A 42,410-nucleotide genomic window follows, 5' to 3' on the forward strand; every position below is an offset into this window, starting at 1 on the left:
AGCCTTCTTGGAGACCTTCGTATCCGAACAGACTGCGTAGGACTTCAGAGGCAGGTGCTCCTGGTTCTGTGCGGTCCATTCTTTTAACGTCTGCGAGAGCAAGGAGATGGAGGGAACGAGGAAGAGGACGCGGGCACGCCCGCCGTTGTTTTCTGCAAACTGTTCCGCCAGACGCAGGGCGGTAAACGTCTTTCCCGTACCGCACGCCATGATGAGCTTTCCACGGTCGTGTGTTTCAAAGCCTGCGATAGCCTTCGAGATCGCTTCTTGCTGGTGTGGACGCGGGGAGAAAACCTCGCGCCGGGTGAGGTTAATTTCGATCTCAGAACCCGGGAAGGTCACATCCCAGTCGATAGGGGATTCTGAAATCGCTGCCGTGCCGATACGGTTGGTCGGGATGAGCTGGTGCTCCAGCATCTCCTCAGCATTCTTTGACCATCGCTCCGACGTGGAGATGATGATTCGCTGTGCGAAGGATTCTGTGCCTTTGTCTGTAGTAAACGAGCGTCCGGATGCCTCAAAGAAGGAATCGAGGTGACGCTTCTGAATATAGGTATCCGGCTTGTAGAACTTGCACTGGATGGCAACCCACGCGTCGTCTTCGGCGCGCCGGGCAACGAGGTCGATGCCGGTGTCTTGCTTACCGCCGTTGAACTCCCAATCGCTCCACCGGCTGACTTCCGAGAACTGATCCTGGAGGACGGGATCCGTTCGGAAGTAGTTGACCATTAATTTCTCGAACTTAATGCCGTACGAGCCTTGAGGCTGATTTTCACGGAGCTGGGTTAGGACTTCACCGAAAGCAGACATGGTGTCCATTATGGACTACACATGAGTTCTCCTCACCATGCTTCGCCGTGTGTGAGAGATGAGGTAGTCGCTCAAGGGGCGGCCGGAGTGGATAGCGGCATCGTAAAGATAGTTGTGGAGGGTATCGGCACGCGAGCGGGGGCTGGTGCGTAAATCGAAGTCACGTTGGATCTGGGCGACTACGAATGGCACGGCGTTGATCTCGGAGACCGCGATTAGAAGTGCGGCGACGCTGCGCTCCACTGCGGCGTTGGTCGAGCTAAATTGCTTCGGTTTGTCGTGGGCTAGGGCGCTCAGGAGACGTCGAGTGGATGTCAGCAGTTCCGGATCGACCTCTGGGTGATCGTTGAACCACTCGGTGATAAGTGCGTCCCATTGCTTTACCCCAGCGATGACGTCTGGGTCTAGGGCGCTGAGTTGGGTGTCCTCGGAGGGGAGAGGGGAATCGTCAAGCTGTGCGTCGAAGCGGGAGGTCTCGGGGACGGGCATGCCAGGGCCGAGGCCGATGGCATCTGGGCCGTAGTCATAGGAGTCGAAGTCGAATTGTGCTTCAAGTTCCTTTCGGAAGCGCTTTCCTTCTTCCTTTAGTGCTGAGTCGAGCTGCCTTTGGATGTGGGCGGGGCGTCCTGAGACCTCGCCAGTCCAGGTGACGAACTTGGTGAGAACGCGTGGGAAGCACCGGAGGAATGAGTCACTGGCCATGACTTTACGGGCTACGAGGGTCAGAGCCATTTCCACACGCAGTGGGGACCAGTGGTAGAGGTCGGCCATGGTGTAATTGGTTGTGATGCTGAGTAGCGTCTCGGCAGCATCGGCCTCCTCCTTCTTAAGCGGAACGGCATCCAGGAAGGCGGCCAATGTTTCTTCAGTTTCGGAATTATCGCCTTCTTCAAGACGAATACGGCGGCCGATGATACCGGGACTGGAGACAGTAGCCGGGACATTATCTAGTAGCGAGAGCACCCAGCGCAGCAGCGGACGGGTGGTAGGCCAGCTTTCACCAGGGCCGTCGTCGACTGTGATCTCATCTAGCCAGATGGCGTTGCTGAGGAAATCGGCCAGGCCCTCCTGACTCGTAGGGCCGAAGCTCTCCATCGACTCATCCTTGGACATGATCTCCATAACCTGCTGTGCATTGGCCTCGGTGAGGAAACAGTCATAAATCGAGCCATTGCCGCCTGCTAGGTCAATGGAGACATTCACCGTCAGGGGCGCAGAGTGCGGGACGGAAAGCTCGAGGGTGTAGTAATGGACATCCCCGTAGTACTGCGTAGCCTCGATGACGTTGACTACGCGGGCTTGCTCAAGGTGAGCAAGCCAGGTCGGTTCCTGCGGTAAGTCATCGCGCCGGGCGAGCTCAGCGCGATGGAGCTTTACGCGCTCTTTATCTTCATCCAGCAGGGAGGCGGCCCAGAGTACCGCGGTCGTCTCTGGGGCGGGGTTATCCCACATGGCTTCAAAGAACTCGGCAGGCTTTTGCGAGAAATCGTCATCCAGGGACAGGATCGCAGAGACCCACTGAAGTAGATCGATGGGGCTTGAACCGTGCAGGAAGGCCGCAAGGCCGGGCATGGAGGCATTCATGACACTAGAGTCTATCCATGTATCTGCGGCAGTGGGGCTGCGTTCATCTATGCGGATCCGCGTGTAGGCTCGGCACTGTTATTACCAGTGAAAATTGGGTTAATTCGACATCCCAAGGAGATTCGTGATGAAAAAGCTCATCAACTCACCGGAAAACGTAGTGGCGGAGTCTGTAGACGGCTTCGCGCTGGCACACGGCGACATCGTCAAGCGCTTTACGGAGCCGCTGTTTGTGGCGCGTGCGCAGAAGAAGAACGAGGGCAAGGTTGCGATTGTCTCTGGTGGTGGCTCAGGCCATGAGCCGCTCCACGCAGGCTTCGTGGGGCACGGCATGTTGGATGCGGCGGTGCCGGGCGCGATGTTTACGTCGCCGACGCCGGATGCGATCCAAGCGGCGACCGACGAGGTTAATGCTGGCGCTGGTGTGCTCTACATCGTGAAGAACTACACCGGCGATGTTCTAAACTTCGATACTGCCGCTGAGCTGGCTGAGTTTGATGACATCGAGGTCAGCCAGGTCATCGTTGATGATGACGTCGCGGTGGAAGACTCCACTTTCACTGCGGGCCGTCGCGGTGTGGCGGGCACGCTTCTCGTCGAAAAGCTTGCGGGCGCCGCGGCTGAGCGCGGCGATGATCTAGCTGCTGTCACGGCAGTGGCGAAGAAGGTCGTGGAGAACACTGCGACCATGGGTGCAGCACTGAGTTCTTGCACTGTGCCGCACGTGGGCAAGCCTTCCTTCGACCTCGCAGATGATGAGGTTGAGCTCGGCGTCGGTATCCACGGTGAGCCGGGCCGCAAGGAGATTCCGTTGGTCTCCGCGGACGATGTCACTGATCATCTCATGGAGCCGATTCTTGCCGACCTGAAGTTGGCAGAAGGCGAGCGCACCATCGTCGTAGTCAACGGCATGGGTGCCACCCCGGCATCGGAGCTCTACGTGGTCTATCGCCGGGTGGCACAGCTGCTGGAGAAAGCCGGCGTAAGCATCGAGCGCTCCCTCGTGGGCAACTTCGTAACCAGCCTAGACATGGCGGGATGTTCCGTGACCGTTATGCGCGCTGATGATGACGACATCGCGCTGTTCGACGCCCCCTGCCATACCGCCGCACTACGCCAAGGAGAATAAAGTGACTTCTGTGGAAACTTTGAACACCGAATGGGCCCTGGCTTGGATGAAGGGCTGCGCGGAGCAGGCCCACGAGCACCGCGAGGAGCTCATTGAGCTTGACCGTGTCATCGGCGATAGCGACCATGGCGAAAACGTGGATCGTGGTTTCCGTGCTGTCGTTGAGAAGCTTGAAGCAGATGCTCCCGCAAGCATCGTGGATGTGCTGAAGCTGACGGCCAAGACTCTGATGTCCACCGTCGGCGGTGCATCTGGTCCGCTTTTGGGAACTGCATTCCTGCGCGCTGCTAAGTCAGTCGGCTCCGACGAACTCGATAGCGCTGGTGTTGCTGCACTTATCGAGGCTGCACTCGAGGGCATCACCACCCGTGGTAAGGCCGCCGAAGGGGAGAAAACCATGGTTGATGCGTGGGCGCCGGCGGCGCGTGCTGCCCGCGAGCAGGCTGATGCCGGGGCGGGAGTTGCCGACGTTCTGCGCGCGGCAGCCAATGCCGCAGCCGAAGGCGCCGAGGCAACCATTCCACTCGTTGCCACCAAGGGCCGTGCTTCCTACTTGGGCGAGCGCTCTGCTGGCCACAAGGATCCAGGTGCTGCTTCGACCGCGCTGTTTATCGCTGCAGCAGCGGCGGCGGCAGCCGCCGCTGTAAAGGAGGGCTAGGGCATGGCAGAACCGAAAGTGGGCCTGGTCCTGGTGTCGCATTCCGCAAAGCTGGCCGAAGGCCTTGCTGAGCTGGCTGGGCAGATGGCAGCTGACGTGCGTATCGCAGGCGCGGGTGGTCTAGCGTCCGGTGAAATCGGAACCTCGTATGACCTCATCGAGTCAGCTATTAATGACCTGCTCGGTGAAGGCCTCGCAGTTGTCGTTCTCACCGACTTGGGCTCGGCAACGATGACCGTTGAGTCGGTGTTGGAGTTCCTCGACGATGAGCCGGTAAAGTTCGTGGACGCGCCGCTCGTGGAGGCCGCTATCGCTGCGGCTACCGCGGCACAGCAAGGTGATGACCTTGACGCAGTTGCTGTTGCTGCCGAGCGCGCCATCGAGGTGTTCGTGCCAAAGCAAGTGGCGGAAGGCACGGCAGGCGTCGCAGACGGCGATGCATACTCACGGTCGGCAACCGTGGCTGATGCTGCAGGTCTCCATGCACGCCCTGCAGCGAAGGTAGCTGAGATGGCCGCGGAGGCAGCGGGCGACATTGTCATTGCATTCGATGACGACCGAGCTGATGCCGATTCGGCCATGATGCTGATGTCCTTGGGCGCAGCCCAGGGCGACACAGTAACGGTTAGCGGTCAGTCTGTGGACAAAGAGATCATCGATAAGATTGCTGACGCCATCGCGGAAGGACTCGACGGCTAGGTCGAAAGCAGATGGCGGCTGCAGGCTACTGGCGCGCCCACGGGTGAGGGACGTTCAGGCGCTCAGCTTCCAGGTGTGCTTCCCAAGCAAAGGTGGCAAGCCAGTGCGAAGACATGTAGTCACCGGTGATTGCGGCTTCGAGGCCTGGCGCGAGAAGCTCGGCGCTGCGCTCGCGGATGGTTTGCGCAAGCTCTGGGTGCGTATCCTTCGTAGCTTCGAAAATGCGCAGCGCGCTAGCCAGGACAGTCATGCCAAGGCCGTAGAGGAGGACCTGGTACCCGTCGGTCGGATCAAAAACCTGTGCAGGCTTCAGGATGTGCGAATCGGCATACAGGCGTGCCAGGAAGCCCTCTGCCCAGTTTGCGAACTCGGCGTCGTCAAGCACATCAAGCATCAGGTCTGCCTCGCACAGGCCAGGGGAGAGGAAGTCCTGTCCGCTGCGCTCCTGCTCGAACTCCCAGGCCTTGTCTTCGGCGAAGAATTTCTTTGCAGTCGCAAGGATTTCCTCCACAACGTCCTCGCGGCCCAACTCCTTCGCCGCCTTCATGATCCGCTTCAGGTCGAACGCGGTGTTGGTGTGCAGACCGTGGCGGACTGGCTCGGAGGCTTTGCCCAGCCAAGACAAGGTGTTGTCGAATACCGCATCGGCCAGTGGGGCTACGCCCTCGGCCAGGGCCTGGAGCTCGATTACTGGGGAAACTTAAGCTCGGATGCCAACTGTACTGCCCATGCCCAGCCGTATGGGCGCTCCCACGTCGGGTTAGCGCGCAGGTAGTCGGCCTCGGTCTTGATGTTCTCCGCGATCAGGTGGTTCTCGAGGATGCGCAATGCCTCTTTGCGCCAAGCGCCGGAAGCATCCTCGTCGGAGGAAAGGAGGCTGGAAAGCAGCCAGTGCATGTGGACGCTCGAGTGCCAGTCGAAAGAGTTACCGAAGCTCGGGTGGAGCTCATCCGGAGTCCTATTATCGCTGCTCGAGGTCTGCACATGATGGGAAGCGTATGGGTAGATACGCGTGACGTTGTCGATGGCAACTTGGGCAAGCTGCGCTACCGGAGAATCAGAGTGATGCTCAGCGTCATGAGTAACTGCGTTCACGAGCGTTCCTTTCAGTCTGTTCTGTAATGTTGCTCTCGTCACGGTATCCCAAGACATTAGTTTGGGTCGCAGATTTCCTAACTTTGGCTGCCCTAATTTGTGGAGAATGAGTTCTATTTGGGCCCGGCCTTGGATAAAAAATGGCCGGCGAAATCGTACTCAGGCATGACTACTTAACTCATCGAACCGGATAGCGTAGAGGCGTGGAAGTCTTTTCTGATAGGCGAATGATTCGTGACCTGGCGGTGTCACTTTTATGCGGAGCGGCGTCTCTCATCGGTAGGGACCTGATGTCCCGGCCGCTCTTTGACTACCTGATTATCGCCTTGGTTGTGCTAGTGCCAATTATTAGCAGGCGGTGGCCACGCCTGGTGGTCTTCGTTGCATCAGTGGTGCTCTTCGCCAGCCTGTTCCAGGTGGAACTCACCGTAGGCATCATATTCCTTGCGGGGCAGGTCGCTTACATTATTCGCCGCAGGCTGGAAGCGCCCCTACGGCGAATATTGACTTTAGGGATGCTTACTGCGGATTTTGTCGGCGTATTTTGGGTGAGCCAAACGGTACAGGAAGCAGCACAGGATATTGCGCGGCGCCTTTTCCTCGTGGGCTGGAGCCTACTGGTCCTTGCGGTATGTATGCTGGTGGGTGAACTGCGTAGGAGAGCAGAGGAAGAACGCACACGAGAGATTTCGCGTGCTTTAGAGAAACAACGCCTGGAATTCGAGAAAAGCTCGACGGAACAACGGGCGTTCATCGCACGCGAGATCCATGACGTCGTCACGCACTCGCTATCGGTCATAGTTGCCCAGGCCGATGGGGCGCTCTACACCAAAGACACGGAAGCGCAAGAAGAAGCTTTGAAGTCTATTTCCCGCGTGGGAAGGACCTCTTTGAGGGAGATGCGGGGAGTCGTGGGCTTGCTGCGCACAGGGGAAAAGCGCGGCACTCAACCGATGGCGGGATTCGGTGATCTTTCAGAACTTATTAACAGCGTTAGAAGCGCCGGCATTGCTGTGGGATATCGCTGCACAGGAACGCCACCTGAAGAGCTTTCCGCCGCGACGTCACTAAGTCTGTACCGAATTGTCCAAGAGGCTTTGACCAATGCAAACAAACATGGTGGCGGGCAAGCAGACGTACTAGTCGAATGGCTTGAAGGTATCGTCCGCCTTGAGGTACGCAATGGATATATGGGTGATGCTCGAGGAGAGGGACATGGCATTGCTGGCATGAAGGAACGAGCGGAGTTGGTTGGTGGCACCTTCAAACAGCGCAGTGACGCTGGCACATGGATAGTAGAGGCAGAGTTACCCACCGTAGGAGGAAGTAGGCAATGAAAGTCGGATTGGTAGATGACCAAGTTCTCTTCCTGCACGGGATTGCCCAGATCATTAGTTCGCAGCCAGACATGGATGTTATCTGGCAAGCAAACAATGGCGAAGATGCGCTGACCCAATGCGCGGCCACGCCTGCTGATGTGGTGCTCATGGATGTACAGATGCCTGTGCGCGATGGAATTAGCGCCACCGCTGAAATCGCATCCACTCTTCCGGAAACGAAGGTCATCATTCTGACAACCTTCGATGACGAAGACTATGTAGTAGCCGGGCTGCGAGCAGGAGCGAGTGGCTTCGTGCTCAAGGACGCAGAACCAGAGGAGCTACTAAGCGCGTTGCGCACTGTCTATCGCGGAGACGCGGTAATCTCACCCCGCGCTACTAAGCGCCTTGTCCACAGTATGCGGGATGACTCCACGGACACGCTGAGTATTAGCGGCACAGACCGTCGGGTACTTGAATCGCTGACTGCCCGTGAACAAGAAATCCTTGAAGCAATCGGGATGGGATGGTCAAACACAGAGATAAGTGAGCGGATGTTCATCTCTATGCCGACCGTCAAGACACACGTTGGACGAGTGCTCGCCAAGACTAGTTCTAGGGACCGTGTACACGCAGCTCTTTTCGCCTATCGCACAGGATTTGTCTCCCGTGCTGACCTGCTTAGCTCCTAATACCCCGGTATGACTCGCAAAATCGTGCCTCGCGGCGATGTGCGGCGTAGGCGCGCCGGGCAACGATTGAGTTATGAGCACAGAATATGTTGTCGAAACTCAGGGTTTGACCAAGGAATATAAGGGATTCAAGGCCGTCGACGGCCTTGATATGGCAATCGGCCACGGTGTCGTTCACGGATTGTTGGGGCCAAATGGTTCGGGCAAGTCCACGACCATGAAAATGCTTTTGGGTCTGGCAAAGCCGACCGAGGGAAGCATTAGCTTGTTCGGTGAGCCTTTCGGGCCTAAGACGCGCAGCCGGGCCTTGGCCCGCACCGGCTCGCTCATCGAGCAGCCTTCGGCCTATTTGCACCTCACCGGGCGAGAGAACCTGCGCATCGCTGCGCGGCTTCTACGCGCTGAAGCAGAAGACGTGGATCGCGCAGTGCACCTCGTGCGGCTGGAAAAGCAGCTGGACAAGCAAGTAGCGAACTATTCCTTGGGCATGAAGCAGCGCCTCGGCATCGCAATGGCTATGATCCGTAACCCGCAGCTTCTGATCCTTGATGAACCAACGAACGGCCTTGACCCTGCCGGTATCGAAGAGATTCGCAATCTCATCGTCAGCCTCGCTGCCGATGAGGGGCGAACGGTATTGGTTTCGAGCCACCTTCTCTCGGAAATCGAAAAGATGGCTAGTGAGCTGACCATTATCAATCGCGGGCAGTTGCTCTTCCAAGGTACAAAGCAGGAGCTTTTCCATTCCCAGCCGCCTGAAGTCTATATCGAAACCCCGAACCCCAAGGAAGCGGCGCAAGCACTCGCGGGTATCTCAGTGCGCTTTGTAGAAGGCGGCATTCGGGTCCCGAACTTAAGCGAGCGCGACGTCGCGGGGGTTTGCGAGCAGCTCGTCAACCACGGCGTGCCCATCTACCAGGTACTAAGAACGCACCGCAGTCTCGAAGAGATCTTCATTTCGATTACGGGACGAGGTGGCTTGCAATGATGCTGCAGAATGAATATGCCAAGATGCGGCATACCCGGATGCTGCCGCTTGCCCTTGCCGTCACGCTCGCCATCGTTGCCTTTTCCAGTATGAATCTGGTGAGTGAGCACACCGCCGAACAATTTCAGCAAGATCCACATAGTCAATGGGGCGGACATCTCCTTGGCTACATCATGGTGACAGCCTTCATCACTCCGGTGCAGGTGGCATTGTTAGCCAGCCGCGCAGCCGATGTAGAGCATCTCCACGGTGGCTGGCGGCTTAATTCCATCGCCGGGTACCGCCGCGGTGGTCTGCTCCGCGCGAAGTTCGCAGCTTTAGCCCTTGTCCTAGCCGCAGTAAAGGTAGTTGAATTGCTCGCGGTCTTGACCACGCCATTCCTCTTTGGCGCACAGTCGATTGATTCGCCCGGCACATGGGTTCTCACAGCAGCTGGTCTATATGGAACCTCGTGCGCACTGATGGCGATTTTTTTGTGGCAGGCAGCACGCGTGGAATCCCAGCTCGTGGTGCTCAGCACTGGGGTAGTAGGCGGCTTCCTCGGTGTGGCAGGAATGCTTTCCCCAACCGCGGTCACGCTCATTAATCCCTTCGGCTACTACGCAGTCCTATCCCCATTTACCTTCCGCCCCGAAGGCCTAGTGAGCATCGAACCACTGTGGATTCCATGGGCACTGTTCATCGCCGTTGTAACCGTCATCTTCACCGTGCTTTGTCGCACGCTTGACTCCCAGGAGGAATAAGTTCATGTTTGCTATCGACCTGCTGAAATTTCGACGCTCCTACATATGGGCTGTCATCTTCCTCGTGCCGTCTATAGCAGTCGGCATTGGTGCCGCGAATTATCACGCTAACTTGGCGTTACTTAATGCCGGATGGGCAAGCTATCTTTCCCAAGCAACGCTGTTCTACGGCCTAATCTTTATGACTGTGGGAGTGGCCGTCATCGCTGCAGCTGCCTGGCGCCTGGAACACCGCAACCACAATTGGAACACTATTTTGACCTCACCGCGCTCGGCGGGAGAAGTAGTCGCGGCCAAGTTCTTCTCCATCATGGTCCTCATCGGGCTAATGCAGGCGGTGTTCATTGCGCTAGCCTTAGGCATTGGACGCGGCTTAGGAATACAGGGAGAGATTTCGCCTCTCAACTTGAGCGCGCTGTTCCTAGCAATCATCCCGGCGTTCGCAGTCGGGGCCTGGCAATCCTTCTTCTCGATGATCTTTCGCAGCTTTGCCACGCCCGTGGCGATTTCACTTGTGGGTGCGATTGCCTCAGTTGGAATTCTCTACAGCGGTATTCGGCTCATACCGATGCTGCTGCCACCGGCTATGGTTACGTCGACGATTTCGCTCGGCAGTACCGCCTTCGGCGCAGATGAAACTCCTGATGTGCGCGGTATCGCGTTCAGGATGGCTGTTTCTATCTGCTTCGTCATCGGAGCTTGGAGCGCATCTGTTGCCTGGCTGCGAACCCATGACGTTGAGGCTTAGGACTCATCCTTGGGACTCTTGCTTGTGCCACAGGTGCAAAATGCCCTCGCGTCCCTCCGCAGCTTAGTGCTAACGGGGGAGGCGAGGGCGGCGTCGGCAAGCGTGTGCGTCTTGTCGCTTGCCTTGGCTAGCTTGGCCTCTTAGTCGAGGTAGTCGCGCAAGACCTGAGAGCGCGATGGGTGGCGCAGCTTGGACATGGTCTTGGACTCGATCTGGCGGATGCGCTCGCGGGTAACGCCGTAGACTTGGCCGATTTCGTCTAAAGTGCGCGGCATGCCGTCGGTCAGGCCGAAGCGCAGGCGAACGACGCCGGCTTCGCGCTCAGACAGGGTGGTGAGCACGTCCTGGAGCTGGTCCTGCAGCAAGGTGAAGGATACGGCATCGACAGCGATGACTGCCTCGGAGTCCTCAATGAAGTCACCGAGCTGGGAATCGCCCTCATCACCAATGGTCTGGTCCAGGGAAATCGGCTCGCGGGCGTACTGCTGGATCTCGAGGACCTTTTCCTCGGTGATGTCCATTTCCTTCGCCAGCTCGATTGGGGTGGGCTCGCGGCCCAGATCCTGCAGGAGCTCTCGCTGGATGCGGCCCAGCTTGTTGATGACCTCGACCATGTGCACCGGGATACGGATGGTGCGGGCCTGATCAGCCATGGCGCGGGTAATAGCCTGGCGGATCCACCACGTGGCGTAGGTGGAGAACTTGTAACCCTTGGTGTAGTCGAACTTTTCAACCGCACGGATAAGGCCCAGGTTGCCTTCCTGAATGAGATCCAAGAAAGCCATGCCACGGCCGGTGTAGCGTTTCGCAAGCGAAACGACGAGTCGGAGGTTTGCCTCCAGCAGGTGGTTCTTTGCCTTGCGGCCATCACGGGCGATGGAACGCAGGTCGCGCTTTTCCATAGGGGAGAGCTTGGCGGCCTTGTCGCCCTCAGCGCGGGCCTTTTCCATCTCATCCATGCGGTACTGCGCGTAGAGCCCAGCCTCAATGCGCTTTGCTAGGGAGACCTCTTGCTCAGCGTTAAGGAGGGCGACCTTACCGATCTGCTTGAGGTAAGCGCGGACGGAGTCGGCAGATGCGGTCAGCTGTGCGTCCTTGCGCGCCTGGCGCAGGGTAGCGGATTCTTCCTCGTCCCAGACGGAAGAAGAATCCTCATCGTCGTCTTCATCGTCCTCATCCGCATCGAGCTCGTCCTCAGCATCGCCGAACTCGTCATCGTCCATGTCCGCGTTATCCGGATCGAAGTCCGCGTCATCCTGGTCGGCGTCATCTACCAGCTCGTCTTCGAGCTCGTCAGAAGCGGTCTCGAGCTTCTCCTGCTTTTCCTCAGGAGCGGCTGCGGCCTTCTGCGCAGACTTGCGGACGGTCTTCTTGGCAGATTTCTTCGCAGTCTTGCGAGTTGTCCTCTTGGCCGTCTTCTTAGCAGTCTTTTTAGCCGTTTTCTTCGCGGTCTTTTTGGCCGTCTTCTTTGCGGTTTTCTTGGCCGTCTTTTTGGCGGTCTTCTTGACAGGTGCAGATGCCTCGGTGGCTTCTCCGCCCTCGCCGAGTACCTGGTCTGAAGAATCAGTGGCTGCCACGTACGCCCTTTCGACTTGCTTGTGATTGAAAAACAGCTTGGGTCGCGATAGTCGCGACCACTGAGGTTAATGCTAATCCAGCCCTCATTTGCGCAGGAGAGGCACGCCGTTAGCTGTTTAACTTTGGATCGACGGCCCAGTATAGATGATCTTCGCCGCGAGGCGGTGAACTGGGGTCGAATCCACTGTGGATCTTTGGAGATTACCCTATGGGCGCAAGTTCTGCTGCGCGGCCATAGCGGCACCGACGATTCCGGCCCGATTGCGCAGCTGCGCTGGGGCAACGGGGGTGTCAATACCTACGTGTTCGCCCCACTTGTCCCACTTGCGAGAGATTCCGCCGCCGATGATGAAGGCGTGGGGGTTAAACAGTTTCTCGTATTCGGCAAGTACTTTATTGAGTCGCTTGACCCACTGCTTGTACTTGAGGCCCTCACGCTCCTTTACCGCCGAGGAAGCCTGGTGCTCCGCTTCGGCATCGTCCACCGTCATGTGGCCCAACTCGGTGTTAGGGAAGAGCTGGCCATCGAAGAGGAAAGCCGAGCCAATGCCCGTACCTAGGGTGAGGAAGATGACGGACCCTGTGCGTGCTGCTTCGTCGCCGAAGGCTACCTCGGCAAGGCCGGCAGCGTCGGCGTCATTGAGCACTACAAAAGGCTGGCCCAAGTATTGTGCAAAAAGCTCTTGGGCGTCGACTCCGATCCAGGACTTGTCGATGTTCGCCGCTGAGAGAACTTTTTGCTCTTTGACCACGGAAGGCAAAGTGATGCCAACCGGGCCGGACCATTCCTTTTCCGCCACGATCTGGGCGACAATCTTGGCCACGGCTTCCGGTGTGGATTTCTTGGGCGTGGCAATTTTCAGGCGCTCTCCCACGAACTCACCCGTGTTCAAGTCAACTTCAGCGCCTTTGATGCCGGAGCCTCCGATGTCGATGCCAAAGGAATGGCCAGTTTTAGTGCTAGTCATAAGCCCTAAGTGTAGGCAACGGCATAATTGTTGGCATGAGTAACTGTGAATATGACCCAAATTATCTGGCACAACTGCGTGACTTCGCACGCGATACAGTCCGTGCAGCGGCGGTACGTATTCGCGCCCAACGTGCCGAAATCATTGGCAGCGATGGCTTGGCGGCGCACACGCAGACCAAGAGCAGCGCGGTGGATCCTGTCACCGAGGTGGATCAGTCCACCGAGCGCTTTATTGCTGAGAGCATCCAAAGCCAGCGGCCTGGCGATGGCATCTTCGGAGAAGAAGGGGCTTTCGTTGCCTCTGAAACTGGAGTCACATGGATTGTGGACCCCATCGATGGCACGGTGAATTTCCTCTACGGCATTGAGGAATTTGCCGTGTCCATGGGAGCCGCCATCGACGGTGAGATTGTCGCGGGCGCCGTCATCAATGTTGCACGCGAGACTTTGTATTCTGCGGCGCTGGGGCAAGGTGCCACGGTGGAGTTTGCCAATGGGCAGGTGCGCGAGTTGGCGTGCCGTACAGAGACAGACCCATCGCTTGCCCTGGTGGCAACTGGTTTTGGCTACGCAGCAGGGCGTCGCCAAGCGCAGGCTCAACTTCTGACCTCCATGTTGCCTAGCGTGCGCGATATTCGCCGTATGGGCGCTGCAGCGCTTGATCTGTGCCGCGTTGCGGAGGGAAGCATAGATGCATATTACGAGCACGGTATCAACCCGTGGGATTTTGCCGCTGGGGCAATTGTTGCGGCGGAGGCTGGAGCCGTTGTACGCCATCCAGGTCTGCAAAAATTATCCACTGAGGGCGAGATTACATGGGTCTGCGGGGGTAAACTCGCTCCATCGTTTCAGCAGCTCCTGGCTTCGAAAGGGGCCTTAACGCCGCTGCGGGGGTAATAGTCAAGCGCTTTTCAGTCGGGATGAGTATGACATGAGGCCAATTGTGTTTTAGGATGCGCACGATAAATACCAACCCATCCACATGACTAATAGGGGCGTAGAACATGGCCACCGATTATGACGCACCGCGTCGCCGTGTAGAAGACGAGCTTGAAGCTGACTCCCTCGAGGGCCTCAAGGCTGCTGAGAATGACAACAACGGCATGGACGACGACGGAGAGATTGTTGAGGCTTTCGAGCCGCCATCAGTTGACCTGACCGGCGAGGAACTCAACGTTACAGTTATCCCACGTCAGGAGAATGAATTCACCTGTTCCGTGTGCTTCCTGGTGCAGTCCAACAAGCGTTTCTCCCACGAGGAAGATGGAAAAGCTATCTGCCTTGATTGCGCATAGTTAGGCAGCTCGCTCAAGCTGGCAGGCCGCGTTTCCAGCGGCCTAAAACACCTGCACCCCCGCACTCCGCTGTTCGAGCGGATGGATGCGGGGGTGTGGTGTTTCTAAAGCTAGTGCGGGCTGGGGCGAGCTGCTGGGTCGAGGAAGGCATCCAGCACTTGCTGGGGGTTCTTCGTTGCGATGAGCCAGTAGGGCGTGGGGTCCTCAGGGTCATCGAGCACCAGCATGATGTGCTCATCAATCCACCCATGCGTCACCAAGAATGCAGCCGGGTCGAATTGAGGGCCAAGAGCGTTTCGGCGGGCGGTCTTTGGCACGATCATGGAGCGCTGGACGACGTCGTGTGGAAGCTGCGCGTCTTTGATTGTCAGCCACCGAGTGCCATCGGTATCCTTTTCAACTTTGAGGACCGTGCCCGACCATGCGATGAGCACCCAAATGGCGATTGCGCTTAGTAGCACTGCGGGGATGATGACCCACCAGATGTTGCGGTTAAGGCTTACCGTCGCGGTAGTAATAGCCACGACAAAGGCGGCCATCAGCCAGAAATACCAGGGTACCCACTGGCGCTCTTTGTAAAGGATCTCTGGGGCGGCGGCTGCAGAGCCGCTGGCGGATGGGGAAGCGGAACCGGTATTCATAGACACGGTCTGCCAGTCTAGTCGCTGCCTTCACGTTGTAGTGAAGCGACCATTTAGAGCACGGTAGGCTGGGGCAGGTGAATGAGACCAACCCGATTATTGATCCTGTAAGTCCTTTCGGTCCCGTGAGGGTGCACCGCTTGGATAAAGACTTGCCTTTGCCGCACCGCGCGCATAGGGGCGATGCTGGCGCAGACCTGTGCGCAGCGGAAACCGTAGACATCGCTCCCGGCGAGCGGGTTCTGGTGGGCACTGGTATTGCAATCGCCTTGCCGCTCGGCACCGTGGGGCTAATCCACCCACGCTCTGGTCTTGGCGCCAAGCATGGAATTTCTGTGGTGAATACACCGGGCACCGTCGATGCTGATTATCGTGGCGAGATTAAAGTGTGTCTGATTAATCACGACCTACATGAGACTTTTCACGTTGAGCGCGGCATGCGTATCGCTCAATTGCTTGTCCAGCGTGTTGAGCTCGTCGACTTTGTCGAGGTGGACGAACTTGACGAAACCGTCCGGGGAGCCGCAGGATATGGCTCGACAGGCGTCTAGACTCGCTTCATAAACATCAACCGCTAATTAAGAGTTTCAAGTTTGGAGAAAAACAGCTATGTGGCCGTTTTCTAAGAAAAAGTCTGAAGACCAAGAAGTTAAGGACCAAGAAGTTAAGGACGCCGAGCAAGTAGGCGCTGCTGGCAGCCCTGCTAGCACAGGGCACACTAGCCGCGCAGAAGATGCCCAAGCTGGCGCTGCGGCTGCGGCTTCTCAGGCTGAGTTCACGGCTTTTAGCATCGACCATGACGCCGTTAACGGTGACTCTGGCCCCTTTGACGGCGATTCTGTAAAAATCGAAGAGTTCGATTTCACTGATTTCTCCGTCGGAATCCTAGATCTGGGTTCTATGCGCATTCCTCTGCCAAAGGGGAGTCAGGTGCAGGTGGAGATGGGCGAGCAAGGCCCGAAGATGCTGCACATCGTCAGCGAATTCGGCCGCATGACGCCGGTTGCTTTCGCAGCTCCACGCAAGCCAGGGCAATGGGCAGAATCTGCTGTTGACATTGTCGAAGGGCTGACCCGAGATGGATTTACAGCCCACCCAGAAAACGGCCCATGGGGAACAGAAGTTGTGGGCACAAACCCGAACGGTGAAATCCGCATTATTGGTGTTGATGGCCCACGCTGGATGTACCGTCTAACTTTGGCAGCGCCTGCTGGAAAGCAAGAGGAGCTCGCCGCACTAGGACGCGAGGTCTTTGCCCGTACCTTCGTCTACCGTGGCGAGAACCCAGTTCTGGCGGGTAGTTCGCTGCCAGTGACCTTGCCGCAGCAATTAGCGGAGCAAGTACAAACCGCCATGCAGCAGCGTGCGGAAGGCGGAAGTGCCCCGGCTTCCGGCGCGCCTGGATCTGCTGATGCGGCAAACTCGGCGGCAGCCCGTGATGAAGCAGAAGCGAAGGCTCAGATCAACGATTTGAATAAAGAGACCGCTGCGCAGGACAATAGCGACGATAAATAATTGCGTCCCTATCCATCCCTACAGCACTTCATCGAAGTAGTGCTTTGATGAGCGGTGGATACATAGACAAGAAAGCCGACGTGACGAACCCACAAAGCCATTCAGCCACCCCGACTGAACAAGAAGAAGTAGAGCCGACACTGCTGGAGCAGATGGGAGGCCTATCGGGACTTGTCTCAGCGACACTTCCGGTTGTTGTCCTTATCCCTGTCAATAACGCGTGGGGTCTGGGCCCAGCGTTGCTGGCTGCTCTCGGCGTCGCAGTGCTTATTGCGGTTTGGCGAATCATCCGTAAAGAGACGCTGCAGCCGGCTATCTCAGGTCTGTTGGGCGTAGGCATCTGCGCCGCAATCGCGTGGTTTACTGGTGACGCTAAGGGCTACTTCCTCTATGGCATCTGGATGTCGCTTGTACTTTTCGTCGTTGCGGCAGCTTCCATTTTGCTGCGCTGGCCGCTCGTTGGCGTCATTTGGAAAGGCATAAACGGCGAGGACATGCGCTGGCGCACTGTTGTAAAGGCGCGACGTTCCTATGCCATTGCTACGGCCGGTTGGGCCGTGATTTTCCTCGCGCGATTCCTCGTGCAGAACGCCATTTACAACGCTGACAACACCACCGCTTTGGGCGTGGTCCGCATCCTTATGGGATGGCCCCTGACCGGTTTGGTCACCATCCTCACGATTTGGATGGTGCGCCGCGCCAACGCCGCAGTTGAGGAAGCCTACCCCTCTGAGAGCGAAACTGCCCAAGAAACCATTCAGGAGAAGGTCGATGACTAGTCCGCACACGCACTCGGAGTTCCACGAATCCGAATCTGGCCCCTCTAAAGGTGAAGAACTCCTCTTAGGCGTCGAGCGTATGGCGCACGGTGGCGTGGGCCTGGCGCACGCTGAGGATGGTCGCGTGGTCTTTGTTCCAGGAGCTTTCCCTGGCGATAAAGTCCGGGTAGTGGCTAGGAAGGTCAAGAAATCCTTCATTGACTCCCAGTTAGTGGACATTGTTGAAGCTGGTCCATTGCGCGTCGCGTCCAGCTGCCCAGCGGCCGCGCGCGGGGCGGGATGCTGTGATTTTCACGAACTCGACCCATCCAAAGAGGCGGAAATCAAAGTCGAGGTCTTGATCGATCAGCTTCGTCGCGTGGCCAAGCTCGATGACTCCGAGCTAGCCGCATTAGACGTCGTGGCCCAGGAACTTAGCCCGCAGCGCGGATGGCGCACGCGCGTCAGGCTCGGCGTCGACAAGCAAGGGTGCGCTGGATTGCGGAAGAAATCTTCCACCGAACTCGTCACCGACGTTGCGTGCACCCAACTGGTGCCGGGCCTTGTGGATGGCATCGTGGGAGCCGATGCTCGTCGTTTCACCCCGGGGGCTGAAGTTATTGTAGTCATCGACAGTGCTGGTAACCGCCACGTAGTCGAATCCCGTCGTGCCCCGCGTGGGCGCCGCGTGGAAACCGTCCTAGACGTTGTCGAGGGCTCCGGCGACGTCGTGCAAGCCGCTGACGGCCATGAATTCCGCTTTCCCGCGACAGCTTTTTGGCAGGCACACACCAGCGCCCCAGATTGTTACACGCAACTCGTTCGTGACTGGCTGACTGACAGCAGTGCAGATCCGGCCATGCCAGCAGTGGCATGGGATCTCTACGGCGGCGTGGGCCTGTTTGTACCGGCGCTGCATGATGCACTTGCAGATACCGCATCGCTTGGGCGGCCCCAGGCGCAGGCGCCGAAGATCTACTCTGTGGATTATTCGCCGGCAGCGGCCGCACATACGCAGGAAAGCCTCGCTGCTTACGACGTCTCTTTCCGTAACGCAAAGGTGGAGGCCTGTGCGGCACAACTGCCTGCACCGGGCTACGTAGTCTTTGACCCGCCCCGAACGGGCGCCGGGGATGAGGTTGTCTTAGCGGTGGCGCAGGCGGGGCCGCGTAGCGTTGTGCACGTCGGTTGCGATCCAGCCACCTTTGCACGCGACCTCAAAGCATGGAAAGAAGCTGGTTACGCACTTAAGCGGTTGACCATGGTAAACGCCTTTCCTGGCACGCACCACTTTGAAACCATGGGGCTGCTGCAGCCTGCCTCCTAAGGAGGGGCGCTTGCCACGCATATCGTTGCGCGGCGCGGGCAAGATCTGGGGAAGAATAGGAAACTTCGTCTCAGAAGGATTGCCGTCCGCGGACCGCGAACGGGTACGGTAGTAAAGAACAAGAACTGACAAGAAGGAGAAGAAGGCCGCTCCATGACCATTCTGGATTCCATTGCGTCGCCTCGCGATTTGAAGGCTCTCTCCCCAGCTCAACTGACCCAGTTGGCTGGTGAAATTCGTCAACGTCTGATTGAAAAGGTTTCCGTTACCGGTGGTCACCTCGGACCCAATCTCGGCGTGGTGGAACTTACTGTGGCTATGCACCGGGTGTTTGATTCCCCGCGTGATGCGATCGTCTTCGACACCTCCCACCAGTCATACGTACACAAGATGCTGACGGGGCGGGTGGGTAAGTTCGATACCCTGCGTCAAAAGGATGGTCTTTCTGGCTACACCGATCGCGGCGAATCCGAGCATGACTGGACTGAGTCTTCGCATGCTTCGGCTGCGCTGTCCACGATCGACGGTTTGTCCAAGGCTTTCAAGATTAAGGGCCAGTCCCACCGCAATGCTGTGGCAGTGGTGGGCGACGGTGCCCTCACCGGTGGCATGTGCTGGGAGGCCTTGAACAACATCTCGGCAGATAAAGAGCGCAATGCGGTCATCATTGTCAACGACAATGGCCGTTCTTATTCGCCGACTATCGGTGGTCTTTCTGAAAACCTCGGTCGCATCCGCGCGCAGCATGGATACGACGAGATCATGGCACAGGGCAAGAAGCGCCTGAAGTCAATGGGTTGGGTTGGCGAGCGTACTTTCGACGCCCTCCATGCCATCAAGGACGGCGTGAAGTCGACCGTGATGCCCACGGAGATGTTCCCGGAGCTCGGCATCAAGTATGTCGGCCCGATCAACGGTCACGACATTGATGCACTTGTGCGCGCGTTGTCCTATGCACGCGATTATGACGGCCCGATCATCGTCCACACGGTGACGGAGAAGGGCCATGGCTTTGCGCCGGCCGTCAACGAGCCAAAAGACCAGATGCACTCCACAGGCGCCATCGACCCGGTTACGGGCGTGGCCAAGGGGCAAAAGCAGCCTGGCTGGACCGCTGCTTTTTCTGAGGAACTCATCAAGGCTGGGCAGCAGCGTGATGACATTGTGGCGATTACTGCTGCTATGGCGGGCCCCACAGGCCTGGCACCGTTCGAGGAGCGTTTCCCTGAGCGTTTCTTCGACGTCGGTATCGCTGAGCAGCACGCCATGACGTCTGCTTCCGGTCTAGCGTTGGCAGGAATGCACCCTGTCGTGGCTATCTATTCCACGTTCCTCAACCGCGCGGTGGACCAGGTCATCATGGACATAGCGTTGCTGAAGCTGCCTGTGACTATCGTCCTTGACCGCGCCGGTGTGACCGGCTCTGACGGCCCTTCGCACAACGGTGTGTGGGACATGGCGCTGATGAGCATCGTTCCTGGCATGCGCATTGCTGCGCCTCGCGACGGCGCACGTCTGCGTGAGCTCTTCCACGAGGCGATTGACGTCAACGACGGCCCCACCGTGGTGCGCTTCCCGAAGGGCAACCTGCTTGACGATATCGAGGCAGTAGACCAGCTCGCCGATGGCGTGGATATCATCCACTACAACGATTCTCGTGATGCGAAGGACGCGGATCCCGCGGCCGCGGAGACTCCCGACGTCTTGATTGTTGCTATTGGCGCTATGAGCACGCGATCGAAGAACGCAGCACAGCTTCTGGAGGAACGCGGCTACAACGTGACAGTTGCTGATCCGCGCTGGGTTGTCCCGGTTCCGCAGTCCTTGGTTGGCCTTGCCGCTGACCACGACCTGGTGGTGACGGTTGAGGACGGCATTATTCGGGGCGGTATTGGCTCTATGATCGCGGAGGCTCTCGACGCCGCCGAGGTAGATACGCCGGTGCGCCGCATGGGCGTGGCCAACTACTTCCCGCGTCACGCAAGCCGCGGTGAGGTGCTGGAAGAAAACAACCTGACACCTGACGCGATTGCAGACGCCATCGAGGAGTGGGTTGGTGGCATTAGCGCTGACGAAGTGGAACAGGACTAACTAGCCCCCGCTTAGCCGGCGTAGACGAGCCCTTCTTCCAGAATCGGTTGGAGGAGCTCAATCTGCCATTCACGGACGCCTTCATCGCGCAGGAAGGGGGCGATATCCTGTGGCCCTTTTATCATTCCGCCCACGGAACCAGGCTTTTTCGCTTTCGGTGGACAACCCGCTGCCCATACAACTGCGCGGAGCGTGGCTGGTTTCAAGATGAGTTCCCAGGGCATGGCGACCTCGTCGCCGAGGTCCTCGCACTCCTCGCGGAGGTTTTGGAAAACCTCCCACAGTTCCGGGTAATCCTTAGCCCAGATAGTCTTCGACGGGACCTGGGAGATCGTTCGCTGCTGGCGCGGCCAATCCTGGGGGTCGAGTGCGCGGGCTTTGTTCACGACATCAAACCACTGCAGCGCGGAGCCAGAACGCTTCCTCGGAATACCTTTGATGCGAGCAAACTGTTGCGGTGAATCTGGCAGTGTCCGTGCAATATCAATGAGCACGCGGTGCGGCAGAACTCTATTCGGCGCGGTATCTGTGGAACGGGCAATGGACTCGCGGCGCGTCCACAGGGCCTTTGCTACGGCTAATTGCTCGCCGGTTCTCAGGGAGGACAGCCCCTTCAACCCGCGCCAGGTTCGCTCGGTTGGCTCGGTGACACCTGCGTAGTCATCCACCATCGCGGCGAATTCTTCATAGGCCCAATCTAGTTTGTCCTCTTCGGCCAGAATGTCACGCAGCGCCTCTGCCAGCTCGAGCAGCAACTCGACGTCCAGAGCCGCATAGGCGCGAAGGTTGGGGGAAAGCTTGGGCGCTGACCAGTCAGAATCGCCGTAACCTTTCTCAAGCTCGACGTCGAAAAGCTCAAGAATCATTGCGCCCAGGTTGGGGTGGGCGAAGTCGGCCATGCGCGCGGCCAATTCCGTGTCGAACAAGGTTCCTGGATACAGGCCGAGCCACGCCAGACTGGGAAGATCAGAGGGCGCTGCGTGCACGACCCAATCCTGATCGTTGATTACGGGCGCTAGCGCGGCGCTCAACTCGCTGCGCTTGCCTTCCGGGGCGAAGAGGAAGGTACCGGCGCCAGCGCGGCGGATTTGAATCAGAAAGGCGCGGTCATCAAAGCGATACGAGGATGCTCGCTCAGTGTCGATTGCAAACGGACCCGTGCCCGCGCTGAGGGCGGTGGTAGCGCTGGCAAATTCTGCCGGGCTACGAAGTACCTCGGGAATTCCGTCTTGAGGTTGGGTCCGCAATTCAGTCATGATTGCAGCCTACAAGGCAATGGGCACCACGGCGATAACCAAGGTGCCTATGTGGCGCAAATGTGCGCAGCTGCAGTCAAGCTCCGGGGGAGAAAAAGCGTTTAGCGGCTCAGCTCCGTGACACCCTCAGGTGGAAGGCCAGCCACGTTGGCCAGGACCTGTGCGAAAGCCTCGACATGAGGTGCTAGGTCTAGGCCTTCAGCAGTCCAGGAAGCACGCATCTCGAGCTGGTATGCGCGGGGCGGGCCGCCGATTTCGCCAAAGCGTACGGAAGCCGTGGAGGTCACCGTACCGCCGAGGTTGGTGTGTGTTGCACCGTTGGATTCCATGGCCTCGTTCAGCCATTCCCACGCGACGTCGGGAAGCAGCGGATCGCCCGCTACTGCGTCATCCATGTCGGCCTGGATATAAGCCACCAGGCGCATAGCGCCTTCCCAGGCCTCCTCGGCGCCGGGATCATGGAGGAGAATGAGTCGGCCAAAAGCATCGCCGTCGCTATCAGTAGGGACAATATCGACGTCCGAATCTTGTGCGTCGCCAACTTCTAGTCCGATGGCGTGGCTGTACGGAGCGAGGCGCTGTGGTGGGCGGATTGTTCCCAGCGTGATTTCGGGGCGAAGGCGAGCCGCATGCATGGACTCAACGGCGGCGTTGAATACTGCCGGGGTGGTGTCCGCTTCAGATGCGGAAGAAGCTTTGGCGGCGGCGTGCTCGTGCAGGCTTGTCGGTGCGCCTGCAAGGTTGCTCGAAGTTACGTCGGAATTGCTCACGTCGTTCAAGCTATAGTTTTCCAGCCGGTAGAGGGCGAAGGCGCGCCGTAGCGGGATGGGCTGGCAGGCAATTTTTGCAGGGAAGTTGGCTATGTTTCAGCTACTAACTGAGGGAAAGATGGAAATAGGGCTTTATCCAACTTATGATGGATGGGTATCTAGTTCTCTTTGGGGTCTCGCCCCATAAAGAGAGCGCGAATCGCATCCATTTTCAAAGGAGAATGTCCACCATGGCGAAGGTTAATTTCCAAGAGCTCAACTCTATGCAGCAGTACTCCCAGCATGCGGTATTCAAGGTAATCCCGGGTGCGCTGGGCACGGAGCGCGCGGAGATTGTTACCCAAGCGCAGGAGTTCTTCAAGAATCTCGAGGAAGAGGGCAAGCTCACCGTCCGAGGTATCTACGATCTCTCCGGCATGCGTGACTCTGCAGACTTTATGATTTGGTGGCACGCGGAGGAATTCGCAGACATCCAGAAGGCATTTGCTGACTTCCGTCGTGAGACCACCCTGGGCCAGGTCTCTGAGGTCACTTGGGTAGGTAATGCACTGCACCGCCCAGCGGAGTTCAACAAGTCCCACCTGCCTTCCTTCATCATGGGTGAGGAACCTGGTGATTGGATCGCGGTCTACCCATTCGTGCGTTCCTACGATTGGTACACCATGGATGAGGAAAAGCGTCGCCGCATTCTGATGGAGCATGGCATGCAGGCACGCGACTACCCTGACGTTCGCGCTAACACGGTTCCTTCCTTCGCGCTGGGTGACTACGAGTGGATCCTCGCCTTCGAGGCGCCAGAGCTGCACCGCATCGTGGACCTGATGTACCTGATGCGCTACACCGAGGCTCGCCACTACGTGCGTGAGGAGATTCCTTTCCATACCGGCCGCCGTGTCAAGGATGTTGCTGAGCTCATCGCGGTTCTTCCTTAAGGCGTTGACCGCGAGAGCCACACTCTAAGCTGAGAAAAATCCGCTTTCTTCCCGGACAGTATCGGGGGAAGAAAGCGGATTTTGTGGTTGTGATTGGTGGGCGCAACCTTGCAGTGCGCTATTCGCCGATTGGCTTCTCCTCAAGGGTGAGGCATATCGAGTTGATGCAGTAGCGCAGGTCGGTTGGGGTGTCATAGCCCTCGCCGGCGAAGACGTGGCCTAGGTGGGACTCGCAATTGGCGCACAGGACCTCGGTGCGGGTCATGCCCAGGGAGTTATCGACGCGTTCAATGATCTTGTCGCCCGCGAGAGGGGAGAAGAAGGAAGGCCAGCCGCAGTGCGACTCAAACTTCTCCGTCGAGCGGAAAAGCTCCGTGCCGCAGGCCTTGCATGAGTACACGCCCTCGGTGGTGGTATTGGTGTATTCGCCTACATGCGGCGCCTCAGTGCCTGCTTGACGAAGCACGTAGTATTCCTCGTCGGTGAGTCGATTGCGCCATTCGGTATCGGCAATGAGCTTGAAATCAGTCATGACAAAAGTTTAGCGCTTAACCTTTGGCTCACGCCACCAACCGCTAGTCGAAGCTGCGGTCACCACGATGAGAAGCCCCCAACCAATGGTTGCGGTGAACACGGTCATCCAGCTGCCTGCGACTGGCCAGTGTGTTGAGCTCCATTCCACAGGCGCCAAGAAGAAGAACGCAGCAGCCCAAGCGCCCCAAGTATGGAACACAGAGCGGGGGAGGAGGACCGTAAACAGCATGGGAAATAGCCACATTGAGTAGTACTGCTGACCCAAAGAAGACAGAAAGAAAATGCCCACCATGATGGCGCCCGAGGTCGTAAGGGCCCAGAATACCGGCTCCGACTCCCTCCACTTAAGCAGTCCCAAGATACTCAGAGCCGTGCACACTCCAAGCGCGATCCACAAAGGGTAATACGCAGTAGGAGACAGGCCAAAGTATGCCTGTACGCCAGGCCACGAGGCATTGGCGTAGTCACGGGTGGTTCCGAGGTAGGGCACGAGGTTATCAAGGTAGCCACTGGCGCCTGGGACAAGTGGCCAAGCGATGGCATTGAAAAGCACGGGCACAGCGACGCCGCCAGCGATGTTGATCCAGTCCTTCTTGACCAGCGGCAAGAACAGTAATGGCGCAAATTGCGGCTTGATAAGGATGGCCAAGCCAATAGCTATGCCCGCTGCAACTCGTGGACCGCGCCGCGATTGCAAGATACCCCAGAGGAACACGCTCAACGCCAACAAAAGCAGGCCATTGATATTGGTAAAAGCCAGGGTGTTGATTACGGCTTCAGTCGCGAATGCGGCGACGAGGGCGACTGGAAACACAGGGCCGCGGAGCGAGTACCCAACTACAGTCGTGAGAATCGCAAGCGCCGCGCAAATCGCCAGAGCGTTGGCGCAAATGAAAGCCCCACGGGCAAGCGAGAAATCGGCCATGCCCAGAGGGGAAAGCAGTAGCGTAGCACCGGGATTGTACAGGTAGAGCGGGTCAACGTGATTGTATGCCTGGTCGTAGACAGGCTGGCCATCAAGGAAACGCCGGACGGCATTAAACACCGTGGTGAAGTCATCTGTCGGCGTTCCGTTGAGGGCCACGACGAAGACCCGGTGCACTATTAACAGCAGAGCCAGCGGCCACGCGGCGATCGTCAAGATGTGCCCTGAACGCGCGTGGGGCGGCAAAGCGGCGGCGTCGATAGTGGCAGGACTCTGAGAACTCACGTCATGCAGTTTACGGGCAGCCGCGATGGGCATAGCGCAGAAACACCGTGCCGTCCGCGTCCGCCGCGACGTTCTCAAGCTCAAGCGAAAGTGCAGGGGCCTGCGCAGTTTCCTCGTCGCGCGCATAAACCAGAGGCTGCGCTACAGAGGATGTCAGGTGCGGATCTAGTGTGAGATAGAGCTTGTCTACTAATCCTGCGGCAATGAAGGCGGAGTAGACGCCCGGGCCGCCTTCGCAGACAATGCGCGTCCAGCCTTGTGCATGAAGTGCGGCAACCACAGATTGGATTGAGCCATCACCGGTACCAAGAACCGTTGCGCCTGCCGATTCGAGCCTTTGCGCCGCCGCAGTTCCCACGTTCTCATCGGGGGTCAAAATAAGGGGAGGAGTGCCCACCTGGAAAAGCTTTGATTCAACGTTAAGGTCCAGGGAATAGCTCATCACTGCAATGCGTGCCGCGCCAGGCGACGACCCCTCGTAATCCTCGGCCTTGACGGTGCCCGCCCCCACAACAACTACGTCGCCCCATTTGCGCAGCCCTTGGAAGAGTGCGGCGTCGGTGGCGTTTCCCATTGCATCGGAGGTCCCATCAATTGTCGCGGAACCAGACAGGGTAGATACCTCGATGAGTCGAATGCCTGGGGTGTCGGGCCCAAGGTGCGCGGAAACGTCAATATCGGTGTGCATGGGCTCAGCCTAGCGGAGGGAGGGACCTCAAGGTCGGCTTTTTTGGGGGGACTGAGGCGCAAAAGCCGGCGCCTTTATGCAAGGCGCCGGCTGAGAAATGGTGGTCCTAGCTGGGATTGAACCAGCGACCTTTCCGGTGTGAACGGAACGCTCTCCCACTGAGCTATAGGACCTTGATGTGAGGATGAATTTACACCTTGTTTGGCCGTAAACCATAATCGCCTGGAGGTAGTGGCTGCCACCTGCAGTTTCAGTCGGGCATCCTCGATAAGCGTCGGGTTGGACAGTGCAGGGGTGAATTACCTTCATGTAATTCGCGGCATCGAAAAGCGGCCTAGAATCTGTGGGAAAATAGGTAATTATCCAGCGGATTTGGAAACTCGCGCGGGGCGCGATAATGTTTCTACTCGCACCACGGCAAACAGTTGTTAAGACGGTTTCCGGAATGCAGTGCGGATGTAGCGCAGTTGGTAGCGCATCACCTTGCCAAGGTGAGGGTCGCGAGTTCGAGTCTCGTCATCCGCTCCAAGACGTTCTTGGCTTAGTTCAAGTAGCGTGTTGATAATGAAATATAAGCGCGATTAGCTCAGCGGGAGAGCGCTTCCCTGACACGGAAGAGGTCACTGGTTCAATCCCAGTATCGCGCACTAGGTGTTTAAAGCACCTAGTGGGGTCCGATAAGGATCCCAAATGCGGATGTAGCGCAGTTGGTAGCGCATCACCTTGCCAAGGTGAGGGTCGCGAGTTCGAGTCTCGTCATCCGCTCCAACACATTAGTGTGTGAGGCGGTATCGCCACGGTGGAATGGCCGAGTGGTGAGGCAACGGTCTGCAAAACCGTGCACACGGGTTCGATTCCCGTTTCCACCTCAATTTCTTGACGCGTTTATGCGCGTTGAGCGCGATTAGCTCAGCGGGAGAGCGCTTCCCTGACACGGAAGAGGTCACTGGTTCAATCCCAGTATCGCGCACCGGGTTTCTGTAGGCCCTAAATAAGCTACAGATTTGCGGATGTAGCGCAGTTGGTAGCGCATCACCTTGCCAAGGTGAGGGTCGCGAGTTCGAGTCTCGTCATCCGCTCCACTGGAAGCCTTCCATGCATTGCGCAGGAAGGCTACTTTTTGATCTCTCCTAGTGTCTGTTACTTAGTCCTTAGTCCTAAGCCCTTATAAGCGGAATATAGGCTGCGGATCGTGTGATGGGACACATTTTCAATAGTTGGGGGAACTTAACCGAGGAAGCCTGCGACTACTATGCAGCTGTCGCTAAAGCTGAATAATTTTGCTGCGCGGTTTACTTGGTGAAAAGAGCCACGGCCTCCACAACCGAGGCTTTGCTCTCGCCCATTGACTAAAGCGCGAAATTAACTACTGCGAGTGCGGCGGCTATAGCATGTGATCGATAGTTCGCACCCCGCCTTAAGAGGAGGCTTTCATGCATTTTCGCCGTTCAGCCCGTATTTTTGCTGCAAGTGCTGCGGCATCGATGGTGGCTCTGACCGCTCCGAGTGCGCTCGCGCATGACTCGGTCATCGGCGGCAACGTCGTGAGCGATGCTCCTCTTGAGGAGTTTCCACAGGAAATCACTTTGGAATTCTCAGGGGTACCTAAAGAAGGTTTCAATACCTTTGCCGTTACCAACACTAAAACCGGAGCTGTGCTTTTCGACGCCGAGCCGTCCCTCAATGACCGTGAACTCACGGTCGAGGTGCCCGAAGACGTTAAACCAGGGCCGGGCGAGTACCAGGTTGGTTTCCAAATAACTTCTTCTGATGGTCACGCTACTCGCGGCTCAGTACCTTTCACTGTGGCTGGTGAGGCAGGTAGCAACGAGGTAGCTGAATCCTCGTCTGCCGCCGATGCAGCTGATGCCGCAGACCCAAGTGGTCTGCCACCCGCTGCAAAGTGGGCTCTCGCCGCAGTAGCGCTCTTTGCCGTGGTAGCGGCCGTCATCATGGCAGGTGCGAAGATGCGCCGTAGCAACGATCTCAACTCCTAGATGTAGAAGGATTTTATTAATGAAAACCCGCAAGTTTGTTTTGTCTGCCGTTGCCGTAAGTGCTTTGGCTTTGGCTGGTTGCTCGAACAGTGAGCAAGATTCCACCGCTTCCTCCTCGCAAGAGTCTATGGCGGCAACCTCGGCTGCGTCCTCCTCTGCGACTTCTGGTGCTGAATCTAAGCACGCGGAAGCTGGCGACATTCATATCCATGACGGCGTCGTTCGCGCCATGGCTGAGGATTCTGACATGACGGCTATCTTCGGCAGCATCCACAACGGTTCTGATAAGGACATCACCGTAACCGGTTTTACTTCCTCGATTGAGGCTGACATGTACCAGATCCATGAGGTCGTAGATGGCGTCATGCGGGAAAAGAGCGGCGGCCTCAAGATTGCAGCTGGTGAGTCTGCTGAGTTGAAGCCAGGTGGTGAGCACCTGATGCTCATGGGCGTTAAAGAACCAGTCATGGCCGGCGAGAAGGTTGAGGTCACTCTGTTGCTTTCTGACGGCTCCAAGGTTGAGCTAGGGGAGCTGCCGGTTCGAGAAATTGGCGCTGGTGATGAGAACTACGGTGACATGTCCGGTCACGAGCACGGCCATGATCACGGTTCTGGGATGAGTGGTGAGCACATGCACGGCGATCACATGAGCGAGGCGGCTAACACTAGCGAAGCAAAGCACGCTCACTAAGAGCATCGCTAGAAGGTCCACCGTCGAGGCATACCGTTTTAGGAGGAAACATCACGATGTCTGCAGAATCTACCCCAATCACCGCATCCTTCACCCCCAGCGAGACGGCAGGCAGCCCAGCCTCCTTGCCACCGCAATCGGGTGATGTGGCGCTTGCGCTCAGTCGCCGCGGACTTCTTGTGGGTGGCGCTGTAGCGGCGAGCGCGCTGGTAGTGGCGGGCTGCGCGGAGGGCAGCGAGTCGTCAGGACAAGACGCCGCGCCCGACGCCGCCCCCATCATGGGCGATGACATCGTGGCCTTCGACGGTGAGCACCAAGCAGGCATTGAGACCCCGCCTCAGGCGCATGTAGCCTTAGTGGGTTTCAACCTCAAAACGAAGACCACCGCACGAGGAGCTAAGGCGCTCATGCGTTTGTGGACTGAGGACGCACGCCGCCTGTGTACGGCTGAAAATCCAGTCGGCAGTCTCGAAACCGAGCTGACTCAGACACCGGCCAGCCTCACCATCACGTGTGGCTGGGGTGAGGGATTCTTCGCCAAGACAGGGGCCGAGAAGCCTGAATGGCTGGGCGATGTTCGCAAATACAGCCGCGACAAGCTCCGTCCGGAGTGGGGCCAAACCGACGTGGTTCTGCAGATTTGCAGTGATGACCCCTTAACCACCGCATTCGTAATGCGGCACATGACTCGAGCTAGCTCGAGCTATGCGGAAACAGCTTGGGTACAGCAGGGCTTTGGCCACGCCAATGGTTCGGTTGCGAAAGGGGAGACTGCCCGCAATCTCTTCGGTCAGAAAGACGGCACGGTGAATCCTCATACGCACGAGGAATTCATGGACCAAGTCTGGATCGACGAAGGTCGTTTCGCCGGCGGAACCGCCATGGTGGTCCGTCGCATCCACATGAACCTTGACACCTGGGAAGAACTCGATCGTGCCGCGCGTGAGGCATCCACTGGTCGCAAGCTCGACACCGGTGCGCCAATGCACGGAACGGATGAATTCGACCCAGTAGACCTTGAAGCCCGCGACTCCTTTGGATTGAAAGCCATCGATCCGTCCTCGCACGTCGCCCGCGCCCATCCGCCAAAAGACCACCCAGAGCAGAAGATTCTGCGCCGACCTTTCAACTTCAACTTGGCACCATCGCCAGATAACCCGGGCGAGTTAAGCAACGCCGGCCAGATTTTCATCTGCTTCCAGAAGGATCCAACCAAGCAATTCGAGCCCATCCAGGCCCGCCTTGATGAGCAGGATCAGCTCAATACATGGATTACACACATCGGCTCCGCCATGTATTACGTACCTGCCGGAACCTCAGGCGGGTCGTACTGGGGCGAATCGTTGCTTGAGACCTAGGCAGGGTAGAATTTCACGCTGTAACTCTTGAATTAGCTTTGGTCGGCCAGGTATGTCGATCGAAGCGTGAGCGCATAAGGAGCGCAACTAGTCATGGCGGAAATGATTCCAGCTGTACCAGTGAACTATGAGCCTTTTAAGGTGCCTGCTGGCACTGCAGTAGGCGCAGCGATGCGAGAGCTTGAGCTCCCCAACAAGGGGCCCGAGGCAGTCGTCGTCGTTCGCGGCACCGATGGAGTGCTCTACGACCTTTCGCACACCCCGGCAGTCGACGCAGAGTTCACTCCTGTCGCGGCTAGCGAGGAGGACGGCCGCGCCGTCATCCGCCACTCCACCGCACACGTGATGGCACAGGCTGTGCAGGCCGAGTTCCCTGGCACCAAGTTGGGCATCGGTCCGGCCATCGAGAACGGCTTCTACTTCGACTTCCAGACCGATGAGCCCTTCACCCCTGAAGCGCTGAAGGCCATCGAGAAGCGCATGAAGAAGATCATTAAAACTGGCCAGCGCTTCGAGCGTCGCGTTTACTCTTCCAACGAAGAGGCAGAGGCCGCACTTGCCGACGAGCCCTTCAAGCTCGAACTCATTCAGGACAAGGGCAACGTCGACCCAGATTCTGATGAAGCAGCAGAGGTGGGCGCAGGCGATCTCACGCACTACGACAACATCAACCCGCGTACCGGCGAGGTCGAATGGTTCGACCTGTGCCGTGGCCCGCACCTGCCAACCACCAAGTACATCCCGGCTTTCACTCTGACCCGTTCTTCGGCTGCTTACTGGCGCGGTGACCAGTCAAAGGCTGGCTTGCAGCGCATCTACGGCACGGCTTTCGAGTCCAAGGAGGCCCTCGAGGCCTACCAGCACATGATCGCTGAGGCTGAGAAGCGCGATCACCGCCGTCTGGGCCAGGAGCTTGACCTTTTCTCCTTCCCGGACGAGATTGGCTCCGGCTTCCCGGTCTTCCACCCCAACGGCGCCGTTGTGCGCATGGAGATGGAAGAACACTCCCGTCGTCGCCACATCCAGGACGGCTACTCCTTTGTTTCCACCCCGCACCTGACCAAGGGCGACCTGTTCAAGAAGTCCGGCCACCTGGACTTCTACGCCGACGGTATGTTCCCGCCGATGCAGCTCGATGGTGAGTACGACGAGGACGGCAACTGCACCAAGCAACCGCAGGATTACTATGCGAAGCCGATGAACTGCCCGATGCACAACCTCATCTTCGCATCCCGTGGCCGTTCCTACCGCGAGCTTCCGCTGCGCCTTTTTGAATTCGGTACGGTCTACCGCTACGAGAAGTCCGGCGTTATCCACGGTCTCACGCGTGCGCGCGGCTTTACCCAGGATGACTCCCACATCTACTGCACCCCGGAGCAGCTGGAAGATGAGCTGACCAAGGTCTTGGACTTCATCATCTCCTTGCTCAAGGATTATGGCTTGGATGACTTCTATCTGGAGCTGTCCACTAAGGATCCGAACAAGTACGTGGGCTCCGATGAGATTTGGGAGCGCTCTACTTCCATCCTGCAGTCCGTTGCTGAAAAGTCCGGCCTCGAGCTGGTTCCGGACCCAGCTGGTGCAGCTTTCTACGGCCCGAAGATTTCCGTTCAGGCACGCGATGCCATCGGTCGTACCTGGCAGATGTCCACGGTTCAGCTGGACTTCAACCTGCCGGAGCGCTTCGAGCTGGAGTACACCGCGTCCGACGGCACCAAGCAGCGTCCGATCATGATTCACCGCGCGCTGTTCGGCTCCATCGAGCGTTTCTTTGGCGTGCTTCTCGAGCACTACGCCGGTGCTTTCCCAGCTTGGCTGGCCCCACACCAGGTCGTGGGCATCCCGGTCGCAGACGAGTTCTCGCCGCACCTCGAGGCCATCGCTGCGAAGCTGCGCAAGCGCGGCATCCGTGCCGATGTGGATACCTCTGACGACCGCATGCAGAAGAAGATCCGCAACCACACCACCGGCAAGGTGCCTTTCATGCTGCTCGCCGGCGAGCGCGACGTCGACGCCAACGCCGTCTCCTTCCGCTTCCTGGACGGTTCGCAGGTCAACGGCGTGCCGGTGGATGAGGCTATCGAGCTCATCGCCGCATGGGTTGCTGAGCGCATCAACGAACAGCCGAACGAAGAGTTGATCAGTGCACGACGCTAACGAGCAATACGTCGATTCCGGGGCAGGGGAACCAGACCGCCTTGAGCGGCTGTGGGCTCCCTACCGAATGGCGTATATCTCGAAGCGTTCGAAGGACCCCTTCGTTGAGGCTCCCAAGGGCAGCGATGAGGACGGGCTGATTATTGCCCGCGGCGAGTATGTCTACGCTTTGCTGAACCTTTTTCCCTATAACTCGGGACATTTAATGGTGGTGCCTTATCGCAAGGAATCCCAGCTGGAGAACTTGACTCTAGAGGAATCCCACGAGCTGATGGCCTTCGCCCAAAAGGCGGTACGTGTTTTAAAGCGCGTGTCCAAGCCGGAAGCAATCAACGTGGGCTTCAACCTGGGCAAGGCGTCTGGCGGTTCCGTGGGAGATCACTTACATTTGCATGTGGTTCCCCGGTGGGCCGGTGACAGCAACTTTATGACTGTCTTGGAGGGCACTAAAGTGTTGCCTCAGTTATTACAAGAGACTCGCGCCCTTTTGGCCCAAGGCTGGCGGGAGATCGATGAGGAGGATTCGCATGCTTAGCGTTCACGGGCGAAAGCCAGCGGCAGTCGTCGTGGAACCCGTGGCAAAGCTGTTTCTGAAGATGGGGCTGACCCCCAACATGGTCACCATCGTCGGCACTCTTGTCACCATTGCTATCGCAGTCGTCTGCATTCCTCTGGATCACCTGTTCGCGGCAGCGGTGCTCTCTGGTCTCTTTGCGGCCTTCGACATGCTTGACGGCACGATGGCGCGCATGACCACGGGCGGGTCCAAGTTTGGCGCGACTCTCGACGCCTCCTGTGATCGCATCACCGACGGCGCCCTGTTTGCTGCCATCTTGTACTGGCTGGTCTACGTCGATAACGCTCGCCCCATCCACGTGGTGGCCTGCCTCATCGTGCTGGTTTCTTCGCAGGTCATTTCCTATATCAAGGCCCGCGGCGAGGCTTCTGGCTTCAAGATGGTCGGCGGTCTGATCGAGCGCCCAGAGCGCCTCATCATCGGCCTCGGCGGCATCGGCTTGGAGGGCCTGGGCGTTCCCGGCGCCATCGAGATCGCCCTGTGGATCCTTGTATTCGGTTCCATTTTTACCATCATTCAGCGCATGGTCCAGGCCGCCCGCCAGGACACGAAGGCCCGCTTCACCCCAGATCTTTAAGGATTAACGCCCATGGCCCTTGTTCCTGGACTAGACCGCGAACAACTGGCTGCCGCCGGCTATTTAGCCGGTTGGCGGCTGGTGCGTTTGTTGCCGGAGAAGTGGGCCAAGCGCCTTTTTGACTGGGGTGCAGACCGCGCCAGCGATGATGGCCGAGGCATGGAGCAATTGCGCCAAAACTTAGCGCGCGTGGTGGGCCCAGAAAACGTCACGCGCGAGTTGGTGCGCAATTCTATGCGTTCCTATATGCGCTACTGGCGGGAGGCATTCTGCCTGCCGTCGATCCATCAGGACCCGGATCTGCACGCCAAGCTGCTTTCGGGTTTGCAGGGCTTAGAGAACTTCGACGACTCCGTGGCCCGCGGCAAAGGCGTCATCCTCGCGCTTCCACACACTGGTAACTGGGACATGGCCGGGGTGTTTCTGGTGGGCCACTATGGCCAATTCACAACGGTTGCAGAAAGGCTCAAGCCGGAGGTGCTTTTCGACGCCTTCGTGGACTTCCGCGAGTCCCTAGGCTTTGAGGTTATCGCTCTGACAGGAGAGAAGACCTCACCTTTTGGCCGACTCAAGGAAGTCTTGGAAGCAGGTGGTGTGGTCTGCCTGTTGGCCGAGCGCGACCTCACTCGCACTGGCGTCACGGTCGACTTCATGGGCGAGGAAGCCAACATGGCTGCCGGCCCGGCCCGTTTGGCCATGGAAACCGGGGCGGCATTGCACGTGGTCCACTCCTGGTTCGAGGATGAAGGCTGGGGCCTTACCGTCAGCCCGCAGGTGGAAGTCACCAATGTGCAGGAGACCACCCAACGCCTGGCCGATGGCTTCGCCGCGAACATCAAGGCCCACCCGGCGGATTGGCATATGCTGCAGCCGCAGTGGAATGTAGACATCAAACGCCGCGCGGCCGATCGCGCCGCCCGCCGCGCAGCCAAGGACAAGCGTACGTCCCAAGAAAAGCTCGAAGATAACGGTAAAAAGTAAGGGAGTAGGCAGTAGTGCGTATCGGAATCGTATGTCCGTATTCCTTTGACGAGCCAGGCGGCGTGCAAGCCCACATCCTGGATTTGGCCACCGTCTTTATCGAGCAAGGCCACCACGTGGAGGTCCTTGGCCCGGCAGCGCCGGAGACACAGCTGCCAAGCTTTGTCATGAAGGGCGGGCGCGCGATTCCGATTACCTACAACGGCTCCGTGGCCCGCTTGTCTGTAGGCCCGCAGGTAAAGCGCAACGTCAAGAAGTTCATTGAACGCGGCAACTTCGACGTGCTGCACATCCACGAGCCGAACTCGCCGAGCTACTCCATGGTGGCGCTGGCACAAGCCAAAGGTCCTATCGTCGCGACCTACCACGCCTCAGCTTCTAGCTCGCTCGTGCTGAAGCTGGCCAAGCCTTTCCTCACGCCAATGCTGGAGAAGGTGCGCGGCGGCATTGCCGTCTCAGAGATGGCCCGCCGCTGGCAGGTAGAACAGCTAGGCGGCGACCCAGTTCTTATTCCGAATGGCGTGGATACCTCCGTGTACGCGGCGGCCCGCAAGCGTGTCGCGGCGGATCGTGACCAAGAAGGGCAGCCAGGCCAATCCGGGCAGAAGGTGCCCGAGATTGTATTCTTGGGGCGTCTCGACGAGCCACGCAAGGGCCTGGATATCCTGCTGGAAGCCCTCACGATGGTGGAGACGGACGTCAAGGTCACCGTCATGGGCGGCGGCCGCCCGCGTGAGGTCGAGGGCGTGGACTTCGTTGGCCGCGTGAGCGATGTGGAAAAGGCGGAGATCCTCGGCCGCGCTGATGTCTATGTCGCTCCTAACACCGGCGGCGAAAGCTTCGGCATCGTCCTGGTAGAGGCCATGGCCGCAGGCTGCGCGGTGGTAGCTTCCGACCTCGAGGCGTTTGCGGCCGTTTGCGACGCAGATTCTGAGACCCCCGCCGGTGCGTTGTTCCGCAACGAGGATGCCCGTGATATGGCGCGGGTGCTCAACCTTGTGCTGCAGGACGAAGACAAGCGCAATGCTTTAATTGAAGCCGGTACCCAGCGCGCTCGCACCTACGATTGGGACCACGTGGCCGCTGCCGTGATGCAGGTTTATGAGACCGTGCAGGACGGAACTAAGGTCCGCACCAAGTAGCAGCGGGCGTTGCCGCCCTTTATCTACATCGGATTTAAGAGCAGGAAAAGACTATGGCAGTAGAACTGGTTATCGCGATCGTCGCGCTCGTGCTCATCTTGATGTGGGCCTATTTCACCGCGCAGCGGCTGAACTCGCTGCACATCCGCACGGATGCGGCTTTGGTGCAGCTGGAGGCCACCCTTGCCCGCCGCGCCGCCGTCGTGGCAGCGCTAGCGCCGGAGCTGGAGGAGGTTGCCTCCCGCGCGGAGTCGAGCGAGCTTGCCCAGGGCCATTTTGAGACGCGTTCGGCCCACGAGCGGGCGCTGTCTATCGCGGTCAACGAGCGCTTTGCTGAGCGTCCCGCATTGCTTGCCGACGCCGAGGGGCGCATCCACCTTGCTCATCGCTTCTACAACGAAGCGGTCAGCGATACCCGGTCGCTACGCCTACGCCCCCTTGTGCGCATCTTCCGCCTGGGAGGTACGGCACCGCTGCCGGAGTTCTTCGAGATCAGCCAGCTACGGATTACTGAGTAGTTCCTGCTACTGAGCTGCTTGCTTGGTAGAGCTAGTATTTTCGCGCTTGAGCTCCAAGCGCAGCCAAGAGAAAGCAAGGCCTGTCATCACGAGGATGAGCACGTTGCGCGCCAGCAACAAGAAGGCAGGGAAGAGGCCGCCGCGGCCCGCGTAGAGCAACGCGTCATAGTTGAACGGGTAGACCAGTGTGCCCAGTGCCGCCGCAGCAAGCGTGCACAGTGCGAGGTTGCGCAGCACTGTGCCTACTTTTTCGTCGATATGTTGATGCGCAACTGATGAGGCATGCGGCCAGGCATCCTTGAGCGCTACCGCCAAGATTGGGCCGAGCCAGGTGATGTACTGGGTGGAAAAGACCTTGTTGCTGATAAATAGCAGGCAGATCATCGTGATGAAAAAGGCCAGCGTGCTGCGTGCACCCCAGTTGCCGTTGCGGAAGTGCATGAGTGCGAAGCCGAGGGCGAAAAACAGCATCGCCAAGGTCAAAACGTTGCTAAGAACTAAGAGTTCGCTAACCCAAGGGCCGGTGATTTCATAACTCTTGGAGGCAGCGTAGCCGATGGACCAAGTGTCCGGGAAAAGATGCGAGGCAAATACTGGAAGCGTTGCAGGGATCGATTCCACCTGCAGTCCGCGCACCTCTTGGTAGCGCAGCGGGGAGATAAGGCGCTCGACGTCATTGAAGGCGATGACGAGCAGACAAATGCCCACGATGGAAGCGACGAACGCGCTAAGGCGCTGCCAAGTCGCACGGGCATTGAAGCGGCCAACCAGGCCTGCGGCGAGCACGCCCGGCCACAGCTTCATCGTGGTGGCAAGGCCAAGCAGCGCCGCCGCAAGCCGCGAGTTGCGGCCAAGAAGCACTCCTGCGGCAGCAACTGCCAGAGCCGGGAAAATATCGAGGCGCCAGACAAAGACCTGACCCACTGCGGTTCCAAAGACAACCCAAAACCATGCGGCGACGAACGCCTGCGGCTTGCGGCGCCAGCCCTGAAGCAAGACCATGAGGAAAGCGGCGTCGACAAGCAGGCACAGCCCTGTAAAAATAACGGTAAAGCTGGTCTGATTCGGGCCACTCAACCAGCCGACGAGAATCGAAGGCCACGTGCCAGGGTGCGGGTACTCGGTCATATCCGAGGAGTTCGCCCCAAAACGCCCGGAGAAGTAATAGGAGATATCTCCTAGCGGGACGTTGTTCCATTGCAGTAGTCCGATGAGGATAAGCCGGAAACAAATCCAGCCAGTCCATACTGCTGGAACGGAACAAAAAATTTTCACCTAAGTGATGCTATTAGATGTTCGACTCGATAGTGGATTCGACATCGACGGGTGGCCCGAGCATCAACAGAACGCCAAAGACCAGCGCAATGACTACGACGAACACGCTCAGAGTGCGCACTGGGAAGCGCACTACCTGGGCCAAAAGCTGCTCGGCAAGACCATGTGGCTGCTCAGAATCGCTAAAGCGCCAATGCGGCAGGAACTTATCGTGCTTGTCCGCCCATAGCGCAAACGGGAGCGCGGCAAAAGGTATGACCGAAACGATTAGCCCCAACATGCCCAGGCCAAAGGACCACTTGTTGTTGATCCACACCATGACGCCCACGACGATGAAGCAGAGGAAACCAAAGCCGTGGATACCGCCCGCGATAGGAGTTAAAGCCTCCGTCACGCCGGAGTACTTCAAAACCATAGAGAAAATAAGAAATGCCCACGTGAACATCTCTAGGTAGGCAACGACGCGGTGCAAGCCAGCAGGGCGTAGAAATGTCATGCGGCATATCCTACGCGCTAGCCCGGCGCACAGGTAAAGTTGGCAGGGTTGCATGTGAAGGTTGCATGTGAAGAACGCACGTTAATGTTGCGCGTTGAGCAAAGAGAGGAGTCCCGCGTAGGTAATGGCTAAGGTGTGCGAGGTTATCGATTTAGCGCCGCTGAACGAAAAGGCTCAGGGTGATGTCTTTTCCGTGCCCATGGTTCCGTCCCAGATTGCGCGCACCTTTGGCGGGCAGGTGGTAGCCCAGGCGCTCGCTGCAGCCCAGCACACCGTTGAAGGAAAGCTCGTGCATTCCTTGCATGGCTACTTCGTGGGCCCGGGTGATGCCGCCGCGCCTGCGCGTGCTGAGGTAGAACGCGTGCGGGACGGCCGCTCTTTTGCTACCCGTCAGGTGCGCCTCTTCCAAGACGATCGCCTGATTTTCATGCTCAACGCGGGTTTCCACATCGCCGATGACTTTGGTCCTGAGCACCAGGACGCCATGCCGGAGGTTATGGGCCCGGAGGAGGCTGCAGCCGCCGGCGGTGGTGCTCCTTATTCCACCCGCATCATCCTGCGCGAGTGGGAAGACTGGGATATCCGTTTGGTCCCGCAGGAAAGCCGTGACCCTGAACTTGCAGAAGCCACAGGCGCTGGGTTCCGCTACGTGTGGTTCCGTAACACCGCGCCAGAATTTGCGGCTTCAGAAAGCAGCCAGGATGCCCACCGTGCGGCACTTGCCTATATGTCTGACATGACCTTAATCCGTGCTTCGCTGCTGCCACATCAAGGCGAGCAAGTACAGCTTGCCAGCCTGGATCACTCGATCTGGTTCCTGCGTCCAGTGCGCGTTAATGAGTGGTTGCTGTATGTGCAGGAATCACCATCCGCGCAAAATGCGACCGGTCTGGCCACCGGAAAGATCTTTAACCAGGGCGGGGACTTGGTTGCCGTGGTGGTCCAGGAAGGGCTTACCCGAACCGTGCGCGAGGGCATGCAGATAGGCTCGCACAACGGCAATTGGCAAAACGTCTAGAAAACACTTACTCAAACGCCGGAAAACGGTGGGGGCTGTTTTCAACTGCTCTACGGCCGTCCGTATAATTGCAGGCAGTTTCATAGAGCCACAATGAAAGGGATGAAATGTCCGGACACTCCAAATGGGCTACTACCAAGCACAAGAAGGCTGCTAACGATGCCAAGCGCGGCAAGGAATTTGCCAAGCTGATTAAGAACATCGAGGTCGCGGCCCGCACCGGTGGTGGCGATCCGGCTGCTAACCCGACTCTCGATGACATGATCAAGAAGGCCAAGAAGGCCTCCGTGCCGAACGATAACATCGAGCGCGCCCGCAAGCGCGGCTCCGGCGAAGAGGCCGGCGGTGCTGACTGGGAGACCATCATGTACGAGGGCTATGGCCCGAACGGTGTGGCAATGCTCATCGAGTGCCTTACCGATAACCGCAACCGTGCAGCCACCGATGTTCGCACCGCAATGTCCAAGAACGGCGGCAACCTGGGCGAGTCTGGCTCCGTGGCCTACATGTTCTCCCGCACCGGCCTTGTCTTGGTCAACAAGGGCGAGCTGACCGAGGATGACGTCCTGATGGCAGTTCTGGAAGCAGGCGCTGAAGAGGTCAATGACCTCGGCGAGAAGTTCGAGGTAGTTTGCGCACCTGGTGATATTCCGGCAGTGAAGGAAGCCCTCACCGAAGCTGGTATCGAGGTCGACGATAATGACACCGACTTCCGTGCTTCCGTCGAGGTTCCGCTCGAGACAAACGATGCCCGCAAGATCTTCCGCCTGATCGACGCCCTCGAAGATTCTGATGACGTGCAGAACGTCTACACCAACATGAACCTTTCTGAGGCTGTCTTGGCAGAACTCGAGCAGGACTAAACTGCTTGCTGTGGGATCTACACGCGCAGATTCTCACTAGACAAGGTTTAAACAAGGTTTAAAACGCGCCCGCGCATGATTGCACTGCTCGGGCGCGTTTGCGTTTGTTATCGCGGCGCCCTGCCCCTGCACATTCTTAGAACATGTGTATGATTGACTGGACTGTGAATTCGCTTTAAATCTTTTCGCTGTTGCGCCCGTCTAGGCGCAAAGAGATTGTTCAGACTAGGAGGGGGTCGGCTGTGAATCTGGAAGGCCTGCGCGTTATGGGGATAGACCCTGGTCTTACCCGTTGCGGTCTTTCTGTGGTGCAAGCAGGGCGTGGTCGCTCGGTGATACCTGTGGCGGTCGGTGTTGCCCGTACCCCCAGCGATAAGGAGCTGACTGAACGTCTTTTGCGTCTTTCCATAGCTGTCAAAGAGTGGATGGAGGACTACAAGCCGGATGTGGTTGCTATCGAGCGAGTCTTCGAACGTGGTGAAGTATCCACGGTGATGCAAACCGCGCACGTCGTTGGCGTGGTGGTCCTAGCTGCCGCTGAGCGCGACATTCCGGTGCATATGTACACCCCGTCAGAGGTGAAGAAGGCAATCTCTGGCAACGGCCGGGCAGACAAGAAGCAAATGACAGCGATGATTACGCGCATCCTTGGTTTGGGCGAACCGCCCAAGCCGGCGGATGCCGCAGATGCCTTGGCTCTAGCAGTTTGTCACTGCTGGCGTGCCCCAGCCTTGGCTCGAATAGGGCAGAACACAGGCACATGGCCGAAGACGAGTGGCGTGAAAGGCCGGGCAAAGAAGCCGCGACCAGCCAGTAGCGCATAGCCGCGCTGGCATACGGAGCGTTATGCCACATGCAAAATCTCGATAGAAAAACTACAGAGCTAGGAACTAGCAGAAAGAATAAAGAAAAGGAGCTGACGCTGTGATTGCATCACTACGCGGAACAGTGTTGTCCATCAGCCTTGATCATGCCGTCATCGAATGCGCCGGCGTTGGTTACAAGTTTCTTGCTACGCCAGTGACCCTCGGCACTTTGCACCGGGGCGATGAAGCAACTGTGCTGACCTCGATGGTGGTCAAGGAAGATTCCATGACCCTTTACGGCTTTAGCAACGATGAGGACCGCGAGATGTTCCAGGTCCTGCAGACCGTCTCTGGGCTCGGACCCAAGCTGGCGCTGGCGGCGCTATCTGTTATGGGGGCAAGCCAGCTAGCTCAGGCCATTTCCTCCGGCGATGCGAAGACACTGCAAACTATTCCGGGCGTTGGCAAGCGCATGGCAGAGCGCCTCGCACTCGAGCTGAGGGATAAGGTCAGCGCCTTTGCGCCGCAGGCCCAGCCAGGGCAGGAAGCGTCCGCGGCGGTGGCCCATGGGCCGGTGGTCGACCAAGTGGTGGAGGCACTCGTTGGGCTCGGTTTCACCGACAAAGCCGCCCGTCCAGTCGTGGAGGGCATCGTGGCGGAGGAGCCAGGCGCAGAAACGGCGGTTGTCCTTCGTGGTGCACTGGCACAATTGGGACGTAAGAAATAGTCTCCGCTGTCAGAGTCAGCGCGCAACAATCTAAACAAAGGGTATAAAGACATGTCAGACGTAGAAAGCACTGAGTTTCAGTTACCGGACGGCCTGGTAGCTGGGCAAAGCACTACCTCCAGCATGTCCGCGGCGCGCAATGCTGACGTCGATGCCACAAAGCAGCAAGGTGAACACGATATCGAGCGCTCCTTGCGCCCTAAGTCCATCGACGAGTTCATCGGCCAACCTAAGGTGCGCGAGCAGCTGTCCTTGGTGCTCAATGGTGCTAAGAATCGCGGCGTCACTCCAGACCACGTGCTGCTTTCGGGCCCACCCGGCCTGGGTAAGACCACCATGGCGATGATCATTGCCCAAGAACTTGGCACATCACTGCGTATGACATCGGGTCCAGCGTTGGAACGCGCAGGCGACCTCGCAGCGATGCTGTCGAACCTGATGGAAGGCGACGTCCTCTTCATCGACGAGATCCACCGCATCGCCCGCCCTGCGGAGGAGATGCTCTATATGGCGATGGAGGACTTCCGTATTGACGTCATCGTGGGTAAAGGTCCGGGTGCCACTTCGATTCCTTTGGAGATTCCGCCATTTACTCTCGTTGGTGCCACTACTCGCGCCGGCATGCTCACGGGACCGTTGCGTGACCGCTTCGGTTTTACGGCCCAGATGGAGTACTACGACACCGCAGATTTGACCAAGGTCATTACCCGTGCCGCCACCATTCTTGATGTGGAGATTGACCAAGACGCGGCGGTTGAGATTGGTTCTCGTTCACGAGGAACCCCGCGTATTGCCAACCGCTTGCTGCGACGAGTCCGTGACTTCGCTGAGGTAAACGGTGATGGACACATTGATCTAGCGGCCGCCCAAGGCGCCCTTGCTGTCTTCGACGTCGATGAAATGGGGCTAGATCGCCTCGACCGGGCCGTCTTGGAAGCCTTGATCAAGGGCCACGGTGGTGGCCCAGTCGGTGTAAATACCCTCGCTGTGGCAGTGGGTGAGGAGCCCTCCACCGTGGAGGAAGTGTGCGAGCCTTACCTTGTTCGTGCTGGCATGATTGCCCGCACAGGCCGCGGTCGTGTGGCAACTGCCGCGGCGTGGCGGCACATCGGTTTGGAACCGCCGGAGGGAACGCTAGGGGAGGCGCTCTTCTAGTGCAAGGGTGTTATGTCCATGGGCTTTTTGGACACGGAGTCC

General features: G+C 58.2%; 44 protein-coding genes and 7 tRNA genes (1 of these 51 only partly in view). 36 read left to right on the forward strand and 15 right to left on the reverse strand.

Translation table 11 applies throughout. The features are described 5' to 3' along the window. Positions 1–810: the beginning of a DEAD/DEAH box helicase gene (locus tag HMPREF3153_RS02395; protein WP_070419936.1), read on the reverse strand. It extends 4,206 nt beyond the left edge of the window; only the first 810 of its 5,016 coding nucleotides appear in the window; its start codon is at positions 808–810; its stop codon lies off the left edge, out of view. Positions 811–825: 15 nt separating this feature from the next. Next, on the reverse strand, positions 826–2,394 hold the full coding sequence (locus tag HMPREF3153_RS02400) for a hypothetical protein (protein WP_070419919.1): 1,569 nt from the start codon (positions 2,392–2,394) through the stop codon (positions 826–828). Between the two features lie 127 nt (positions 2,395–2,521). Here HMPREF3153_RS02400 and dhaK point away from each other — a divergent pair, with 127 nt between their 5' ends. Genes dhaK through dhaM form a run of 3 tightly spaced genes read left to right on the forward strand, consistent with a single transcriptional unit; the run spans position 2,522 to position 4,880 of the window. Beyond that, positions 2,522–3,523: a dihydroxyacetone kinase subunit DhaK gene (gene dhaK, locus HMPREF3153_RS02405; protein ID WP_070419920.1), complete on the forward strand. Its 1,002-nt coding sequence runs from the start codon at positions 2,522–2,524 to the stop codon at positions 3,521–3,523. Positions 3,524–3,569: 46 nt separating this feature from the next. Then, entirely contained in the window at positions 3,570–4,181 is a 612-nt protein-coding gene (gene dhaL / locus HMPREF3153_RS02410; protein ID WP_005529138.1) for a dihydroxyacetone kinase subunit DhaL, read from the forward strand. 3 nt (positions 4,182–4,184) lie between these two features. Further along, positions 4,185–4,880 (forward strand): dihydroxyacetone kinase phosphoryl donor subunit DhaM, encoded by a 696-nt coding sequence (dhaM, locus tag HMPREF3153_RS02415; protein WP_070419921.1) that lies wholly within the window; start codon positions 4,185–4,187, stop codon positions 4,878–4,880. Positions 4,881–4,905: 25 nt separating this feature from the next. Here dhaM and HMPREF3153_RS13120 read toward each other — a convergent pair whose 3' ends face one another. Further along, positions 4,906–5,505 carry a DUF2891 family protein gene (locus HMPREF3153_RS13120; protein WP_256364732.1) on the reverse strand — a complete coding sequence of 200 codons (600 nt, stop codon included), beginning with the start codon at positions 5,503–5,505 and terminating at the stop codon, positions 4,906–4,908. A 62-nt stretch (positions 5,506–5,567) separates the two neighbouring features. After that, entirely contained in the window at positions 5,568–5,975 is a 408-nt protein-coding gene (locus HMPREF3153_RS13125; protein ID WP_200896681.1) for a DUF2891 family protein, read from the reverse strand. Between the two features lie 203 nt (positions 5,976–6,178). On the opposite strand from HMPREF3153_RS13125, the gene HMPREF3153_RS02425 reads away from it, so the two are divergent. The 5 genes from HMPREF3153_RS02425 to HMPREF3153_RS02445 all read left to right on the forward strand — a co-directional run bounded on the left by HMPREF3153_RS02425 (position 6,179) and on the right by HMPREF3153_RS02445 (position 10,465). Further along, complete coding sequence (locus tag HMPREF3153_RS02425) at positions 6,179–7,312, forward strand: sensor histidine kinase (protein WP_246817153.1); 1,134 nt, start codon at positions 6,179–6,181, stop codon at positions 7,310–7,312. After that, entirely contained in the window at positions 7,309–7,986 is a 678-nt protein-coding gene (locus HMPREF3153_RS02430) for a response regulator (RefSeq protein ID WP_070419923.1), read from the forward strand. The genes HMPREF3153_RS02425 and HMPREF3153_RS02430 overlap by 4 nt, the downstream gene beginning before the upstream one ends. A gap of 73 nt (positions 7,987–8,059) precedes the next feature. Further along, a complete protein-coding gene (locus tag HMPREF3153_RS02435; protein WP_070419924.1) occupies positions 8,060–8,974 on the forward strand; it encodes an ABC transporter ATP-binding protein in 915 nt (304 codons plus the stop codon). Then, the gene (locus HMPREF3153_RS02440) at positions 8,971–9,717 is read left to right on the forward strand and encodes an ABC transporter permease (RefSeq protein WP_046645355.1); all 747 of its coding nucleotides are present in this window, start codon (positions 8,971–8,973) and stop codon (positions 9,715–9,717) included. The genes HMPREF3153_RS02435 and HMPREF3153_RS02440 overlap by 4 nt, the downstream gene beginning before the upstream one ends. 4 nt (positions 9,718–9,721) lie before the next feature. Next, positions 9,722–10,465, forward strand: coding sequence for an ABC transporter permease (locus HMPREF3153_RS02445; RefSeq protein WP_046645356.1), 744 nt, complete (start codon positions 9,722–9,724; stop codon positions 10,463–10,465). A gap of 140 nt (positions 10,466–10,605) precedes the next feature. Here the strand turns inward: HMPREF3153_RS02445 and HMPREF3153_RS02450 are convergent, their stop codons facing one another. Beyond that, positions 10,606–12,042, reverse strand: coding sequence for an RNA polymerase sigma factor (locus HMPREF3153_RS02450; protein ID WP_070419925.1), 1,437 nt, complete (start codon positions 12,040–12,042; stop codon positions 10,606–10,608). A gap of 207 nt (positions 12,043–12,249) precedes the next feature. Next, the gene (gene ppgK / locus HMPREF3153_RS02455; RefSeq protein ID WP_070419926.1) at positions 12,250–13,011 is read right to left on the reverse strand and encodes a polyphosphate--glucose phosphotransferase; all 762 of its coding nucleotides are present in this window, start codon (positions 13,009–13,011) and stop codon (positions 12,250–12,252) included. A 35-nt stretch (positions 13,012–13,046) separates the two neighbouring features. On the opposite strand from ppgK, the gene HMPREF3153_RS02460 reads away from it, so the two are divergent. Both HMPREF3153_RS02460 and HMPREF3153_RS02465 read left to right on the forward strand, forming a co-directional pair. Beyond that, complete coding sequence (locus HMPREF3153_RS02460) at positions 13,047–13,910, forward strand: inositol monophosphatase family protein (protein ID WP_070419927.1); 864 nt, start codon at positions 13,047–13,049, stop codon at positions 13,908–13,910. 107 nt (positions 13,911–14,017) lie between these two features. Continuing rightward, complete coding sequence (locus tag HMPREF3153_RS02465) at positions 14,018–14,308, forward strand: DUF4193 domain-containing protein (protein ID WP_005529162.1); 291 nt, start codon at positions 14,018–14,020, stop codon at positions 14,306–14,308. A gap of 110 nt (positions 14,309–14,418) precedes the next feature. Here HMPREF3153_RS02465 and HMPREF3153_RS02470 read toward each other — a convergent pair whose 3' ends face one another. After that, a complete protein-coding gene (locus HMPREF3153_RS02470; RefSeq protein WP_070419928.1) occupies positions 14,419–14,949 on the reverse strand; it encodes a DUF3093 domain-containing protein in 531 nt (176 codons plus the stop codon). 77 nt (positions 14,950–15,026) lie between these two features. Between HMPREF3153_RS02470 and dut the strand changes: the two genes are divergently transcribed. The 5 genes from dut to dxs all read left to right on the forward strand — a co-directional run bounded on the left by dut (position 15,027) and on the right by dxs (position 20,640). Further along, complete coding sequence (gene dut, locus HMPREF3153_RS02475) at positions 15,027–15,500, forward strand: dUTP diphosphatase (protein WP_034656850.1); 474 nt, start codon at positions 15,027–15,029, stop codon at positions 15,498–15,500. 58 nt (positions 15,501–15,558) lie between these two features. Next, complete coding sequence (locus HMPREF3153_RS02480) at positions 15,559–16,464, forward strand: DUF3710 domain-containing protein (protein WP_070419929.1); 906 nt, start codon at positions 15,559–15,561, stop codon at positions 16,462–16,464. Positions 16,465–16,511: 47 nt separating this feature from the next. Next, positions 16,512–17,243: a DUF3159 domain-containing protein gene (locus HMPREF3153_RS02485; RefSeq protein WP_188311245.1), complete on the forward strand. Its 732-nt coding sequence runs from the start codon at positions 16,512–16,514 to the stop codon at positions 17,241–17,243. Continuing rightward, positions 17,236–18,549: a class I SAM-dependent RNA methyltransferase gene (locus HMPREF3153_RS02490; RefSeq protein WP_070419930.1), complete on the forward strand. Its 1,314-nt coding sequence runs from the start codon at positions 17,236–17,238 to the stop codon at positions 18,547–18,549. Before HMPREF3153_RS02485 ends, HMPREF3153_RS02490 begins: the two co-directional genes overlap by 8 nt. A 153-nt stretch (positions 18,550–18,702) precedes the next feature. Further along, entirely contained in the window at positions 18,703–20,640 is a 1,938-nt protein-coding gene (gene dxs / locus HMPREF3153_RS02495) for a 1-deoxy-D-xylulose-5-phosphate synthase (RefSeq protein ID WP_005529173.1), read from the forward strand. Between the two features lie 11 nt (positions 20,641–20,651). On the opposite strand, the gene HMPREF3153_RS02500 is transcribed toward dxs, so the two are convergent. Beyond that, positions 20,652–21,896 (reverse strand): HRDC domain-containing protein, encoded by a 1,245-nt coding sequence (locus HMPREF3153_RS02500; RefSeq protein WP_049064414.1) that lies wholly within the window; start codon positions 21,894–21,896, stop codon positions 20,652–20,654. 101 nt (positions 21,897–21,997) lie between these two features. Then, positions 21,998–22,615, reverse strand: coding sequence for a DUF3000 domain-containing protein (locus tag HMPREF3153_RS02505; protein WP_049064423.1), 618 nt, complete (start codon positions 22,613–22,615; stop codon positions 21,998–22,000). A gap of 281 nt (positions 22,616–22,896) precedes the next feature. Here HMPREF3153_RS02505 and hemQ point away from each other — a divergent pair, with 281 nt between their 5' ends. Beyond that, on the forward strand, positions 22,897–23,598 hold the full coding sequence (gene hemQ, locus HMPREF3153_RS02510) for a hydrogen peroxide-dependent heme synthase (RefSeq protein WP_046645424.1): 702 nt from the start codon (positions 22,897–22,899) through the stop codon (positions 23,596–23,598). A 118-nt stretch (positions 23,599–23,716) separates the two neighbouring features. Here hemQ and msrB read toward each other — a convergent pair whose 3' ends face one another. The 4 genes from msrB to HMPREF3153_RS02530 form a co-directional block, all read right to left on the reverse strand. After that, entirely contained in the window at positions 23,717–24,130 is a 414-nt protein-coding gene (gene msrB / locus HMPREF3153_RS02515; protein WP_046645365.1) for a peptide-methionine (R)-S-oxide reductase MsrB, read from the reverse strand. Positions 24,131–24,139: 9 nt separating this feature from the next. Then, the gene (locus HMPREF3153_RS02520) at positions 24,140–25,342 is read right to left on the reverse strand and encodes a glycosyltransferase family 87 protein (RefSeq protein WP_239662622.1); all 1,203 of its coding nucleotides are present in this window, start codon (positions 25,340–25,342) and stop codon (positions 24,140–24,142) included. Between the two features lie 10 nt (positions 25,343–25,352). Further along, positions 25,353–26,030: a dihydrofolate reductase family protein gene (locus HMPREF3153_RS02525; protein WP_049064416.1), complete on the reverse strand. Its 678-nt coding sequence runs from the start codon at positions 26,028–26,030 to the stop codon at positions 25,353–25,355. 98 nt (positions 26,031–26,128) lie between these two features. Beyond that, positions 26,129–26,203 (reverse strand) — tRNA-Val (locus HMPREF3153_RS02530). 279 nt (positions 26,204–26,482) lie between these two features. Here HMPREF3153_RS02530 and HMPREF3153_RS02535 point away from each other — a divergent pair. The 15 genes from HMPREF3153_RS02535 (at position 26,483) to HMPREF3153_RS02605 (ending at position 36,028) form a co-directional block, all read left to right on the forward strand. Continuing rightward, positions 26,483–26,558: transfer RNA gene (locus HMPREF3153_RS02535), tRNA-Gly, on the forward strand. Between the two features lie 47 nt (positions 26,559–26,605). Further along, positions 26,606–26,677: transfer RNA gene (locus HMPREF3153_RS02540), tRNA-Val, on the forward strand. A gap of 45 nt (positions 26,678–26,722) precedes the next feature. After that, positions 26,723–26,798, forward strand: a tRNA-Gly gene (locus HMPREF3153_RS02545). Between the two features lie 30 nt (positions 26,799–26,828). Then, positions 26,829–26,899, forward strand: a tRNA-Cys gene (locus tag HMPREF3153_RS02550). Between the two features lie 29 nt (positions 26,900–26,928). Further along, positions 26,929–27,000: transfer RNA gene (locus HMPREF3153_RS02555), tRNA-Val, on the forward strand. Between the two features lie 36 nt (positions 27,001–27,036). Beyond that, positions 27,037–27,112: transfer RNA gene (locus HMPREF3153_RS02560), tRNA-Gly, on the forward strand. A gap of 351 nt (positions 27,113–27,463) precedes the next feature. After that, positions 27,464–28,027, forward strand: coding sequence for a copper resistance CopC family protein (locus HMPREF3153_RS02565; protein ID WP_049158845.1), 564 nt, complete (start codon positions 27,464–27,466; stop codon positions 28,025–28,027). A 19-nt stretch (positions 28,028–28,046) separates the two neighbouring features. Then, positions 28,047–28,718 carry a copper chaperone PCu(A)C gene (locus HMPREF3153_RS02570; protein WP_005529190.1) on the forward strand — a complete coding sequence of 224 codons (672 nt, stop codon included), beginning with the start codon at positions 28,047–28,049 and terminating at the stop codon, positions 28,716–28,718. A 56-nt stretch (positions 28,719–28,774) separates the two neighbouring features. Then, positions 28,775–30,076, forward strand: a complete 1,302-nt coding sequence (locus HMPREF3153_RS02575) for a Dyp-type peroxidase (protein ID WP_371440893.1) — start codon at positions 28,775–28,777, stop codon at positions 30,074–30,076. A gap of 93 nt (positions 30,077–30,169) precedes the next feature. Next, on the forward strand, positions 30,170–32,233 hold the full coding sequence (gene thrS, locus HMPREF3153_RS02580) for a threonine--tRNA ligase (RefSeq protein ID WP_005529194.1): 2,064 nt from the start codon (positions 30,170–30,172) through the stop codon (positions 32,231–32,233). Further along, on the forward strand, positions 32,220–32,768 hold the full coding sequence (locus HMPREF3153_RS02585) for an HIT family protein (protein ID WP_005529196.1): 549 nt from the start codon (positions 32,220–32,222) through the stop codon (positions 32,766–32,768). The genes thrS and HMPREF3153_RS02585 overlap by 14 nt, the downstream gene beginning before the upstream one ends. Beyond that, the gene (pgsA, locus tag HMPREF3153_RS02590; RefSeq protein ID WP_005529197.1) at positions 32,761–33,387 is read left to right on the forward strand and encodes a phosphatidylinositol phosphate synthase; all 627 of its coding nucleotides are present in this window, start codon (positions 32,761–32,763) and stop codon (positions 33,385–33,387) included. The genes HMPREF3153_RS02585 and pgsA overlap by 8 nt, the downstream gene beginning before the upstream one ends. Positions 33,388–33,399: 12 nt before the next feature. Further along, on the forward strand, positions 33,400–34,368 hold the full coding sequence (locus HMPREF3153_RS02595; RefSeq protein WP_046645368.1) for a phosphatidylinositol mannoside acyltransferase: 969 nt from the start codon (positions 33,400–33,402) through the stop codon (positions 34,366–34,368). Between the two features lie 14 nt (positions 34,369–34,382). Continuing rightward, positions 34,383–35,510, forward strand: coding sequence for a glycosyltransferase family 4 protein (locus tag HMPREF3153_RS02600; protein WP_049063932.1), 1,128 nt, complete (start codon positions 34,383–34,385; stop codon positions 35,508–35,510). Between the two features lie 53 nt (positions 35,511–35,563). Beyond that, positions 35,564–36,028, forward strand: a complete 465-nt coding sequence (locus HMPREF3153_RS02605; protein ID WP_049063933.1) for a hypothetical protein — start codon at positions 35,564–35,566, stop codon at positions 36,026–36,028. Positions 36,029–36,034: 6 nt separating this feature from the next. Here HMPREF3153_RS02605 and HMPREF3153_RS02610 read toward each other — a convergent pair whose 3' ends face one another. After that, positions 36,035–37,303, reverse strand: coding sequence for a DUF2029 domain-containing protein (locus tag HMPREF3153_RS02610; RefSeq protein ID WP_049063934.1), 1,269 nt, complete (start codon positions 37,301–37,303; stop codon positions 36,035–36,037). A gap of 13 nt (positions 37,304–37,316) precedes the next feature. After that, on the reverse strand, positions 37,317–37,799 hold the full coding sequence (locus HMPREF3153_RS02615; RefSeq protein WP_049063936.1) for a DUF3817 domain-containing protein: 483 nt from the start codon (positions 37,797–37,799) through the stop codon (positions 37,317–37,319). 124 nt (positions 37,800–37,923) lie between these two features. On the opposite strand from HMPREF3153_RS02615, the gene HMPREF3153_RS02620 reads away from it, so the two are divergent. From HMPREF3153_RS02620 to ruvB, 5 genes are all read left to right on the forward strand, one after another. Then, complete coding sequence (locus HMPREF3153_RS02620) at positions 37,924–38,817, forward strand: acyl-CoA thioesterase (RefSeq protein WP_049146490.1); 894 nt, start codon at positions 37,924–37,926, stop codon at positions 38,815–38,817. A 107-nt stretch (positions 38,818–38,924) separates the two neighbouring features. Further along, positions 38,925–39,680, forward strand: coding sequence for a YebC/PmpR family DNA-binding transcriptional regulator (locus HMPREF3153_RS02625; protein ID WP_070419931.1), 756 nt, complete (start codon positions 38,925–38,927; stop codon positions 39,678–39,680). 242 nt (positions 39,681–39,922) lie between these two features. Continuing rightward, positions 39,923–40,504 (forward strand): crossover junction endodeoxyribonuclease RuvC, encoded by a 582-nt coding sequence (gene ruvC, locus HMPREF3153_RS02630; RefSeq protein WP_046645375.1) that lies wholly within the window; start codon positions 39,923–39,925, stop codon positions 40,502–40,504. A gap of 100 nt (positions 40,505–40,604) precedes the next feature. After that, positions 40,605–41,213, forward strand: coding sequence for a Holliday junction branch migration protein RuvA (gene ruvA / locus HMPREF3153_RS02635; RefSeq protein ID WP_070419932.1), 609 nt, complete (start codon positions 40,605–40,607; stop codon positions 41,211–41,213). Between the two features lie 51 nt (positions 41,214–41,264). Next, positions 41,265–42,368: a Holliday junction branch migration DNA helicase RuvB gene (gene ruvB / locus HMPREF3153_RS02640; protein ID WP_070419933.1), complete on the forward strand. Its 1,104-nt coding sequence runs from the start codon at positions 41,265–41,267 to the stop codon at positions 42,366–42,368. The last annotated feature ends 42 nt before the right edge of the window (positions 42,369–42,410 follow it).

It is taken from the genome of Corynebacterium sp. HMSC06C06 (genome assembly GCF_001807295.1).
Lineage (GTDB): Bacteria > Actinomycetota > Actinomycetes > Mycobacteriales > Mycobacteriaceae > Corynebacterium > Corynebacterium striatum.

Coding starts and splice junctions, on each gene's coding strand:
- HMPREF3153_RS02470 (WP_070419928.1), bottom strand. CDS start 14,949: ATGAATACCGGTTCCGCTTCCCCATCCGCCAGCGGCTCTGCAGCCGCC.
- HMPREF3153_RS02615 (WP_049063936.1), bottom strand. CDS start 37,799: ATGACATTTCTACGCCCTGCTGGCTTGCACCGCGTCGTTGCCTACCTA.
- HMPREF3153_RS02565 (WP_049158845.1), top strand. CDS start 27,464: ATGCATTTTCGCCGTTCAGCCCGTATTTTTGCTGCAAGTGCTGCGGCA.
- HMPREF3153_RS02620 (WP_049146490.1), top strand. CDS start 37,924: ATGGCTAAGGTGTGCGAGGTTATCGATTTAGCGCCGCTGAACGAAAAG.
- HMPREF3153_RS02605 (WP_049063933.1), top strand. CDS start 35,564: ATGGCAGTAGAACTGGTTATCGCGATCGTCGCGCTCGTGCTCATCTTG.
- dhaM (WP_070419921.1), top strand. CDS start 4,185: ATGGCAGAACCGAAAGTGGGCCTGGTCCTGGTGTCGCATTCCGCAAAG.
- ruvB (WP_070419933.1), top strand. CDS start 41,265: ATGTCAGACGTAGAAAGCACTGAGTTTCAGTTACCGGACGGCCTGGTA.
- dhaK (WP_070419920.1), top strand. CDS start 2,522: ATGAAAAAGCTCATCAACTCACCGGAAAACGTAGTGGCGGAGTCTGTA.
- HMPREF3153_RS02440 (WP_046645355.1), top strand. CDS start 8,971: ATGATGCTGCAGAATGAATATGCCAAGATGCGGCATACCCGGATGCTG.
- HMPREF3153_RS02400 (WP_070419919.1), bottom strand. CDS start 2,394: ATGAATGCCTCCATGCCCGGCCTTGCGGCCTTCCTGCACGGTTCAAGC.
- dhaL (WP_005529138.1), top strand. CDS start 3,570: ATGAAGGGCTGCGCGGAGCAGGCCCACGAGCACCGCGAGGAGCTCATT.
- HMPREF3153_RS02465 (WP_005529162.1), top strand. CDS start 14,018: ATGGCCACCGATTATGACGCACCGCGTCGCCGTGTAGAAGACGAGCTT.
- pgsA (WP_005529197.1), top strand. CDS start 32,761: ATGCTTAGCGTTCACGGGCGAAAGCCAGCGGCAGTCGTCGTGGAACCC.
- HMPREF3153_RS02460 (WP_070419927.1), top strand. CDS start 13,047: ATGAGTAACTGTGAATATGACCCAAATTATCTGGCACAACTGCGTGAC.
- HMPREF3153_RS02490 (WP_070419930.1), top strand. CDS start 17,236: ATGACTAGTCCGCACACGCACTCGGAGTTCCACGAATCCGAATCTGGC.
- HMPREF3153_RS02575 (WP_371440893.1), top strand. CDS start 28,775: ATGTCTGCAGAATCTACCCCAATCACCGCATCCTTCACCCCCAGCGAG.
- hemQ (WP_046645424.1), top strand. CDS start 22,897: ATGGCGAAGGTTAATTTCCAAGAGCTCAACTCTATGCAGCAGTACTCC.
- HMPREF3153_RS02485 (WP_188311245.1), top strand. CDS start 16,512: ATGAGCGGTGGATACATAGACAAGAAAGCCGACGTGACGAACCCACAA.
- ppgK (WP_070419926.1), bottom strand. CDS start 13,011: ATGACTAGCACTAAAACTGGCCATTCCTTTGGCATCGACATCGGAGGC.
- msrB (WP_046645365.1), bottom strand. CDS start 24,130: ATGACTGATTTCAAGCTCATTGCCGATACCGAATGGCGCAATCGACTC.
- HMPREF3153_RS02595 (WP_046645368.1), top strand. CDS start 33,400: ATGGCCCTTGTTCCTGGACTAGACCGCGAACAACTGGCTGCCGCCGGC.
- HMPREF3153_RS02480 (WP_070419929.1), top strand. CDS start 15,559: ATGTGGCCGTTTTCTAAGAAAAAGTCTGAAGACCAAGAAGTTAAGGAC.
- dxs (WP_005529173.1), top strand. CDS start 18,703: ATGACCATTCTGGATTCCATTGCGTCGCCTCGCGATTTGAAGGCTCTC.
- HMPREF3153_RS02435 (WP_070419924.1), top strand. CDS start 8,060: ATGAGCACAGAATATGTTGTCGAAACTCAGGGTTTGACCAAGGAATAT.
- thrS (WP_005529194.1), top strand. CDS start 30,170: ATGGCGGAAATGATTCCAGCTGTACCAGTGAACTATGAGCCTTTTAAG.
- HMPREF3153_RS02445 (WP_046645356.1), top strand. CDS start 9,722: ATGTTTGCTATCGACCTGCTGAAATTTCGACGCTCCTACATATGGGCT.
- HMPREF3153_RS02430 (WP_070419923.1), top strand. CDS start 7,309: ATGAAAGTCGGATTGGTAGATGACCAAGTTCTCTTCCTGCACGGGATT.
- HMPREF3153_RS02500 (WP_049064414.1), bottom strand. CDS start 21,896: ATGACTGAATTGCGGACCCAACCTCAAGACGGAATTCCCGAGGTACTT.
- HMPREF3153_RS02625 (WP_070419931.1), top strand. CDS start 38,925: ATGTCCGGACACTCCAAATGGGCTACTACCAAGCACAAGAAGGCTGCT.
- HMPREF3153_RS02570 (WP_005529190.1), top strand. CDS start 28,047: ATGAAAACCCGCAAGTTTGTTTTGTCTGCCGTTGCCGTAAGTGCTTTG.
- HMPREF3153_RS02525 (WP_049064416.1), bottom strand. CDS start 26,030: ATGCACACCGATATTGACGTTTCCGCGCACCTTGGGCCCGACACCCCA.